The sequence below is a fragment of the Isoptericola sp. NPDC056573 genome (genome assembly GCF_042793335.1).
Taxonomy (GTDB): Bacteria; Actinomycetota; Actinomycetes; order Actinomycetales; family Cellulomonadaceae; genus Isoptericola.
The window spans coordinates 1-56040 of sequence record NZ_JBHTUY010000005.1; the positions used below are offsets into that span (position 1 = coordinate 1).

Genomic DNA, 56040 nt, shown 5'->3' on the forward strand with positions numbered 1-56040 from the left:
GGCCCGGCACACGCCCCCCCTCGCCCCCTCCCGCCTACCTGGGGTTGCGGCTCGTTCTCGGTGGGGACAAGTGGCGCAACCGCCTGTTCGGCAGGGGTCAGTGCGCGAAGTGGCGCGTCCCGGTGAGGTACATCGTCACGCCGGCGGCCTGGGCCGCCTCGATCACCTCGGCGTCGCGGATGGACCCGCCGGGCTGCACGACGGCGCGGACGCCGGCGTCGAGCAGCACCTGCAGACCGTCGGCGAAGGGGAAGAACGCGTCGGACGCGGCGACCGCGCCGCGCGCCCGCTCCTGCCCGTCGGCGAGCGTGTTCGCGCGCTCGACGGACAGCCGGCAGGAGTCGACGCGGTTGACCTGGCCCATGCCGATGCCGACGGCGGCGCCGCCCGAGGCGAGCAGGATGGCGTTGGACTTGGCGGCGCGGACGGCCTTCCACGCGAACGCCAGGTCGGCGAGGGTGGCCTCGTCGGCCGCCTCGCCGGCGGCGAGCGTCCACGACGCGGGGTCGTCGCCCTCGGCCTGGAACCGGTCGACCTCCTGGACGAGCATGCCGCCGGAGATCGGGCGGTTCTCCGCGACGGCGTGCGGCGGCGTGTCCACGACGAGCAGGCGCACGTTCTTCTTGGCCTGGAGGATCTCCAGGGCCTCGGGCTCGAAGCCCGGGGCCACGACGACCTCGGTGAACACGGGCGCGATCTGCTCCGCCGCGGCCTTCGTGACGACCCGGTTGGCCGCGATGACGCCGCCGTACGCGGACACGGGGTCGGTGGCGTGCGCGCGGGCGTGCGCCTGCGCGATGTCGTCGCCGACGGCGATGCCGCAGGGGTTCGCGTGCTTGATGACCGCCACCGCGGGGCCCTCGTGGTCGTGCGCGGCGCGCCACGCGGCGTCCGCGTCGACGTAGTTGTTGTAGCTCATCGCCTTGCCGTGCAGCTGCGTGGCCTGGGCGAGGCCGGTGCCGCCGTCGGTCCGGGTGAACAGCGCGGCCCGCTGGTGCGGGTTCTCGCCGTAGCGCAGGACGGCGGCGCGCTCGAACGTGGCGCCCGCGACGTCGGGCATGTGCGACTCGAGCGCCGTCTCGTCGGGCGCGTAGGCGCTCGCGAACCAGGAGGAGACGGCGACGTCGTACTGCGCGGTGTGCGCGAACGCGGCGGCCGCGAGGCGCTTGCGCTGCGCGAACGTGAAGCCGCCGCCCTGGACCGCGGCGACCACGTCGTCGTACCGCGCCGGGTCGACGACGACGGCGACGCTCGGGTGGTTCTTCGCCGCGGCGCGGACCATCGAGGGCCCGCCGATGTCGATCTGCTCGACGACCTCGTCCGGGCCGGCGCCGGACGCGACCGTGGCCGCGAACGGGTACAGGTTCACGACGACGAGCTCGAACGTCTCGATGCCGAGGTCGGCGAGCTGGGCGAGGTGGTCGGCCTTGCGGGTGTCGGCCAGGATCCCGGCGTGCACGCGGGGGTGCAGCGTCTTGACGCGCCCCTCGAGGCACTCGGGGAAGCCGGTGAGCTCCTCGACGCGGGTGACGGGGACGCCGGCGTCGGCGATCTTCGTGGCCGTGGAGCCGGTGGAGACGAGCTCCACGCCCGCGGCGTGCAGGGCGGTGGCGAGCTCGGTCAGGCCGGTCTTGTCGTAGACGCTGAGCAGCGCACGGCGCACGGGGCGCTGCGCGTCGTCGGCGAGCTGGACGTCGGGGGCGGTGGGTGCTCCGGACATGAGTGTCTTCTCCTCGGGCGGGTTCTCGCGGAAAGACCCTCGCACCCAGGCGGGCGGCGCGCATGGCGGGACGTGTCGGCCGCTCCCCGGTGGTGACCCACCCTCGCCAGTCACGGCCGCGGCGAGTCTACCGAACGTCGTCCTCACGAGTCACGACAGGGGTCACGGCAGCGCCACCTCCATGCCGAGCAGGCGCCAGGCCCGGGCCGCCGTGTCCGCGCGGTCCGCCGCGGGCCGCCGGGTGAGCGCGCCGGCCACGAGCTCGACGCCGAGCATGAGGTCCTCGACGGTGGTGCCGGCGGGCACCTGCCCGGCCTCGAGCGCCGCCTGGTGGTGCGCGGCGAGCACGGCCGCGACCCGCTCGCGCAGCTCCAGCATGCGCCCCGGCCGGTCCTCGACCAGCAGGTCGACCACCCCGACGGACTCGATGGCGTGCCGCGTCACGAGCCCGAGGAGCTCCGGCAGCGCGGCGCCCGCGGCCGACGCCGCCTCCAGCGCGTCCACGTTCTCCTCGACGACGGCGGCCACGAGGGAGACGCGGTCCGGGAAGTGTCGGTAGAGGCTGCCCTGCCCGACGCCGGCGCGGCGCGCGACCGCGCTGAGTGGCGCGGCCGTGCCGGACTCGGCGAAGACCGCGTGCGCCGCCTCCAGGAGCGCCGCACGGTTGCGGGGCGCCGCCGCGGGGCCGGGGTTGCTCCGGGCGGACGGGTGCGGGTTGCTCCGGGCGGTGGGCACCGGAATAGACTAGCAACCGGACAGAGTTGTCCGGTTAGTTGTCCGGTTAGTTGTCCGACGAGTTCGGCATCCACCAGCTAAGGAGACCACCATGGCCCTGTCCGCATCCTCGACCGTCGGCGAGTGGCTCGACCACCCCGTCGGGGGCCGCATCCTCGGCGCCGTCCTCGAGCAGGCCGGCGCGTCGGCCGAGGCGCTCGCCCCGGCGCGCAACCTGCCGCTCGAGCAGCTCGTCGCCCTGTCGAACGGGCAGTTCCCCGCCGAGATGGTCGACGGCCTCGTCGCCGCCTACCGCGAGCAGGCGCCCGACGACGCCGACGCCGACCCCGCCGACGGCTCCCCCGCCCCCGCGGCCTGGGCCGAGCAGGTCACGCCGGGCCGCTTCGCGGGCCAGACCGTCGTGGTGACCGGTGCGGCCTCCGGCATCGGCCGTGCCGTCGCGTCCCGCGTGGCCCGCGAGGGCGGCCGCGTCGTCGCCGTCGACCTGGCGAAGGAGAAGCTGGACGAGCTCGCCGCGTCCCTCGCGGGGGCCGCGCCGGGCGCCGAGGTCGTCGCCGTCGCGGGCGACATCACGTCGGCCGAGTCGGTCGAGGAGATCGTGCGCGCCGCCGGCGACCGCGTCGACGCCCTCGCCAACGTCGCCGGGATCATGGACGACATGGGCGCGGTGCACGAGCTCACCGACGCGACGTGGGAGCGCGTGATGCGCGTGAACGTCGACGGCACGATGCGCCTCATGCGCGCCGTCCTGCCCGGGATGCTCGCCGCCGGCCGCGGCCGCATCGTCAACGTCGCCTCGGAGGCGGGCCTGCGCGGGTCCGCGGCGGGCGCCGCGTACACGGCGTCGAAGCACGCCGTCGTCGGCCTCACCAAGTCGTCCGCCGTCATGTACGCGGGCTCGGGCGTGCAGGTGAACGCCGTCGCGCCCGGCGGGGTCGCGACCGGCATCCAGGTGCCCACGCAGGCCGAGTTCGGCGGCGCCCGGCTGGGCCGGTACATGGGCAACATCCCCGGCATCGCGACGGCCGAGCACCTCGCCGCGTCGATCACGTTCCTGCTGTCCACCGACGCGGTGAACCTCAACGGCGCGATCCTCGCCTCCGACGGCGGCTGGTCGGCCGTCTGACCACCGACTTGCCAGGGCCGGCGCGGGGGTGCACCCCGCGCCGGCCCTGACAGCTCGGGGCGTCACTCGGCGGGCATCGGCAGGGCGTCGTCGGCCCAGGCGTCCGGGGTGCCGACCCGCCACAACGAGCGCACCAGGCCGAGCGCGACCGTCGTCACCGCGAGCAGCGCGACCAGCACCCACAGCACGACGCCGATCCCGCCCGCGTCGAGCAGCACGCCCGCGACCAACGGCGCCAGCGGCATGGCCGCCACCCCGCTCAGCCCGAGCACGGAGGCGAGCCGCCCCTGCATCTCCCCCGGCGTGATCGCCGCGATGTAGCCCGCCATCGCGGCGTTGACGGCCGGCACCAGCAGCACCCCGACGCCGACCAGCACGACGTAGGCGAGGTACTCCTGCACGACCGCCATCGCCGTGAAGGCCACGACGAGCAGTCCGAGCGCCAGCACCGTCAGGGCCCCGAGCCGCAGCCTCGCCACGAGCGGGGGCGCGATCACGGCCCCCAGCAGCATCGATCCCGCTGCGACCATGTCGAGGACGCCGATGAGCACGGGCGGGGTGCCGGTCCCGGCCAGCTCGAGGTGGATGCCGATGAGCATTCCGCCCAGCGCCACGTTGACCACGACGAACATCCCGAGGCAGGCCCGGAACAGGGGCAGCAACCACACGAAGCGGAGCCCCTGCCGCAGCGCGACGAGGGGGCGCAACGCGCGCTGGTCCGCGACGTCGCCGTTCAACGGCTCCTTGACGAGGGCCGCGCACAGGGCCGTGACGGCCTCACCCACGACCGCGCCGATCATCGGCACGACGTGCGCCACGCCGTAGAGCACGCCGCCCAGCGGCCCTCCGAGCATCCCCGCCACGGCGTCGCGCCCCTGGGCGGTCGCGTAGGCGGTCGGGAGCTGCGACGGCGGGACGACGGCGCGGAACGCCCCGCTGATCGCCGGGTCCAGGAACGCGGTCGCCACGGACGCTCCGAAGAGCACCAGGGCGAGGTGCCACGCCGTGAGGCCGCCGAGCGCGCCCGCGAGCACGACGGTCCCCCACAGCGCGGCCGCGACGGCCGCCGACCCGACGACGAGGCGACGGCGGTCGACCCGGTCCGCGACGACCCCCGCCGGCAGCGCGGCGAGGAGAGCTCCCGTCTGCCCGACGGCCGCGACCACCCCCGCCGCGATGGCCGAGCCCGTGAGCTCGAGGGCCAGCAGCGGCACCGCGAACTTCGTGATGCTGCCGCCCAGCGACTGCGTCGTGAGCCCCGACATCAGCAGCAGGTAGGGCCGGTTGCGGCGCAGCGGCGCAGGCATCTCGGTCGTGACGGATCCCGGGTCGGGGAAGGCGGACTGACTCGTGGAGGACGGCGTCGCGGCCGCCGGGGGCTGGCTCATGGGAAGGACGATATTCCCGCAACCATATTTGCGCAATAGCCATTGCGCATTGAAAGTTGCGGGACCTTGCTAGGCTTCGGCGCGTGCTGGAGACCATGGACATCCGCGACCCCGAGTCGTTGCGCGCCATCGCGAACCCGGTGCGGCAACGGATCCTCATGCAGCTCGCGGTGGCCGGGCACGCCCGTGCCGCCGACCTGGCCGAGGCGATCGGCCAGCCCGCGAACTCCGTGAGCTTCCACCTCCGGGTGCTCGCGAGAGCCGGGATGATCGTCGAGGCACCGGAGCACGCCCGCGACAGACGAGACCGCGTGTGGAAGAACGTCGCGACGAGCTACAACGTGAAGCCCGCGGCCGGTGACGCGGCCGACCTCATCCTGCGCCCGACCGTCGAGTGGCTCTCCGAGGTGTTCGCGCACGGCGGCCACGAGGAGACCCGCGACGCCGGCCGCACGTTCATGCTCACCACCATGATGCTCACCCGCGACGACGCGAACGAGCTCATCCTCGAGCTCTCGCAGCTCCTCAACCGCTGGTCGGAGCGCAGCCTGGCCGCGTCCCGCGACGAGCCTGTCACTCCACGCGAGGTGTACCAGCTGCTCACCGCGGTCGCGCCGCGGGACGACCCCCGCGGGGACGCGGACACCGACGCGAAGGGCTGAGGGGCACCCTCAGCCGACGGTCGCGCGGCGCCCGTCGACGGTCAGGCCCTCGCGCGCGACGCGGCCCACGGTCTCGACGAGCAGCGCGCGCTCGGCGACCTTGATCCGCTCGTGCAGGGACGCCTCGTCGTCGCCGTCGAGCACGGGGACGACGGCCTGGGCGAGGATCGGCCCGGTGTCGACGCCGGTGTCGACGACGTGCACGGTGCACCCGCTGACCTTCACGCCGTAGGCGAGGGCGTCGCGCACGCCGTGCGCGCCCGGGAACGACGGCAGCAGCGCGGGGTGCGTGTTGACGATCCGCCCGGAGAACCGCTCGACGAACGAGGGCGCGAGGATGCGCATGAACCCGGCGAGCACGACGTAGTCGGGCCGGAAGACGGCGACGGCCTCGGCCACGCCGACGTTCCAGGCGGGGCGGTCGTCGAAGTCCTGCGGGGCCACGACGACCGACGCCACGCCCGCGTCGCGGGCCAGGTCGAGCGCCCCGGCGCCGGGCTTGTCGGAGACGACGCCGACGACGCGGGCGCCGTACGCGGCGTCGTCGTGGGCGGCGAGCAGGGCCGCGAGGTTGGAGCCCCCGCCGGAGGCCAGGACGACGAGCCGGGCCTGGGCCGTGCCCTGGGCGGAGGTGGACGCGACGGGGTGGCCGGACGGGGTCTGCACGACGTCACCCTACCCGCGCACCCTTCGTCGCCCCGTGGCGGCCTCGGAGGCGTCCGCGCCCTACTCCCGACGCAGCCGCGCACCGACCTGCGCGTGCGCGCTCGCCAGCACGACCGCCGCCCCGGCCCCGACCTCGACGGCCACGACCGCACCGGTCAGCAGCGGGTCCGCGCCCACCTGCGCCAGCCGTCCTGCGCCCGCCGCGCCCCCGGCCCAGTGCTGCAGCACCCCGGTCATGACGCCCGCGAGCAGCACCACCCCCGCGAGCACCTGGGCCAGGTCGACCCAGCGGACCCGCTCGGGGTCGAGCCGCCGCCACGCGAACCAGCCGGCGAGCGCGCCGCAGGCCACGACGACCAGCGGGCCGGCGACCGTCGCCGTCGGGCCGGACCAGTCGGGGCCGGGCAGCGCGCCCAGCAGCGGCACGGCGGGCAGGGGGCCGGCCTCCGTGCCGCCCGGGGCGAACACGGTGCCCTGCCCGACGACGAACCCCGGGCCGGCGATCCACGACGTCGCCCACAGCACAAGGTTGGGCAGCAGCGCGAGCTGCGCGACGGCGAACACGACCCCGCCGATCCAGCCCGGGTCGAGGCCGGTCACCACGTCCTCCGACGTCGCCCGCCCGGCCACGACCCACACGAGGGTGAGCGCCGCACCCGTCCCGGTCAGGGCGACGAGCGCGACCGTGCCCGTCTGCAGGCCCAGCCGGGCGACGTCGGGCACCAGGCGGTCGAGCAGGCCGCCGGGGACGACGACCTCGGGCCGGTCCGGCGGCACGAGGACGCCGAGCGCGGCGCCCGCCCCGCCGACCACGGCGCCGCCGAGCGCCGCGAGGGCGAGCCGGGGCCCGGCGGCGGCGAGCCCGTCGCCCCCCGCCAGGCCCGCGGTCGCCGCGGCGAGGGCGACGGTCAGGGCGGCATAGGTCACGGTCGCCGCGACCCAGGCCGCCAGGGTGGGCAGCGCGGACCGCTTCACGGACACGTAGGTGGTGAACACGGCGAGGGCCCCGATCCCGAGCGGCACGAGCGTGATCACGCCGCCGCCCGCGTCGATCGGCACACCGTGCCCCAGCAGCCACAGGCCCGTGGCGACGCCGACGGCCCCCGTCCACGCGGAGTCCGGCGACCCGCCCAGCACCCCGACCACGGCGAGCAGCACGACGACCGCCCCGGACAGCACGACACCCTGCACGGTGGACCACGCGCCCGACGTCGCGGCCGCGAACCGCTCGCTCCCCCGGCCGAGGGTCCGCGCGGGACGGTCGCCGTCGACGGTGCGGGCGGTGCGGGTGCCGGGTGGTGCGCTCACCGGCTCATCGTCACCCGGGCGCCCGGCAGAACCCCGCAGACACACAGACGGCGCCCGCCCCCGGAGGGACGGACGCCGTCGTGCGTGGTGTCAGAGCGTCAGAGCGACTTGAGGATCTCGCGCATGAGCTCGGCGGTCTCGGACGGCGTCTTGCCGACCTTCACGCCCACGGCCTCGAGGGCCTCCTTCTTGGCCTGCGCGGTGCCCGCCGAGCCCGAGACGATGGCGCCGGCGTGGCCCATCGTCTTGCCCTCGGGGGCGGTGAAGCCCGCGACGTAGCCGACGACCGGCTTCGTGACGTGCTCCTTGATGTACGCCGCCGCACGCTCCTCGGCGTCGCCGCCGATCTCGCCGATCATGACGATCGCCTGGGTCTCCGGGTCGTTCTCGAAGGCCTCGAGCGCGTCGATGTGCGTGGTGCCGATGACCGGGTCGCCGCCGATGCCGATGGCGGTCGAGAACCCGAGGTCCTTCAGCTCGTACATCATCTGGTAGGTCAGGGTGCCCGACTTCGACACGAGGCCGATCGGCCCCTTGCCCGTGATGGTGTGCGGCGTGATGCCGGCCAGCGACTCGCCCGGCGTGATGATGCCGGGGCAGTTCGGGCCGATCATGCGGGTCTTCTTGCCCTGGAGGTAGGCGAAGACCTCGGCCGAGTCCTGCACCGGGACGCCCTCGGTGATGACGACGATCAGCGGCATCTCGGCGTCGACGGCCTCGATGGCCGCGTCCTTCGTGAACGCCGGGGGCACGAACAGGACCGACACGTTCGCGCCGGTCTCCGCCATGGCCTCCTTGACGGTGCCGAAGACGGGCAGCGTGACGTCGTTGCCCTCGTGGTCCTTGTGGGTCACGGTGGTGCCGGCCTTGCGGGCGTTCACGCCGCCCACGATCTGCGCGCCGGAGTCGAGCATCAGGGCGGTGTGCTTGGCACCCATCCCGCCGGTGATGCCCTGGACGATGATCTTGCTGTCCTTGTTCAGGTAGATCGACATGGTTCTGAAATCTCTGCTTTCGACGTCGGCGGGGCGCTCAGAGGTGGGCGAGCTCGGCGGCCTTGGCCGCGCCGCCGTCCATGGTCTCGGCCAGGGTGACCAGCGGGTGGTTCGCCTCGCGCAGGATGGCGCGGCCGAGGTCCACGTTGTTGCCGTCGAGGCGCACGACCAGCGGCTTGCTGGCCTCGTCGCCGAGGATCTCCAGCGCGCCGACGATGCCCTTGGCGACCTCGTCGCAGGCGGTGATGCCGCCGAAGACGTTGACGAACACGCTCTTGACCTGCGGGTCGTTGAGGATGACGTCCAGGCCGTTCGCCATGACGGTGGCGTTCGCGCCGCCGCCGATGTCGAGGAAGTTCGCCGGCTTCACGCCGCCGTGCTCCTCGCCGGCGTAGGCGACGACGTCGAGGGTGCTCATGACGAGCCCCGCGCCGTTGCCGATGATGCCGACCTCGCCGTCGAGCTTGACGTAGTTGAGGCCGTTCTCCTTGGCCTTGGCCTCCAGCGGGTCCGCCGCCGCCTTGTCCTCGAGCGCCTCGTGGTCCGGGTGGCGTACCTCGGAGGCGTTGTCGTCGAGGGTGACCTTGCCGTCGAGGGCGACGATCGAGCCGTCCTCGGTGCGGACCAGCGGGTTCACCTCGACGAGGGTGGCGTCCTCGGCCGTGAAGACGGTCCAGAGCTTCTGGATGACGTCGGCGACGGGGGCCTTGAGGTCCTCGGCGAAGTTCGCGGCGTCGACGATCTCGCGCGCCTTGGCCTCGTCGATGCCGACGATCGGGTCGACGGCGACACGGGCGAGCGCCTCGGGGCGCTCGACGGCGAGCTGCTCGATCTCCATGCCACCCTCGACGGAGCACATGGCGAGGTAGTTGCGGTTCGCGCGGTCCAGGAGCACGGAGAAGTAGAACTCCTCGGCGATCTTGGCGCCCTGCGCGATCATCACGCGGTGGACCGTGTGGCCCTTGATGTCCATCCCGAGGATCTCGCCGGCCTTCTCCTCGGCCTCCGCCGGGGAGTGAGCCAGCTTGACGCCGCCGGCCTTCCCGCGGCCACCGACCTTCACCTGGGCCTTGACGACGACGGTCCCGCCGCCGAGCTTCTCTGCACCTGCGCGAGCCTCTTCGGGCGTCGTCGCGACGACGCCGCCGAGCACGGGCACGCCGTGCTTCTCGAAGATGTCGCGAGCCTGGTATTCGAACAGGTCCACCCTGCTGCGTCCTTCCATCGGTGGTGCCCCTGGGTCGGCAGAGGCCGGCACGAACGGATGTCTCGACATCAAGACATCCCCGAACAGGGTAGTCCGACCGGCACGACGCCGGGAACATCGGCCCCGCAATCCCCCGCCGCAGGTGACCGATCCCACAGCGACCCGCCCGAGTTGTCAGGGCCGCCGCGGGGAATACCGCGCGCCCGTCCTGACAGACCGCAGCGTCAACCAGGGTTGACACGTTCTCGTCTCGTCAACCATAGTTGACGGCATGACGGAGAAGACGCTCGTCGGCGCGGCCGCCGGCGACGACCCCACGGAAGGGCTCCGCGCCGTCCGCGCGCTGCGCGACCTGGCGGACCGCCTCGAGACGCTCCAGGTGGAACGCGCGCGACAGCTCGGCTGGTCGTGGCAGGACGTCGCGGACGCACTCGGCGTGACCAAGCAGGCGGTCCACAAGAAGCACGGCAGGAGGATCTGATGTTCGAGAGGTTCACGAAGGAGGCGCGCACGGCGGTGCAGGGCGCCACGGAGATCGCGGAGCGCGAGCGCTCCGAGTCGATCGACACCCGACACCTGGTGATCACGCTCGCCGAGGGCACAGGGCGCGCCCCCGCCGCGCTCGTGACCTGCGGCGTCAGGCCCGACGACGTCGCCGCGCGCGCCCGCGACGCCGTCCGACGGGGTGAGGTGCTCGACGCCGAGGCGCTCGCGGCGGTCGGGATCGACCTCGACGAGGTCAGCCGGCGCGCCGACGAGACCTTCGGCAAGGGCGCGCTCGACCGGGCCGCCCGCAAGGGCTCGCGTCGGCGCAAGCACTGGCCCTTCACCGCCGACGCGCGCAAGGCGCTGGAGCTCTCGCTGCGTGAGGCGGTGCGCCTCGGCGACAAGGGGATCGACGACCGGCACCTGCTCCTGGGCCTCCTGCGTGCCGACTGCCCCGGCGGCCGGATCCTCGAGTCGGCCCTGCACGACGCGGGCAGCGACGTCGCCGCACTCCGCGCCGCCGCCGAGCACGAGTCGCGCGCGGCCTGACCTGCGACGCCTGACCTGTCCGGCCTGCGCCGCCGTCAGCGCGCCGACGGCGCGTCCCTGACCGACGCGTCGCCGGCCGTGGCCGCCAGGTACGCGCGGCCGCGAGGCGACAGCCGGTACCCGACGTCGAGGCTCTCCGTGAGGCCCAGCTCCTTGAGCCGGCGCACGCGGATCTTGAACGGGTCGCGCTCCATGCCCAGCCCCTCGGCCAGGGTGCGCGCGACGACGGCCGGCCGCGCCGCGACGAGCTCCAGGTAGGCGCGCGTCCACGGCTCGGGCGCCGCGCGGTCCATGCGCGCGAGGCGGGCGCGGATCGCGTCCACGGCCGCGGCGTCGAGGTCGTCGTCCTCGCGCAGCGCGACCCGCGGGTCCGGTCCGGCCAGGCGCAGGCCCACGCGGTACAGGTCGCCCTCGCCGCGCCGCTCGATCCATGCCCGGGCCGTGGCCACCGACCGGAAGCCCGCCCCGCGGGCGCCGGCGTCGTCGACGCTCTCCAGGGTCACCGGGTCCACGGCCGTCACCTCGACCACGCCCACCCGGGTGCGCATCGTCGACCCGGGGCGCACCCGCACCACGGCCCACCGGCGGTAGGTGTGGGTGACCGTCCCGTCGGCCAGGCCGCGCAGCGTCCTCGCGTCCAGCAGCACACGGTCACGATGCCAGCGGCGGCACGCCCCCGCCCGGCGAGGTCAGAGCTTGGTGACCGGCGAGTACCGCAGCAGCAGCCGCTTGGTGCCGTCCGCGCCGAAGTCGATCCGCGCGACGGAGTTCGGGCCGCTCCCCTCCAGCGACACGACCGTGCCGAGGCCGTACGCGTCGTGCGTCACCTTGTCGCCGACGTCGAGCGACGGCACGTCCGCGTCCTTGCGCGGGGTCGCGGAGCCGAACGTCGCGCCCGTGCCCGCCGTCGTCGTGCCCGCCTCCTTCGGCCGGCCGATCCGCCCGCCGACACCCTCGGACGGCGAGCGCCGCTGAGGCGACCAGGTGCCGCCCGACGAGCCCGCCCCACCGCGTGCCGACCCGCTCCGTGCCGTGCCGCCCCGTGCCTGACCACCCCACGCGGACCCGCCGCGGCGCAGGTACTGGGTGGACGACTCGCGCCGGCGCCAGTCCCAGAGCTCGTCGGGGATCTCCTCGAGGAACCGGCTGGGCGGGAACTCGTTGGGCGCCCCCCAGGCGGACCGCACCGCCGACCTCGAGATGTACAGCCGCTGCCGGGCGCGCGTGATCCCGACGTACGCCAGCCGCCGCTCCTCGGCGAGCTCGGAGTCGTCGTGCAGCGACCGCATGTGCGGGAACGTGCCGTCCTCCATGCCCGTGAGGAAGACGACGGGGAACTCCAGGCCCTTGGCGGTGTGCAGGGTCATCAGCGTGACGACGCCCTGGTCCTCCTTGGGCTCCTGCTCCGCCTCGCCGTCGGCCACGTCCTCGTCGGGGATCTGGTCGGCGTCGGCCACCAGCGACACGCGCTCGAGGAAGTCGGCGAGGTCGCCCTCGGGGTCCAGCTCGCTGAACTCCGCCGCGACGGCGTGCAGCTCGGCGAGGTTCTCGACGCGGGACGCGTCCTGCGGGTCGTCGGACGCGCGCAGCTCCGCGAGGTAGCCCGTCCGGTCGAGGACCGCGCCGAGGATCGTGGCGGGCGGCTCGCCGTCGTCGACGAGGGCGCGCAGCTCGCGCATCATGTCGCGGAACGCCGTGAGCGGCTTGGACGTGCGGGACGTCATGCCGCCGATCTCGTCGGCGCGCTCGAGCGCCGCCCCGAAGGAGATGCGCTCGCGGTCCGCGAACGACGCCACGAGCGACTCGGCCTTGTCCCCCAGGCCGCGCTTGGGCACGTTGAGCACGCGGCGCAGGTTGACGTCGTCGTCCGGGTTCGCCAGCGCACGCAGGTAGGCGACGGCGTCCTTGATCTCGCGGCGCTCGTAGAACCGGGTGCCGCCCACCACCTTGTACGGCAGGCCGACGCGGATCAGCACCTCCTCCAGCGCACGGGACTGCGCGTTGGTGCGGTAGAACACCGCGACGTCCCCGGGGCGCACGCCGTCGGAGTCGCCGAGCCGGTCGATCTCCTCCGCGACGAACCGCGCCTCGCCGTGCTCGTCGTCGGCCACGTAGCCGACGATCTTCTCCCCCGCGCCCGCGTCGGTCCACAGCCGCTTGGGCTTGCGGTCCGGGTTGCGCGAGATGACGGCGTTCGCGGCCGTGAGGATCGTCTGCGTGGAGCGGTAGTTCTGCTCCAGCAGGATCGTCGTGGCGTCGGGGTAGTCCTCCTCGAACTCCACGATGTTGCGGATCGTGGCGCCGCGGAACGCGTAGATCGACTGGTCGGCGTCGCCCACGACGGTCAGCTCCGCCGGGTCGAGGCCGTCGGCGCCGGGCCCGTCCGCGGTGGCACCCGCGAGCTCCCGCACCAGCATGTACTGCGCGTGGTTCGTGTCCTGGTACTCGTCCACCAGGATGTGCCGGAACCGGCGCCGGTAGTGCTCCGCGACGTTCGGGAACGCCTGGAGCAGGTTCACCGTCGTCATGATGATGTCGTCGAAGTCGAGCGCGTTCGCCTGCGCCAGGCGCTGCTGGTAGCGCCGGTAGACGTCCGCCAGCACGGTGTCGAACTCCGGCGCCTGGGACGGCAGCGAGCCCGACGACGCGGCGCGGGCGGCGCGCTCGCGCCAGCCCTCCTCCGTGGCGTCGGCGCCCGAGCTCTGCGCGTACGTCTCGGGGTCGATCAGCTCGTTCTTGAGGTCGCTGATCTTGTGCGCCAGCGAGCGCGCCGGGTACTTCTTCGCGTCGAGGTCCAGCTCGCGCGTCACCAGCGTGATGAGGCGCTGCGAGTCCGCCGCGTCGTAGATGGAGAAGCTGGAGCGCAGGCCGAGGGTCTTGGCCTCCTTGCGCAGGATCCGCACGCAGGCGGAGTGGAACGTCGAGACCCACATCCGCCCGCCGGCCGGGCCCACCAGGTGCTCGACGCGCTCGCGCATCTCGGCCGCGGCCTTGTTGGTGAACGTGATCGCGAGGATCTCCCCCGCCCGCGCCCGGCCCGTGGCCAGCAGGTACGCGATGCGGTGCGTGAGCACGCGCGTCTTGCCGGACCCGGCGCCCGCGACGATGAGCAGCGGCGAGCCCGCGTGCTCGACGGCGGCCCGCTGCTGCGGGTTCAGCCCGTCCAGCAGGGCGTCGGGGTCCAGGTGCGAGAACGCCCCCCGCGACCGCGGCCGCCCCTCGGCCGCGCCGCCGTCGTGGGCGCCGTCGTGCGCCTCCACCGCGGCGTCGCGCACCCACGCGGGCGCGCCGGACTCCGGGTCGGCGGCGTCGTCGTCCCAGCGCGGCGCGGTGGACGGCAGGCGTGCGGTGTCGTCCTTCGCGGCGTGGTCGAACCCGGGCAGGGACAGGCTGTCGAACAGGGAGGTCATCGTGGACCAAGCCTAGGCTCCGCGGCCGACATCCCGGCGCCGCCCGGGCCGACCGTACGCTCAGCCCGCGACGGACACCGTCGTACCGACGGCCGTCGGGTCCTCCAGCAGGTCGCAGACCGCCGCTGCCAGGTCGGCGCGGCGCATCGACCAGCGCCACCGGACGTTGCCGTCCCGGCGCTGGTGGTAGCGGCCGCGGCCCGCGCCGTCGCGCAGCATGGGCGGCCGCACGATCGTCCAGTCGAGCCCCGACTCCCGCACCGCCGGCTCCGCGACGGCGAAGCCCGCGTTCGCGTCGCGCAGCGCCCGGGCCAGGATCGGCTTGGCCAGGTATCGGGACAGCGGGTCGTCGCCGTCCACCACCCAGCCGCTCGCGGTCACGACGACGGCGCGGCGCACCCCGGCGTCGCGGGCGGCGCGCACCAGCACCCGGGTGAGCTCCCCCTGCACCCCCGCCTCGCTGCCCGGCACCGGGCCCACCGCGGAGACGACGGCGTCGGCCCCCGCGAGCGCGGCGGTGACCGCGGGGGCGTCGAGGCCGTCCGCCGTCGCGACGTCGTCGGGCGTCAGCCCGCGCAGCCGGGCCGGGTCGCGCACGACGGCGACCACGTGGTGGCCACGGCGGCGTGCCTCCTCGACGACCAGGCGGCCGGTGCGGCCCGTGGCACCCAGGACGGCGATCTTCATCTGCTGCTCCTCGCGTTCGTCGGGTGAGTAAGTGTTTACTCACCCCTAGGATGAGGGTGCCGCACAGGCATGTCAACGGGACAGGGAGAACTCATGGGCACGCGCGACCGGATCCTCGACGCCGCGGCCACGGTGCTGCGCGAACGCGGGATCGCCCGGGCCACGACCAAGGAGATCGCCCGCGCGGCAGGCTGCTCCGAGGCGCTGCTCTACAAGCACTTCACGGACAAGCAGGAGCTGTTCCTCGGCGTGCTCTCCGAACGAGCCCCCCGGCTCGACGCGCCCGCCGATCTCGTGGGTCGCGCGACCGTCGTCGAGAACGTCACGACCCTCGTCGGCCAGCTGCTCGCGTTCTACGCACGCTCGTTCCCCATGGCGGCGTCGATCCTCGGCGCGCCGGAGCTGCTCGCGGCGCACCGGGAGGGCCTCGGCCGCCGCGGCGCGGGGCCGCAGGGGCCCGCCCTGCAGGTGCAGGCCTACCTCGACGCCGAGGCAGCCGCCGGGCGTCTCGACCCCGGCACCGACACCGAGGCCCTGTCCCGCACGCTCGCCGGGGCCGCCCTCTTCGAGGCGTTCCTGGCCGTCTACGCCGGGCTCGACGACGTGCCCGACGCCCCCGAACGGGCGCGGCGCGTCGTCGCGGCCGTCCGCCTGGGAACGCCGGCCGACTAGCTCACGACTCCAGTCCCACCGTCCGGCCTGCGGCGCAGCCGCATCGGGGTGTGCGGGATGTCGTCCTCGAGGTACTCGGGCCCGTCGGGGACGAAGCCGAACCGCCCGTAGAAACCGGTCAGCGGCGACTGCGCGCCGAGGACGACGTCGGCTTGCGGGGCGGCGGCGGTGGCCACCTCCACCGCGGCGCGCATGAGCACGCCCGACGCCCCCGAGCCGCGCACGTCCGGGTGGCACACCACGCGGCCGATGCGCTGCACGTCGCCGTCGTCGAGCACGCGGGCCGTCGCGACGACGCGTCCGTCCCGTGCGCCGTCGAGCAGCACGACGTGCCGCGCCGTCGGCTCGGCGTCCCGGCCGTCGAGGTCGGGGTACGCGCACTCCTGCTCGACGACGAACACGTCCTGGCGCAGCCGCCACGCCTCGTACGCGGTGCGCGCGTCCAGCTCGTCGAGCGTCGCGACGCGCACCGTCCACCGGTCGTCGTGCCGCGCTGCCGCGTCCTGCGTCGTCATGGGGTCCCCCTCGTGCCGTGCCTGCCGCCCGACACCCTAAGCCGCGTGCCGATGAGATCCGCCCCCGGCGACCGTCCCACCCGTACCGCACCCGCCGCGACCGGCGCCGGGTCGTCGCCCGAGGAGGAACCACCGTGGCCGCAGCACGATTCACCGGGGTCCAGACCGTCGCGGTCCCCGTCCGCGACCAGGACGCCGCGCTCGCCTTCTACACCGGACGCCTCGGGTTCGAGGTCCGCTTCGACGCCGAGCTGCAGCCCGGCTTCCGGTGGGTCGACGTCGGCGCACCGGACGCCGCGACGTCGCTCGCGCTGGTCCGCGCGGGCGACGGGCTGCCCGCCGGCGTCGACACCGGGATCCGGCTCGTCACGCCCGACGCGCGCGCCGCGCACGCCGCGCTGGAGGACGCGGGGGCCGACGTCGGCGAGCTCCTGCTGTGGGAGTCGGCGCCGCCGATGTTCTCGTTCCGGGACCCCGACGGCAACACCCTCTACGTCACCGAGAACCCCGCAGGCTGACCGGCGCCGGCTCGCGGCGGGCCCGCCGGGCACGCCACACTCCTGCGCATGACCGTGCTCCGCTCGATCCTGCTCTTCCTCGCCGCCGCCGTCTTCGAGATCGGCGGCGCCTGGCTGGTGTGGCAGGGGGTGCGCGAGCACCGCGGCTGGATCTGGATCGGCGCGGGCGTCGTCGCCCTCGGCGCGTACGGGTTCTTCGCGAGCCTGCAGCCGGACGCGAACTTCGGCCGCATCCTCGCCGCGTACGGCGGGGTCTTCGTGGCCGGCTCGCTCGTCTGGGGCATGGTCGTCGACGGGTTCCGGCCCGACCGCTGGGACGTCGCCGGCGCCCTGATCTGCCTCGCCGGCGTCGCGGTGATCATGTACGCCCCCCGCGGGGCGGCCGCCTGACACCGCCCGGCGGGCCTCGCGGGCGCGGGTGAAGAGCCCGCCCGTGCCGGGTGCGTGCCCCCGCGCGGTGGGATAGTCGGCTCGTGGCAGGCCCCCGGGTGGTGGGGAGAGCCGACGCCCTGGCAGCCGTCGACGGCCTGCTCGGGGCCGCACGGGAGGCGCCGGCGGGGCTGGCGCTCACCGGTCCCCCCGGCATCGGCAAGACGACCGTGTGGCTCGCGGCCGTGGACCGGGCGCGCGACCCGGCGCCCGCGGAGGTCCGCCTCGAGTACGCCGGCCTGGCCGAGCTGCTGGCGCCGCTCACCGCCGCCTCAGACGCCTCCCCCTCCCCCAGCGGCGCGCGCTGGACGCCGCCCTCGGCCTCGAGACCTCGGGACCGGCCGGCGGGCCGCAGCTCGTCGCGGCCGCCGTGCGGGCCCTCGTCGGCGACGCGGCGTCGCGCGGCCCGGTCCTCGTCGCCGTGGACGACCTGCAGTGGCTCGACCCGTCGAGCCGGCAGGCGATCTCCTTCGCCTGCCGCCGTGCCACGGGCTTCCTGGCGGTCCTCTCCTGCGCGCGGTCGTCCGACGGCCCGGGCCCCGCGGCGCACGACGCACCCGTCCCCGCGCTCGAGCCCGCCGACCCTCGTCGGCTCGTGCGCCTGGCCCTGCCCGCGCTCGCCCCCGACGAGCTGCTCGCCGTCGTCCAGGACCGGGGGGTGGTGCTCGACGCCGTGGCCACGACGCGCCTCGTCGCGGCGGCCGGCGGCAACCCGCTCTTCGCGATCCAGCTCGCGGAGCACTGGCGCGCCCGGGGACGACCCGACGGCCTCCCCGCCACGCTGCGCGCCCTGGTCGACGCGCGGGTGTCGCGGCTGCCGGCCGGCACGCGCACGGTGCTGCTCTCGGCGGCCTGCCTCGCGGACCCGCGGCTCGCGCACCTCGCCGTGCTGCACGACGGCGACGCCGCGGTGGGCGACGCCCTCGCTCCGGCGGAGGACGCCGGGGTCGTGCGCCTCGACCAGGGCCGCGTCCGGTTCACGCACCCGTTGTTCGCCGCGGGCGTCCTCGACGCCACGTCCCCGGGCGGCCGCCGCGCGCGCCACCGCGCGCTCGCCGACGTCGTCGGCGACGGCGAGGCCCGTGCCCGCCACCTCGCGCACGCGGCGACCGGCGCGGACCCGGAGACCCTGGGGGCCCTCGACGCGGCGGCCGAGGCCGCCCGGCGGCGGGGCGCGACCTCCGTCGCGGCGGAGCTGGAGGACCTCGCGCTCGGGCTCGGCGTCCGCGAGCCGGCCCGCCTGCTGCGGGCGGCGGAGGACCAGCTCCGCACCGACGCCTACGGGCGGGCGCTCGGCCTCGCGGCCGAGGCGCTGCCCGACCTCACCAGCCCGCTCGAGCGGGCGCGCGCGCTCGGCACGGCCGGTCGGGCGCGGTTCCGCCTGGGCGACCTCGCGGGCTCGGTCGCCGAGCTCTCCGAGGCGGTCGCCCTGGCCGGGGCGGACCCCGACCTGCACGTCTCGCTCCTCGGCGACCTCGCGACCGGGCTCCTCAACAGCGGCCAGGTGGAGCTCGGCCGGACCTGCCTGGTCGACGCGGCGGCGGGGCGGACGCCCTCGGGGACGGACGACGGGGCGGGCGCCGAGCTCCTCGCCGGCCGGGCGGTCCTCGACCAGCTCACCGGCCGGGGCTACGACGAGGCCCTGGCACGACGGGCCCTGGCGGCCGAGGACCCCGGCCGCGCCGTGCCGGCGATCCGGTGGCCGACGGTGAACATCGCCTCCGCGCTCTTCTTCACGGGCAGGCCCGCGGACGCGCTGGGGCTCCTGCTCGACGCCGAACGCCGGTGCGTCGACCGCGGGCAGGAGACCGACCTCTGGTACGTGCAGTTCTACCTCGCGCGGGCCGCGACCCTCGTCGGCGAGCTCGGCGTCGCGGAGGGCGCCGCCGCGCGGCTCGAGGGGCGCGCCCGCGTGACGGAGGGTCCGCTCCTCGCGCTCATGGCCGCCACCGCCAGGGCACACCTCGGCGCCTGGACCGGGGACGCGGCGGCCGCGGTGCCGACCGCGCGGGCCGCCACCGCGCGGTTCACGGAGCTCGGCGCCCCGCACGTCGCCGTGCTGCCCGCCGCCGCGCTCGGCGCGGTCCTCCTCGCGGCCGGCGACGCTCCCGCCGTCGTCGAGCTGCTGCTGCCGCTCGAGCGCCACGTGCTCTCCTGCGGGTACCGCCACCCCGGGTTCGCGGGCATCGTCACCGACCTCGTGGCGGCGCTCGCCGCGACCGGCGGGACGGCCGCGGCGGCCGAGGTGCTGGACGGCTACGGCGAGGCGGCGGCCCGGCCCGGGGGTGCGTGGCTCCGCGGCGTCCTCGCCCGCGGGTGGGCGGGCCTCGCCGCCGGGACGGGCGAGACCGGGCGGGCTCGTGGCCTCCTCGACGACGCGCTCGCCGCCTTCCCGCCCGGGTACGAGCGCGGGCGCACCCTGCTCGACCTCGCCCGGCTGGAGCGGCGTGCCCGTCGCCGCGCCGCCGCCGGCGACGCCGCGCGGCGCGCGGTCCGGGAGCTGGAGGCCGTGGGCTGCACGCTCTGGGGCGACGTCGCGCGGGCGGAGGCGGACCGGGTGTCCGGGCCGTCGCCCGGCGCGTCGCTCACCGCGATGGAGGCGCGGGTGTGCGCCCTGGCCGCCGCCGGACGGACGAACCGGGAGGTGGCGGTGGCCCTGTCCATGAGCGCCAAGACGGTCGAGGCGCACCTGTCCCGCGCCTACGCGAAGCTCGGCATCCGGTCGCGCGCCGAGCTCGGGGCGCTCGCGGGGCGGGGGGAGCTCCCGCACGACGAGGGAAGTCCCTGATGCGCGCCGCGCCGGCCCGGCCGCATCGTCGGACCAGGGTGCGGGAGGGGGTGCCATGTCCTGGACGATCGAGATCTCCCCGCTCGGCGTCGGGGGCGCTCCCGCCGCGCCCGACCATGCGCCCGACCACGCGCCCGACCACGCGACCCCCGGGGCGCGCCACGGCCGCCTGCGCACGCTGGCGGCCCTGGTGTGCGGGGCGCTGCTCGCGGCCGCCGCGCTCACGGTCGCCGACGAGGTGGTCGGCGACGGGGCACGAGACCCGGCGCCCCTCGAGCAGGCGCCGCCGGCCCCGCGGATCGGGCTCGGGGACTTCCGCGTCCCGACGGCGACGGGCCGCTGAGCCGGGCGCCGCCCTGGTCGCCGGGCCGGGGCTCAGGTGAGGAGCAGCCCGACCACCCAGGCGAGCGTGGCGACGACGCCGCCGGCCAGCTGCACGCCGATGGTGATGAGCGTGGCCTTCAGGGCGGCCCGCGTGGCCGTCCACGCGACGGCCGCGTCGCGACGTCGGGCCAGCTCCACGAGGAAGACGGCGCCGGCGAAGAAGAGGAAGAGCCCGACCACGGGCACCACGAAGAACCCGACGACCCCCGCGAGGCCGGCGACCGCGAGCGTGCCCCAGGGCACGTCGGCCCGGCGCATGTGCCGCCCCGCGAGCAGCCACTGACCCGTCTCGGCCGCCACGACCGCCAGGGCGGCGACGGCGAAGCACACCCACGCCGTCGTGCCGCCGGTGACCCACGCCCACACGAGGATGCTCCCCAGCACGAGCACGTTGCCGGGGAGCACCTGCACGACGATGCCGACCAGGCCGACGGCGATCGCCAGCCCGACCAGCACCTCCCCCAGGACGCTCATCGCGACCGCCCCGGGCACACGGGGACGGTCACCAGAAGACGGCGACCAGGATGTTGGCCAGCGTCAGGGCGCCGATCGAGTGCTTGAGCCCGGGGGCCACGGCACCCGTGCCGTTGTCCCCCTTCGAGCCCTGGCGCTTGGCGACGAAGGCGAGCACCGCGATGATCAGCGCGATCACGAGCTTGACGCCGATCTTGGCCATGCTGGGGCCGCCGTCCGCCCAGAGGTCGGCCATCTCGGCGACGCCGACCATGAGGACGCCGGCGACGAGCGCGGTCGCGGCGCCGTGGAAGACCCCGCGGTAGAGGCCCGGGCTCTTGATCGACGCGATGTAGCCACCGAGGACGATCGCCCAGCCCACGAAGTGGAGCGCGACGAAGACGTGGTAGAGGAACTCCATGCGGGCAGCCTAGCCGCGCGCGGAGCGGGATCTGACACCGGTGTCCGCAACCGGTCACACATCACACTCGGGCGACCCGACGCAAGCCTTCCCCCCATCGTCCCAACATGTGGTCCCACCATGTGGACCCTGTCTCGCGCGAGACCGTCCGGTGCGGCTACGGTCATCCCCATGACCACGGCCGCGCACCGCCTCCTCGTGACGACTCGTCACGAGATGCCGGCGTGCGTGCGTCGCAGCATGCGCAGCTGTCTGTGCTGCTGTCGCTGATCGCGCCCTACCTCAGCCCCGCCGCCCCCGCGCGGCTCCTGAGCACCGGCGCGCGCCGTCGGTCCTCGGCCCACCCCCGCTGAGTCTCTCGTCGTCGCGCGTCCCGCCCCCGAGGACCCGAGGAACTCCCCCAGATGACGACGCAGACCACCGCACCCGCCCCGACCGGCGACAACACCCCCGCGCGCGTCCGCCCCCCGCGCACGGCGCGCCCGAACGGGCAGTGGAAGGTCGACGGCACCGAGCCCCTGAACCACAACGAGGTCTTCAAGCAGGAGGCGGCTCCGCTCGGCGTCCGCGAGCGCATCGAGTCGACCTACGCGCGCGAGGGCTTCGACTCGATCACCGACGACGACCTGCACGGCCGGTTCCGCTGGTGGGGCCTGTACACGCAGCGCAAGCCCGGGATCGACGGGGGCCGCACGGCGACGCTCGAGCCGCACGAGCTGGAGGACCGCTACTTCATGCTGCGGGTCCGGTCGGACGGCCAGGCGCTCTCGCCGGCGGCGCTGCGGGTGCTCGGCGGCATCTCGGCGGACTTCGGGCGGGGCTCGGCCGACATCACCGACCGGCAGAACATCCAGTACCACTGGATCGAGATCGAGAGCATGCCGGAGATCTGGCGCCGTCTCGACACGGTGGGCCTCGAGACGACCACGGCCTGCGGCGACTCCCCTCGCGGCTTCCTCGGCAGCCCGGTCGCGGGCATCGCGGCCGACGAGATCATCGACCCGACCCCGGTCATCCTCGAGATCAAGCGCCGGTACATCGGCGACCCGGAGCTCGCGAACCTGCCCCGCAAGTTCAAGACGGCGATCACCGGGCACCCGAGCCTCGACGTGGTGCACGAGATCAACGACATCTCGCTGGTCGGCGTGGTCCACCCGGAGCTCGGCCCCGGCTACGACCTGTGGGTGGGCGGGGCGCTGTCGACGACGCCGCGGCTCGGCGAGCGGCTCGGGGTCTTCGTCACCGAGGAGCAGGCGCCCGACGTCTGGCACGGCGTCATCCGCATCTTCCGCGACTACGGCTACCGGCGGCTGCGCAACAAGGCCCGCCTGAAGTTCCTGCTGGCGGACTGGGGCACCGAGAAGTTCCGCGAGGTGCTGGAGAACGAGTACCTCGGCCACCCGCTGCCGGACGGCCCCGCGCCGGCGCCGGCCACGCGTCCCGGCGACCACGTCGGGGTGCACGAGCAGAAGGACGGCCGCTTCTACGTGGGCGCCGCGCCCGTCGTCGGGCGGGTCGGCGGCAACACGCTCACCGGGCTGGCCGACCTCATCGAGCAGGTCGGCGCGGACTCCGCCCGGCTCACCGCGCACCAGAAGGTCGTGGTCCTCGGCGTGCCCGCCGACCGCGTCGACGAGCTGCTGGACGGGCTCGAGCCCCTGGGCCTCACCGCTCGTCCGAGCCTGTTCCGCCGCTCGACCATCGCCTGCACGGGCATCGAGTTCTGCAAGCTCGCCATCGTCGACACCAAGGACACCGCGGCGCGCGTGATCGGCGAGCTCGAGGACCGGCTCGGCGACGTCACCGACCGGCTCGACCGGCCCATCGAGCTCAACGTCAACGGCTGCCCCAACTCCTGCGCCCGCATCCAGACCGCCGACATCGGGCTCAAGGGCCAGATCATCACGGTCGACGGCGAGCAGATGCCCGGCTTCCAGGTGCACCTGGGCGGCGGTCTGGTCGGCGAGGGCCGCGACGAGGGCGGCCTGGGCCGCACGGTGCGCGGCCTCAAGGTGCCGGCGTCGGAGGTCGGCGACTACGTGGAGCGCGTCGTGCGGCGGTACGACGCCGAGCACGACGGCGGCGAGACGTTCGCCCAGTGGGCGCACCGGGCCGACGAAGAGGCCCTGCGATGACCGCCGTCGAGGTCTCCTCCCCGGTCACGCTGCTCACCTCCCCGGCGGGCGGGGGCCGGCTCGCCGAGGTGCGGGCCCGGGCGGCGGCGCGCGAGGAGTCGCGCGACGCCCGGCGGCACGCGCGTGCGGCCCGGCACCGCCGCTCCACCGAGGAGCTGCGCCACGTCGTCGAGCGGGGCCAGGCCCAGCTGCACGCCGACGGCGACCGTCCCGAGGCCACCGCCGAGGAGGTCGTCGCCTGGGCCGTGCGCGAGTTCGGCCCGTACCTCGCGGTCGCGTCGTCGATGCAGGACCTCGTCCTCGCGCACCTGGTCTCCCGGCAGCTCCCGTTCGTCGACGTGCTCTTCGGCGACACCGGCTACCACTTCGCGGAGACGCTCGGCACGCGCGGCGCGGTCGAGATCGAGATGGACGTGGACGTGGTCGACGTCCGCCCCGAGCTGACCGTCGCCGAGCAGGACGCGAAGCACGGCCCCCGCCTGCACGACCGGGACCCCGAGGCCTGCTGCGCCATGCGTAAGGTGGCTCCCATGCGGCAGGCCCTGCAGGGCTACGAGGCCTGGGCGACCGGCGTCCGCCGCGGCGAGACCGCGGCCCGCGCGAACGCGCCCCTGGTCGCGTTCGACGAGCGCAACGGCGTCGTGAAGATCAACCCCCTCGCGGCCTGGACCGACGAGGAGGTCCAGGAGTACGCCCGCACGCACGGCGTGGTGGTGAACCCCCTGCTCGGCGACGGGTACCCGTCCGTGGGCTGCGAGCCCTGCACGCAGCGGGTCGAGGCCGGGCAGGACGCCCGCGCCGGCCGCTGGGCCGGCCGGGACAAGGACGAGTGCGGGCTGCACGTATGAGCCGCCGCAGGACGTCCTCGAACGCGCCGCGCGCCGCCCGGCCCGCCGCGCCGCACGACACGTACCCGCTGGGCCTGCGGGTCGGCGGCCGTCTCGTCATCGTCGTGGGCGGCGGCCCCGTGGCGCTGCGGCGCGTGCGCGGCCTGCTCGCCGCCGGGGCGCGCGTGCGCGTGATCGCGCCCGACGTCGTCCCCGAGCTCGCCTCGCTCGTCTCCGCGGCCGCGATCGAGCGGATCACCCGCGGTTACTGCGACGGCGACCTCGACGGTGCGTGGCTGGTGCACACCGCGACCGGCGACCCCGACGTCGACGCCCGCGTCGCCGGCGACGCCGAGCTGCTGCGGACGTTCTGCGTCACCGCGGGGGACGCCGGGCTCGGCTCGGCCTGGGTGCCCGCCGTGGCCCGCACCCCCGTGACGGACGCCGCCGGGCGGCCCGCCGGCGACCTCGCCGTCGCGGTCACCGCCGGTCGCGACCCGCGCCGCGCCGTACGGGTGCGCGACGCCGTCGTGGCCGGGCTCGACGACGGCAGCCTGCCGCTGCGCGCCGTGCGCTCCGCCGACCCCGCCGGCGGGCCCGGCGGCGGTTCGCGCATCGGGCGCGTCGCCCTCGTCGGCGGCGGGCCCGGGGACGCGGGCCTCGTCACCGTGCGCGGGCGGCGGCTGCTCGCCGCGGCGCACGTCGTCGTCGTCGACCGCCTGGCCCCCCGGTCCCTGCTGACCGGGCTGGCCGACGACGTCGAGGTGGTCGACGTCGGCAAGACGTCCGGGCACCATCCGGTGCCGCAGGAGGAGATCACCGCGCTGCTGGTGCGGCACGCGCTCGCCGGGCGCGACGTGGTGCGCCTCAAGGGCGGCGACCCGTACGTCTTCGGCCGCGGCGGCGAGGAGCTCGACGCCTGCCGCGCCGCCGGGATCGAGGTGGAGGTCGTGCCCGGCGTGACGTCCGCCGTCTCCGTGCCCGCGGCGGCCGGCATCCCGGTCACCCACCGAGGGCTCGCCCGCGGCTTCAGCGTGCTCACCGGGCACGACGACGTCGGGCAGGTGCCCGGCGGCACCGACCACACGCTCGTGCTCCTCATGGGCGTCACCCGGCTCGCGGACACCGCCCGCGCGCTCGTCGCGGCCGGTCGCCCGGCCGACACGCCCGTCGCCGTCGTGGAGGACGGGTTCGGCTCCCGCCAGCGCACCACCGTCGGCACGCTCGCCGACATCGCCGACCGGGCGCGCGCCGTGGGCGTGCAGGCCCCGGCCGTGACCGTCGTGGGCGACGTCGTGCGGCGCAGCCCGGCGTGGACCGGGCCCACGTCCGCCCACAGCTCCGTTCACAGCGTCGCGGCCGGGGCCGTGAGGTCGTCGTGACGACGGTTCACACGGACGAAACGGCGCGGGACGACGCCCGACCTAGGGTGTCCGGCATGACCGCTCCCGCGCTCCTCGCCGTCTCGCACGGGACGGCGTCCGCCACCGGCGCGGGCGCCGTCGCGACCCTGGTCGAGGCGGTAGCCGCCCGCCTGCCCGACGTCCCCGTGCACGCGGGCTTCGTCGACGTGCAGCAGCCGGACGTCCCGACCTGCCTGGCGGGGCTGCGGGACCTCGGCGCGCCGACGGTCGTCGTGCCGCTGCTGCTGTCGGCGGGCTACCACGTGCACGTCGACCTGCGTGAGGACGTCGACGCCGCCGTCGCGGGCGGCGACGTCGTGACGCTCGGCGGGGCGCTCGGGCCGGACGACCGCCTGGTCGACGTGCTCGAGCGGCGTCTCGCCGAGGCGGGCGTGCGCGCCGACGACACCGTCGTCCTGGCCGCCGCCGGGTCGAGCGACGCCCGCGCCGTCGCCGACTGCGAGACCACCGCCGCCCGCCTGGCCGGACGCCTGGGCCGTCCCGTCACCGTCGGGTACATCGCGAACGCCACCCCGCGCGTGCACGAGGTCGTGGACACGGCCCGGGCCGAGCAGCCGGGCCGGCGCGTCGTCGTCGCGTCGTACCTGCTCGCCCCGGGCTTCTTCGCGGACCTCGCCGCCCGCGCGGGCGGGGACGTCACCGCCCGGCCGCTCCTGGTCGCCGACGAGGACGCGCCCGCCGGCCTGGTGGACGTCGTCGTCGAGCGCTACGGCGCCGCTGTCCGAGCCGGCCTCGTCACAGCAGCCGACGGGCCGCGGCCCACCGCGTGAGCTCGTAGCGGCTGGACAGCTGGAGCTTGCGCAGCACGGCCGACACGTGCGTCTCGACCGTCTTGATGGAGATGAACAGCTCGCTCGCCACCTCGCGGTAGGAGTAGCCACGCGCGATGAGCCGCATGACCTCCTGCTCCCGCTTGGACAGGCGGTCCAGCTCGTCGTCCGCGACGGCCACGTCGCCGGCCGCCGTGCCGAACGCGTCCAGGACGAAGCCCGCGAGCCGGGGCGAGAAGACCGCGTCGCCACCGGCGACGCGCACGACGGCGCCGGACAGGTCCGACGCCGAGATGTTCTTCGTGACGTAGCCGCGCGCCCCCGCGCGGATGACGGCCACGACGTCCTCGGCCGCGTCCGACACGGACAGCGCGAGGAACTTCGTCTCGCTCAGGAGGTCCGCGCAGCGCCGCACGACCTCCGCCCCGCCGCCGCCGTTGCCCCCCGGCAGGTGCACGTCGAGCAGCACGACGGGCGGGCGGTGCTCGTGCACCACGGCGACCGCCTGGTCGACGTCCGCCGCCTCGCCCACCACCTGCACCCGGCCGTCCAGGCTGGCGCGCACGCCGGTGCGGAACATGTGGTGGTCGTCGACGAGCACGACGGGGACCGGCCCTGTCGGCTGCGCCGTCGCGTCGCTGGGAGTGGTCACGTGCGTGCTCCTTCGTCGGCGGTCGTGCTCGGCTCGTTCTCGTCGGTGCGCTCGTCGGTGGGCTGGTCGGCGGCCGCAGGTGCCGCCGCCGGGGCGGCGGCGCCGTCGCGCGGCATCCGCAGGCGCACCTCGGTGCCCCAGCCGGGGCGGCTGGTCACGTCGGCGGTGCCGCCGCGCCGGTGCACCCGGCCCAGGATGGACTCCCGGACACCGAACCGGTCGGGCGCGATGTCGTCCATCTCGAACCCGTCGCCGCGGTCGCGGACGAACACCTCCACGGCGACGTCGGTCACCTCGAGGTAGACCGTCACCGGCGGGCGGCCGTGCACGACCGCGTTCACGAGCGCCTCGCGCGACGCCTGCAGCAGGGCCGAGGTCTCCTCCGTGGGCACGCAGTCGCCCACCATGACCGACTCGACCTCGACGGCCCGGCCGTCCTCGACCTCCGCCACGAGGGCGCGCAGCTCGGCCGCGAGCGACGTGCCCGGGGCCGTGCGGTCGGTGTACAGCCACTCGCGCAGCTCACGCTCCTGGGCGCGTGCCATGCGGGCCACCGCCTCCGGGTCGTCCGCGCGCGAGCGGATCAGCGCGAGGGTCTGCAGCACGGAGTCGTGCAGGTGCGCGGCGATGTCGGCCCGCTCGGCCTCGCGCGCGCGGGCGGCGCGCTCGTCGCCCAGCTCGCGCACCAGCCGCAGCCACCAGGGGGCCAGCATGAGCGCCGCCCCCGCGAGGACCGCGAGCGACGCCACGGCGGCCTGCAGCAGCACCGGCACGGGGGCGTCCTGGCCGATGAGCAGCAGCACGCCCACCATGACGAGGACGACGCCGCCCACCAGCCGCAGCACGAGCGTCGAGCGTCGGGTGCCGGAGCCGCCGTCCCCGAGGCGACCGCGCTGCGCGGCGTCGAGCTGGCTCCACGCGAGCGCCAGGCCGCCGACGGCGACGAGCGCCGGCAGCACCCACGACGCCCCGACGTCCCAGCCCGCGCGGATCGCGACCAGGACGAACGCGCCCGCGATGAGGGCCGCCCCGACGAGGACGTCGCGCACCGGCAGTGCCGAGACCGGCCCCCGCAGCCGCAGGCGCGGCGCGAGCCGCTGCAACGACGTGGGGGTGGAGTCCGCGGCCTGCCGCGGGTCGCCCGACGGCACGGTCACCCACCAGAACACGTAGGCCACCGCGCCCGCGCCCGCCACCAGGGTGAGCAGCAGGAAGGCGAGGCGCACCACCAGGACCGGGAGGCCCAGGTGGGCGGCGAGGCCCGCGGCGACGCCGGCGAGCACCCGCCCCTGAGGGGGCCGGCGCAGCGGGAGGCGCGGGGGTCGCTCGGTGGTCATGCTCCCGATCCTGGCACGTCAGGGGCGCCCCGGGGCGCGCGATCCCGAGGTTTCAGGGTGGCCCGGCCCGCCGAATCAGGGTCGCGTCAGGGCAGCACCCGATGCCGCGGCGGCCGCGCGGTCGCCAGGATGGAGCCATGAGCACCGACGACCTCCCCCAGCCGCCCGGGCCGCAGCCCGGAGCCGGCGGCGCCCCCGCCGCCGGCGGCACGCCGCCGCGCCGCACCGGCGACGGCTTCTTCGACTCCATCCGCCGCATCGGCCTGATCCGGTCCGACGACCGGTGGGTCGGCGGCGTCGCGGGCGGCGTGGCCGACCGGTTCGGGCTGGACCCGCTGCTGGTGCGCGGCCTGCTGATCCTCAGCTTCTTCCTCACCGGCGCGGGCATCGTCATCTACGCGGTCGCGTGGGCGCTGCTGCCGGAGCGGGACGGCCGCATCCACCTGCAGCAGGCGTTCCGCGGCGACTTCGACGTCGCGCTGCTCGGGGCGGTCGTCGCGCTCATCGTCGGCTTCGCGTGGAACAACGGCCTCGGGTGGTGGGGCTTCGGGATCGAGTGGATCGGCGGCCTCCTGTGGATCGCCGTCTGGGTCGGGATCGTCTGGCTGGTCGTCAAGCTGATCCGCGACCGCCGGCCGCGCAACGGCGGCCCCGGCGCCCCGCCCGCGCCCCCGTACCCCGCGGCGCCCCCGTACCCCGCCGCGCCCGCGCCGGGCACGACGGACGACCCCGCCACGAGCGGCCCCTCGTCCACGGGCTCCTTCGTCCCGGCACCGCCGGCCCCGTACCTGACGTCGCCCTCCACGACGCAGCCCCCGGCCGACCCGTCGGCCCCCACGAGCGCCTCGACCCACTCGAGCACCCCGGGCCCCTCGGGTTCCTGGGCCACGGCGCCCGCCGCGCCGTCGTCCGGAACCTGGGCCGCCGCGCCCGCGCCGGCCGCTCCCCCGGCGGCACCGGTCGTCGCGCCGCGTCCGCCGCGCCCGCCGCGGCCCCCGCGCCGTGGCCCCGGCGCCGCCGCGGTCGGGATCGTCCTCGGGCTCGTGCTGCTCGCCGGAGCGCTGCTTCTCGTGGCCGACCGCACCGGGAACCTCGACCTGCCCCTCGGCCCCACGTGGCTGGGCGCGTCGATCGTCGTCCTCGGGCTCGGGCTGGTCGTGACGGGCCTGCGCGGCCGGCGCGGCGGCGGCCTGACGTTCTTCGCGATCCTCGCGCTGATCGCCGGCGTCATCACCTGGCCGTTCGCCGGTGACCGCGTCTCCTGGGAGTTCTGGGACGACGGCCCGCAGCAGTCCGGCGCCGCGGCGGTCGTCAGCGACGGCACCCTGCACCCGACGACGACCGCCGAGGCGGAGGAGGGCGTGCACGTGCGGTTCGGCGACGCCACGGTCGACCTCACCGACCTCGACCTGACGGACGTCCCGCTGGGCGACCCCGTCGTCGTCCCCGTCACGATCTCCGCCGGCAACGCGACCGTCCTGATCCCCGACGGCCAGGCCGTGGAGGCCGACGTCGAGGTCATCGCGGGCAACGCCGAGTGGCGCGTGGACGGCCAGGGCCGCTCCGTCAACACCTACACCAACGGTCCCGTGCGGTTCACGACCGAGGAAGCGCGCGAGGCTGACGGCGCCCGCCTGCTGCTCGACGTCGGCGTGCGCGCCGGCAACCTGACCATCGAGGAGTCCCGATGAGCGACGACAAGCCCACCACGCCCGGCCCCGAGCCGGACGAGACCCAGGCCCTGCCGGCCCCCGACGAGACGCAGGCGCTGCCCGCGGCCGACGAGACGCAGGCGCTGCCCGCGGCCGACGCGACCCGGGCGCTCCCGGCAGCCGACGAGACGCAGGCCTTCGCCGGCTCGGGCGACACCCGCGCGTTCCCCGTGGCGGGGCCGGACGACCCGCTGTCGATCTTCGACCGGCCGGAGCGCCCGGCGGAACCGGCGTCCACCGAGCACGCGACCACGCAGGCCGCGGGCTCCGCGCCCGCGACACCGTCCCCCGGCTACGGCGCCACCGTGCCCGAGCCGGCGTCGGCGGAGTGGGCCTCGTCCGAGCCTGCCTCGGCGGAGTGGGCCTCGTCCGAGCCGGCCGAGCCGGCGCCCGCGGCCCCGGTGACCGCGCCCGTGGACGAGCCGCACGCCAGCACCGGCCCGCGGTCCAGCACGATCGTGTGGGGCTTCCTCGTCGTCGCCTTCGGCGTGGGTCTCGTGGCCAACGCCGCGGGCGCGCACATCGACATCGAGCTGGCCGCCATCGTGCTCCTCGCCGCGGCAGGCGCCCTGCTGGTGATCGGCTCGGTGGTCAGCGCGGTGCGCCGACGGCGCCGCGCGACGACCGTCCGCTGACGCGCACGACGACGCGGCGGTGACCCGAGGGGTCACCGCCGCGTCGTCGTGCCGGTCGTCGTGCTGGTCGGACCTCAGGCCGACGGCGACCCGCTGCCCCCGGCAGGGGGTGCCGCCGGCGGGTTCTCGGGCCGCGTCGAGGGAGACGCGGGCGGCGAGGTCGACGGAGGTGTCGAGGGAGGTGTCGACGGGGTTGTCGACGTCCCGGTGGAGGGCGCCTCGGGAGCCGTGCGCGTGCTCGGCCGCTCGGGCGGCGGCGCGGGCGTCGTCGGGGCGCTCGGCCGCTCCGGCTCCCCGGGGTCGGCGCGGTGCGCGGCGTGCGACAAGCCGCCCTCGGACGTCAGCGAGGGCGAGTCGATCACCACCTGCGGCCCGCCCGCGAGCTTGCGTAGCGCGCTCCCGAGCAGGATGAACACGATGCCCAGGCCGATGACGAGGGCGCAGACGCCGAACGCCACCACGGACGTGAACAGCGACGCGCGCAGGAACGACGCGTTCATCACGGTGTCCCGCGTCGGGTCGTCCTGGGCGAGCTCGGCGTATGTCTGCCCGCCGGACGCCTCGAGCGCGTGCTTGTTGATCACCTCGGCCTGCGCGTAGGCGGTGAAAGGCCCGGAGACCTTCTGACCGGCGAACATGGCCGCGTCGTCCGAGACGGTGATCTGCTCGTCGGCGAGCGTCTGGGACACGACGACCCACACGCCCAGGCCGGCGACGATCATGACGATGCCGGCGATGATGGTGACCAGGCCGATCCCGCGGACGCCCTTGGTCGGATGAACGGTGACAGTGCTCGACATGTCGCACCTCTCCTCAGGTGTGTGCCGTGGCGCATGCGCCGGAGGTACCGCTCCTCGCACGGTAGCGCCAACGCACGCCCTCGGCTCGGCGAACCCGCAGGTGGTCGCGCCGGGGGCGGTGGCAGGATGTCCCGGTGCGCATCGTCCACGTCTCCGACTCCTACCTCCCGCTGCTCGGCGGCATCGAGACCCAGGTGGCCCGGCTCGCGCGCCGGCAGGCGGAGGCCGGGCACGACGTCGAGGTGATCACCACGACGCCGGGCGCGCCCGGCGAGCACGGCATCAGCACCCGGCCCGACGGCGACGGGGTCGTCGTGCACCGCGTCGCGGCCCGCGTGCCGGGCGGCTACCCCGTCCACCCGCGCTCGACGGCGCACGTGCGCGCGCGGCTGAAGGCGCTCGAGGCCGACGGCCGCCGCCCGGACGCCGTGCACCTGCACATGGGCGTCCTGGCCCCCACGGTCGAGCTGGCGCTCCGGCCCGTGACGCGGCTCGGGCTGCCCGCCCTGCTCACGGTGCACAGCGTGTGGGGCGGCTGGGAGCGGGCGTTCGCCGCGCTCGACAGCGTGACGCGGTGGTCGGCCTGGCCGGTGCAGTGGTCGGCGGTGAGCGGGCTGACGGCGGAACCGCTGCGGCGCGTGGTCGGGCGACGGCTGGGCCCCGACGCCGCCGCGGAGCGCGTGTCCGTGCTGGGCAACGGCATCGACGTCGACGCCTGGCGGCTGCCCCGCGTCGAGCGGGGCGAGCGGGCCGAGGGCCGCGAGGTGCACGTCGTGTCCGCCACGCGGTTCGCGCCCCGCAAGCGGGTGCTGCCGATGCTCGAGGCGATCGCCGCGGCCGTGGAGAGGGCTCCGGGGCGCCTGGTCGCGACGATCGGCGGCGACGGACCGCAGCTGTCCGAGGCCCGTCGCTGGGTGCGCGAGCACGGCCTGGCCGACACGGTGCGGCTCGTCGGCCGCCTCACCCCGACCGAGCTCAAGCGCCTGTACGTGCGCGCCGACGTCTTCGTGGCCCCGGCCGTGCAGGACGCGTTCGGCATCGCGGCGCTCGAGGCCCAGGCCGCGGGCCTCGCCGTCGTCAGCCGGTCGCAGTCGGGGGTCGCGGAGCGCCTGGTCGACGGCCGGGACGCCCTCCTCGTGGACGACGACGCCGCGATGGCCGACGCCCTCGTCCGCCTCGCCGACGACCCCGCCCTGCTCGACGCGATCATCGCCCACAACCGCTCCGCCGAGCTCGCGACGTCGTGGCCCCGCGTGCTCGCCGACGTCGACCGCGCCTACGCGCGTGCCGCATCGCTCGTCGGCTGACCGCAGCGGCGTCACCGCAGGTCACGGGCGAGTCGTTGCTCGGGCGTATCAAGGGCGCCCGCTGCGCGCTCCCCCCACACCGTGACCGGCGACGAGGGGATCGCCGGCAGACGTGAGGAGCGAAGATGACCATCACGACGCAACGACGCACCGTCCGCGCCCGGCTCGCCGCCGTCGTCGGCGGGCTCGCCGCGATCACCGCACTGGGGGTCGCGGGTCCCACCGCGACGGCCGCACCTGCGGACGACCCGGCGCCGGTCCAGGTGCAGCGCGTGGACAGCGACGCACCGGTCATGGTCGAGGACCTGAAGATCTCGGCCAAGGCTGCCAGCACGACCTACTACTGTGCCGTCCTCGACGGCACCTTCGGCTGCAAGAACGCGAAGCCGGGGACCGGGCTGGTCGTCGCACGGCTGTACCAGAACAAGAACTACGGCGGCTTCCAGGTCGTCGTGTTCAACCCGAAGTACAAGGTCGGCTGCACGTCGGGCACCGGGGACAACGAGGGCGGCGCCAACCTCGGCACCGCGCTGTCCAACCGGATCAGCTCCGTCAAGACCTACAACAGCTGCGACGTGAAGCTCTACAACGGCAACGGCAAGACCGGCGCCAGCACCGGCTGGATCGACAAGTCGGCCCTGCTCAGCGGCTTCAACGACAAGGCCAACTCGTTCAGGATCTCCTGACAGCCCACCTGGCAGCGTGGCCGGCGAGAACCGGGACGTCGTTCGCGAGAGCCGAGCGAGGCACGAGCGAATCATTCGAGCGAACGACGTCCCGGCTCCCGCCGGCCACGCCGTCCACCCTCACTCCCACTCGATGGTGCCCGGCGGCTTGCTCGTCACGTCGAGCACCACGCGGTTGACCTCGCTCACCTCGTTGGTGATGCGGGTGGAGATGACGGACAGCACGTCATAGGGCAGGCGCGTCCAGTCGGCCGTCATGGCGTCCTCGGAGGACACGGGCCGCAGCACGATCGGGTGGCCGTAGGTGCGGCCGTCGCCCTGCACGCCGACGGAACGGACGTCGGCCAGCAGCACGACGGGGCACTGCCAGATCTCGTCGTCCAGGCCCGCCCTGGTGAGCTCGGCGCGCGCGATGGCGTCCGCCTTGCGCAGCGTCTCGAGGCGCTCGGCCGTGACCTCGCCGACGATGCGGATGCCGAGGCCCGGGCCGGGGAACGGCTGGCGGGCGACGATCTCCTCGGGCACGCCGAGCTCGCGGCCCACCGCGCGGACCTCGTCCTTGAACAGGGTGCGCAGCGGCTCGACCAGCTCGAACTGCAGGTCGTCGGGCAGGCCGCCCACGTTGTGGTGGCTCTTGATGTTGGCCGCGCCCTCGCCGCCGCCGGACTCGACGACGTCCGGGTACAGCGTCCCCTGCACGAGGAACTTGACCTCCTCGCCGTGGGCGCCCGCCTCGGCGACGATGTCGCGCTGGGCGTCCTCGAAGACGCGGATGAACTCGCGGCCGATGATCTTGCGCTTCGTCTCCGGGTCGCTCACGCCGGCGAGGGCGGTCAGGAACCGCTCCTTCTCGTCGCGGATGATGAGGTTCACGCCCGTGGAGGCGACGAAGTCGCGCTCGATCTGCTCGACCTCGCCCTCGCGCAGCAGGCCGTGGTCCACGTGCACGCAGGTGAGCTGGTCGCCGACGGCGCGCTGCACCAGCGCGGCGGCGACGGCGGAGTCCACGCCGCCGGACAGGGCGCAGATGACGCGGGCGTCGCCGATCTGCGCGCGGATCGCGGCGACCTGGTCGGCGATGACGTTGCCCGGCGTCCAGTCGGGCGCGAGCCCCGCGCCCTCGTACAGGAACTTCTCCAGCACGGCCTGGCCGTGCGCCGAGTGCTTCACCTCGGGGTGCCACTGCACGCCGTACAGGCGACGGCCGGTGTCCTCGAACGCGGCGACCGGCGAGCCGGACGACGTCGCGAGCACCTGGAAGCCCTCCGGCGCGGCGTGCACGGAGTCGCCGTGGCTCATCCAGGTGGTCTGGTGGTCGGGGGAGCCCGCCAGCAGCACGCCCGCCTCGCACACCTCGACCTCGGTGCCGCCGTACTCCCTCTGCCCCGTCTGCGCGACGGTGCCGCCCAGCGCCTGCGCCATCGCCTGGAAGCCGTAGCAGATGCCGAGCACCGGCACGCCGGCCTCGAACAGCGCCGGGTCCACGAACGGGGCGCCCGTGGCGTACACCGACGACGGCCCGCCCGAGAGGATGATCGCCGCCGGGTTCTTGGCGAGCATCTGCTCGGTGGTGAACGTGTGGGGCACGATCTCGGAGTAGACGCGGGCCTCGCGCACGCGGCGCGCGATGAGCTGCGCGTACTGCGCGCCGAAGTCGACGACGAGGACCGGTCGCGGCGTGGGCGCCAGGTCGGCGGTGGTGGGGGTGTCGGTGGCGGGAGACGTCACCGAGCCATCGTAGCCGCCGGACGGTACCGCTCCCGGGCCCTTCCCACGGGTCACGCGGTGGGGTAGGTCACCTCGACAGCGCGGCGGCGCGCCGGCCGTCGGCGGTCAGGCCAACCGCTCCCGCAGCTCGCGCGCGGCACGCCCGGGGTCGGGCGCCTGCGTGATCGCGCGCACGACGACGACGCGCGACGCACCGGCGTCGAGCACGGCGTCCAGCCGCTCGGCGTCGACGCCGCCGATGGCGAACCACGGCGTCGTCGGGCGGGTCGCGGCGACCTCGCGCAGCAGGTCGAGCCCGACGGCCGCACGGCCGGGCTTGGTGGGCGTGGCCCACAGCGGGCCGACGCAGAAGTAGTCGACGTCCGGGTCGGCCTCGGCCTCGGCCGCCTGCGCGGCGGAGTGGGTGGAGCGGCCCAGCACCGGGCCCGGCCCGAGCAGCGACCGGACCGCCGGCACGGGCAGGTCGCGCTGCCCCATGTGCACGACGGGAGCGCCGGTCAGCCCGGCGACGTCGGCCCGGTCGTTCACCGCCCAGAGCGCGCCGTGCTCCGCGGCGACGCGGGCCACCACGGCCTGCAGCTCGAGCTCGCGCGCGACGTCGAGCGTCTTGTCCCGCAGCTGCACGACGTCCACCCCGCCCGCGAGCGCCGCGTGCAGGAAGTCCTCGAGGTCGCCCCGGTCCTCGCGGGCGTCGGTGCACAGGTACAGGCGGGCGTCGGCGAGGCGGGCGCGGGTCGGGCCGGCGGCGGCATCGTGGTCGGGGGTGGTCGTGGTCACGCCGGCCAGGGTAACCACGGCCCGGGTTACAGTGGCCGCGCACGGGAGCCCCGCTCGGGGCTGAGAGGGCGTAGGAGCCGACCGTCGAACCTGATCTGGGTCATGCCAGCGAAGGGAGCGCACATGCCCACGTCCACCGGTCCGTCCGCCACCCCCTCCGACGTCGTCGTCGTCGGCGGCGGGATCGTCGGTCTCGCGGTGGCCTGGCGGGCCGCGGACGCCGGCCTCGCCGTCACGGTGCTCGACCCGTCGCCCGGCGACGGCGCCACCCGCGCGGCCGCGGGGATGCTCGCGGCCGTCAGCGAGGCGGACTTCGGCGAGCGGGACCTCGCGCGCCTCAACCTCGCGTCGGCCGCCCGCTGGCCCGCGTTCGCCGTCGACCTCGCCGCCGCGACCGGTCGCGACGTCCCGCTGCTGCGTGCCGGGTCGCTCGCCGTCGCGTACGACGCCGACGACCTCGCCCTCCTGCGTCGCGTGCTGGCGCTGCACCGGGAGTGGGGCCTCGCGTCCGCGGAGGTCTCCGTGGCCGACGCCCGGCGCCGCGAGCCGTACCTCGGGCCGCGGCTCGCCGGGGCGGCCCGCGTCGAGGGCGACCTGGCCGTCGACCCGCGGGGCACGCACGCGGCACTCCTCGAGGCGCTGACCCGCGCGCCGGGCGGCACGGTCGTCCGCCGCGCCGCCGTGCGCCTGGAGCGGGACGCCGCGGGCCGGGTGGTCGCGGCGCACGACGCCGCCGGGGTGCGGCACGCCGCCGGGGCCGTGGTCCTCGCGGCCGGCGCCGTCCCTCCCGCGGGGCTGCTCGACGGCGTGCCGGAGGTGCGCGTGCCGGTGCGGCCCGTCAAGGGCGTGACGCTGCGCCTGGACGCCGGGCCGGGGCTCGCCCTCGAGCACGTGGTGCGCGGCACGGTGCAGGGCCGGCCGGTGTACCTCGTGCCGCGGGGCCCGGGCACCGGCGCCGGCCCGGGCAGCGGGCCCGGGCACCGGGAGATCGTCGTCGGCGCCACCAGCGAGGAGCGGCCGGACGACCGCCGCGCCGAGGCGGGCGGCGTGTTCGCGCTGCTGCGCGACGCCCGCGCCCTCGTGCCCGGGATCGACGAGGCCGCGCTGGTCGACGTCACGCCGCGCGCCCGCCCGGCCACCCCCGACAACCTGCCGCTGGTCGGCGCCACCGCCGTGCCCGGACTGCTGGCCGCCGTCGGGCACGGACGCAACGGGGTGCTGCTCGCGCCGCTCACCGCCGACGCGGTGCTCGCCGCGCTGACCGGCACGCCGCCGCCCGACGACGCGCTCGACACCCTCACCGCCGCCGACCCGCGACGCTTCGCGCCCGCAACCCCCGAAGGAGCCCTCCCGTGAGCACGCCGTCCACCTCCGCAACCGCCGTCGTGAACGGCGAGACCTACCCGCTCGACGGACCGCACGGCGACGGCGTCGAGGCCGTCGTCGCGACCCTCGTCCCCGCGTTCGTCGCCGACGGCTCGGTGCAGGGCATCGCCGTCGCCGTGAACGACGCCGTCGTCCCCCGCGGCCTGTGGGCCGGCACCCGGATCGCGCCCGGCGACCGGGTCGAGATCGTCACCGCCGTCCAGGGCGGCTGACCACGAAGCACGGAGGAAGCATGACCAGCACGCACGCCGAGACCACGTCCCGTCCGCTCGCGCACCCGCTCGTCGATCCGCTCGTGGTCGCCGGCACGGAGGTCGGCTCGCGCCTCGTCATGGGCACGGGCGGGGCGTCGAACCTCATGACGCTGGAGGACGCGCTGGTCGCGTCGGGCACCGGGCTCACGACCGTGGCGATGCGCCGCGTCGCAGTACGGCCGGGAGGCGCGGGCGCCGAGGACGGCGGCATCTGGGGCCTGCTGGAGCGGCTGGGCATCCGCGCCCTGCCGAACACGGCCGGCTGCTTCTCGGTCGCCGAGGCCGTGCTCACGGCGCAGCTCGCCCGCGAGGCCTGCGGCACCGACTGGGTCAAGCTCGAGGTGATCGCGGACGACGTCACCCTGCTCCCCGACCCGCTCGGCCTCGTCGAGGCCGCCGACCGGCTGGTGCGCGACGGGTTCGTCGTGCTGCCGTACACGAACGACGACCCGATCCTCGCGCGGCGTCTCGAGGACGTCGGGTGCGCGGCCGTCATGCCGCTCGGCGCCCCCATCGGCACGGGCCTGGGCGTGCTCAACCCCCGCAACATCGAGGCGATCGCGTCCGCCGCGCGCGTGCCCGTCATCCTCGACGCCGGGGTGGGCACCGCGTCCGACGCCGCCCTCGCGATGGAGCTCGGCTGCGACGGCGTGCTCCTCGCGACCGCCGTCACGCGCGCCGCCGACCCGGTCCGCATGGCGCACGCCATGCGCCTCGCCGTCGAGTCCGGGCGCCTCGCCGCCGGCGCCGGCCGCATCCCGCGCCGTGAGGGCGCGCTGGCCAGCTCCTCCCCGGACGGTCGCCTCGACCTCGCCCTCTGACGCGGTGCTCCACGCTGCCGAGGTAGTCCGATCCGTGCCGAGGTAGTCCGATCCGTGCCGAGGTAGTCCGATCCGTGCCGAGGTAGTGGTCCGGTCCACTACCTCGCGGAGTCTCGGACTACCTCGGCACGACCCGTGCTCCCCCGCGTCAGACGGCGAGGAGCAGCGCGGGGGCGCCGCCCTCGACGGAGCGGGCATCGACGCCGGCGGCGCGCGCGACGTCGGCCACGCGGGCGGAGCGGGCGCCCGCGGCGCAGACCAGGAGCACCGGGCGGTCGGTGGGCAGCGCCGCGACCGCGGACGCGGCGGCGTCTCCCCCGCCCAGGAACGCGCCGCTCGGCGACACGGTCGCGCCCGCGACGGGGAGCGCCTGGACCTCCCAGCCCTCGCGGACGTCGACGAGCGCGACGGGCGAGCCGCCCGCGAGGAGCGCGGCGGCGTCGACGGCGCTCATGCTGGCGGGGCCGAGTCCGGAGCCCGCGGCGACGGCGGACCCGCCCACGGGTGCGGGCAGGCCGCAGAACGCGGCGTACGCGGCGTCGTCGGCGAGCAGCTCCGCGACGGGCTCGCGGGTCGGGTCCGGGCGGACGGCGAGCTGGCGCCACGAGAGCTCGAGGGCGTCGTAGACGGCGATGCGGCCGAGCAACGTGGTGCCCGCGCCGGTGATCAGCTTGACCGCCTCGGTGGCCATGACCGACCCGACCGTGCCGCACAGCGCGCCGAGCACGCCGCCGGTGGCGCAGTCGGGCACGGTGCCGGGCGGCGGGGGCACGGGGAAGACGTCGCGGTAGGTGACGCCGCGCGTCCTGGTCTCCTCACCGGTGGCGTCGGCCAGCACCGGCGCGCCCCAGAAGACGGCGACCTGGCCGTCGAACTGGTGGATGGCGCCCCACACGACGGGCACGCCGAGGATCTCGGCCGCGTCGGAGACGAGGTAGCGGGTCGGGAAGTTGTCCGCGCCGTCGAGCACGACGTCGTACCCGCCGACGATCTCGAGCACGTTCTCGGGGGTGAGCCGCACGGGGTGGGCCACCACCTCGACGTCGGGCGCGAGGTCGGCGATCCGGTCGCGCGCCGACTCCACCTTGGGCCGGCCGACGTCGGCCGTGCCGTGCACCACCTGGCGCTGCAGGTTGGAGACGTCCACGACGTCGTCGTCCACGACGCCGAGGGTGCCCACCCCGGCGGCCGCGAGGTACTGGAGGGCCGGGCTGCCCAGGCCGCCCGCCCCGACGACGAGCACCCGCGCGGCGGCCAGCCGGCGCTGCCCCTCGGGGCCGACGCCCGGCAGCGGCAGGTGCCGGGCGTACCGGGCGAGGTGCGCGGCGTCCAGCTTCGGGCCGGGCGCGACCAGGGGTGCCAACGACGGAGACGGGGCGAGCGACGTCATGCCGCGTACCGCTCCTCGAGCGCACCGAGCTTCGCGTCGGCGTCGGCGTGCACGCGCTTCTCGAGGATGAACGACATCACCGGCACGACGCCCGCGAACACCATCGTGGCGAGGCGCCCGAAGCCCCAGCGCATCTTCGACCACAGGTCGAGCACCGTGACGAGGTAGACCACGTAGATCCAGCCGTGCGCGAACGGCACCCAGCCCATGTAGTCGACGACGAGCTCGACCGGCACCACGTACTTGAAGAACATCTCGACGCACAGGATCAGCAGCATCACACCGGTGAGGATCGCCATGAACCGGTAGCGCTTGAGGGCTCCGCGAGCCTTGCGGATGGCGGCCTCGGCCTGGGCCTGGCTGGCGCCGCCGGCGGGCGACGACGAGGGCTGCGGGGCGGGGGTCTGCTGCGGCGTGCTCACCCCAGCATCGTAGGCGCGGACCCGGGCCGGTCGGACCCGAGGACGCCGTGGTTAATCCGTGGCCCCGTGTCGGCGGCCGTTCGTAGGCTGGATCACCGTGCGACCCCTCCCCCTGCCCGACGTGGGCAACCCTCCTCTGACGTCCCCCGCCCGGCTCCTGGCCTGGCAGGGGTGGCGCCAGCGCGACGTGCTCGCGAAGTCCCTGGTGGCGGGCGTGGTGGCGATGCTCGCGTCCGCCGCGGCCCCGCTGCTCATCGGTCGTGCCATCGACGAGGGGCTGTCGCAGGGCTTCGACGGCCCGCTGTTCGCCTGGTGCGGGGCGATGCTCGGCGCCGCCGCCGTCATCGTCGTCGCGGGCATCTTCAACCACATCTGGGACGTCGAGAACTGGGTGCGGGCGTCGCTGTCGTTCTCCCAGCTCGTGGGCTACAAGGCCTCGCGCGCCGGGCACGCGATCACGCGCAAGCTGCCCACCGGCGAGGTCGTCTCCGCCGTCGCCAACGACGCCTTGCGCGTGGGCGACATGTTCTCCATGGCCGGCCGGTTCACGGGCGGCGTGATCGCGTACGTGGTCGTCGTGGCGATCATGCTCTCCCAGCACGTCCAGCTCGGCCTGGTGCTGGCGCTCGGCATCCCGGCGGTGGCGGCCGTGCTCGGCCTGCTGGTCAAGCCGCTGCAGTCGCGCCAGACGACGCAGCGCGAGGCCACGGGACGGCTCACGTCGCTCGGTGCGGACACCGTCTCGGGCCTGCGCATCCTGCGCGGCATCGGCGGCGAGGACGAGTTCGCGGCCCGCTACGCGCGCCAGTCGCAGGAGGTGCGGCACCAGGGCGTGCGCGTCGCGGTGCTCCAGTCGGTGCTCGACGGGCTGCAGGTGCTGCTGCCCGGCCTGCTCGCCGCGCTGGTGCTGTGGCTCGGCGCCCGGGCCGCCGTCCGCGGCGAGATCACCAGCGGCCAGCTCGTGACGTTCTACGGCTACGCGGCCTTCCTCGCGTGGCCGGTGCAGATGGCCACGCAGATGCTGCAGATGGTGATCCGCGCCGTCATCTCCTCGCGCAAGATCCTCGACGTGCTGCGCGTCACCGAGGCGACGCCCTCGACCTCGACGCCCACGGACGCGCCGGCCACCGGCGCCGACCTCGCCGACGAGGCGAGCGGCCTCGTGCTGCGCGAGGGCCGCGTGCTCGGGCTGGTCAGCGCCGACCCGGACGCCTCCGCGCGCGTCGCGACGCGGCTCGGGCGGCTCGACGACGAGGCCGAGGCCGGCACGCCGGTCCGGCTCGGCGGCGTGCCGCTGGCCGACCTCGACAAGGAGGTGCTGCGCCGCCGCGTCGTGATCTCCGAGGCGACGCCGCACCTGTTCTCGGGCGTGCTCGGCGAGGCGCTCGACGCCCGCGGCCGCGCCACCGAGGCCGACCTCCTGGCCGCGATGGTCACCGCGGACGCGCACGACGTGCTCGACAGCGTGCCCGGCGGCCTCGCCGGCGACCTGCCCGAGAAGGGCCGCTCCCTGTCGGGCGGCCAGCGGCAGCGCGTCGCCCTGGCGCGGGCCCTGCTCACCGAGCCGGAGATCCTCGTGCTCGTGGAGCCCACCAGCGCGGTGGACGCCCACACCGAGGCGCGGATCGCGGAGCGGGTGGCCGAGGTGCGCCGCGGCCGCACGACGCTCGTCGTCACCGCCAGCCCGCTCGTGCTCGACCACCTGGACGAGGTCGTGCTGCTCGACGACGACGCCACGGTCGCCGCGTCCGGCACGCACGCCGAGCTGCTCGCCCGCCGCGACGCCCACGGCGCCGCGTACCGCGCCGTCGTCGGCCGCAGCATGGCGGAGGACACCGCCGACGACGCCGACGCCGACGAGATCACCGACACCGACCTGGAAGGAGCCGCGCGATGAGCGCCCCCGCCGCCGCGACCCCCCGGGCCGGCACCGTGAACCCGAACCTGCTGCCCATCGCCGACCGCGCCGAGGTGAACCGCACGGTGGGCCGCCTGTTCCGGCGCCACCGCGGCCAGCTCGGCGGCGTCGCCGTGCTGCACACCCTCGCCGCGCTGGCCGGCCTGGCGGGCCCGTTCCTGCTGGGCCGGATCATCGACGAGGTCGCCGCCGGCACCACGCTCTCCGCGGTCGACACCCTCGCGCTGGTGCTCCTCGGCGCCGTCGTCGCGCAGGCCGTGATCACGCGGTACGCGCAGCGGCTGTCCATGGTCTTCGGCGAGCGCGTCTTCGCGGACCTGCGCGAGGAGTTCATGGACGCCGTGACGCGGCTGCCGCTGTCCACGGTGGAGAAGGCGGGCACCGGCGACCTCGTCGCGCGCACCACCAACGACGTCAACAAGCTGCAGCACGCCGTGCGGTTCGGCGTGCCGCGGGTGCTCGTGTGCGTCGTGACGATCGTGCTCACGCTGGTCGCGTCGTTCCTCGCGAGCCCACTCGTGGCGGTCGGGCTGCTCACCGGTGTCCCGCTGATCGTCGTGGCCACGCGCTGGTACCTCCGGCGCGCGACGCCGGGCTACCTGCGCGAGTCCGCCGCGTACGCGACGATCAACGGCTCCATCACCGAGGCCGTCGAGGGCGCCCGCACCACCGACGCGCTGCACCTCGGCGCCCGGATCCGCCGGCGCATCGACCGCGACCTGCGCGAGGCGTTCGACGCCGAGTCGTACACCCTGGGCCTGCGGCTGCGGCTCATCCCGGCCCTGGACGCGGCGGTCGCGATCGCGCCGATCGTCGTCATCCTCTGGGGCGGCTGGCTCGTGTCGCAGGACCTCACCACGGTGGGCATCGTCGCGACCATCGCGATGTACGGCCACCAGATGGGCGGCCCGGTGTTCGACCTCGTGTTCTGGCTCGACGAGCTGCAGGTCGCGGCCGTCGCGCTGGCGCGCGTCGTCGGCGTCGGGCTGGTCGGCCCGGACCGCACGGCCGGCACCGCCGTGCCGACGTCGGAGGAGGTGCGGGCCCGGTCCGTGCGGTACGCGTACCGCGAGGGCCACGACGTGCTGCACGGCATCGACCTCGACCTCGCGCCGGGCGAACGGCTGGCCGTCGTCGGGCCGTCCGGCGCGGGCAAGTCCACGCTGGGCCGCATGCTCGCGGGCATCCACCCGCCCACCGGCGGGTCGGTCACCGTGGGCGACGTGCCGCTCGTCGAGCTGCCGCTGGAGGACCTGCGCCACCACGTCGCGCTGGTCACCCAGGAGCACCACGTGTTCGTCGGGTCGCTGGCGGAGAACCTGCGGCTGGCCGACACGTCGGCCACCGACGACGCGCTGTGGGGCGCGCTCGGCGCGGTCGACGCCGCGTCGTGGGCCGCGGACCTGCCGGACGGGCTGGAGACGGCCGTCGGGTCTGGCGGGCACACGCTCACGCCGGCCCAGGCGCAGCAGGTCGCGCTCGCGCGGCTGGTGCTGCTCGACCCGCACACGCTCGTCCTCGACGAGGCGACGTCGCTGCTCGACCCGCGCGCCGCCCGCCACCTGGAGCGGTCGCTCAACGCCGTGCTCACCGGTCGCACGGTGGTCGCCATCGCGCACCGCCTGCACACCGCGCACGACGCCGACCGTGTCGCCGTCGTCGACGGCGGCCGCATCACCGAGATCGGCCCGCACGACGACCTCGTCGCCGCCGGCGGGGACTACGCCAGGCTCTGGCACAGCTGGCAGCACGAGTGAGCGCGGGGTAGTCCGCCTCTCGCCGAGGTGGTCCCGATCCTGCCGAGGTCGTTCCCTCCCGCACGGAGCAGGGGACTACCTCGGCAGGATCGGTGCTACCTCGCGGCGCGAGGGACTACCTCGGCGCGACGGGCTGGCGGATCAGCGTGCGCAGCTTCTCGGGGGCCGTGCGGCGCAGGTCGGACAGATAGATCTCGTGGTGCAGGCCGCCCAGCGCCCGCCCCTCGGCCTCGACGAACGCGTGCAGCCGCTCGATGGTCGCGGGCTCGGTGGCGAACGGGCCGCGGTGCAGCACCTGGGCGGCGTCGCCCTCGTCGTAGCGCTCCAGGCGGACGCGGTCGCCCGCCGGGGGCTGCTTCGCCGCGACGGCACGGGACGTCACCTCGGCCGCGTCCACGTGCTCGACGGCGTCCGGGAGGCTGATCATCAGCGTCCAGCGCCACTCGTCCTTGGCGTCCACGCTGAACCGGCTCATGTCGTCGGCCCACCACAGGCCCTCGAGCGGCATGACGGTGTACGCGTCGCCCGTGGCCTCCTTGACCGCCGCCCGCAGGGCGTACGCGAGCGGGTACAGCGTCTCGACCGCCTCGCGGTAGGCCGGTGCCGTGTTCGGGTCGCCCTCGCCGTCCACCATCAGGAAGGGGCGGGGCGGCAGCGTCACCAGGGCCGGCGTCGTCGTGGCGCGGTAGTGCAGCCGCGGCTCGCGCTTGAGGTCGATGGCCGTCATCCGGTCAGCGTGGCACAGGAGGCCCGCCCGGCTCGTGCGAGACCTGCCGGTCGTCTAGCCGGGCAGCCCCGCGATGCCGGTGCCCACCGGGTCGTCGGAGTCGTCGTGCGTGCTGCCGCGCCTCGTCCCGGCCGCCTCGTCGCGCACGAGCCGGACCCACAGCAGCACGGCGAAGAGCCCGAACACCCACCACTGCAGCGCGTAGAACAGGTTCTGCAGGTTGACGCCGTCGCTGCCCTCGAGCACGGGCCGCGGCAGCGGCGCGGGACCGCCCTCGGCGGCGGTCGCCTGCGCGGGGTCGGACGTCGTGAGCACCATGTAGCCGGAGTAGATCGGCCCGCCCCAGGTGTTCACCAGCGCGCCGGTGGAGATCGAGTCGGTGAGCGGCGGGCCGTCCGGGTCGTCGGGCAGCGGCTCGCCGCCCTCCTGCACGGACTCCGACGCCTGCACCCACCCGGTGACGCGCACGTCGCCGTCCGGGACGTCGAGCGCCGCGGCGTCCGGGGTGGGCGAGTCCACCCAGCCCCGCACGACCGGCAGGACCGGCGGCCCCGACAGGTCCGCCCACGAGGACCCGCCCGTGCCGTCGTCGGTGACGCGCAGCGGGGTGAGCACCAGGTAGCCGGTGCGGCCGTCCAGCGCGCGCCCGGCGACGAGCATCTGCCCCTCGGCCTCGTACTCCCCCGTGACCCACGCCTCGGTGCCGACCAGCTCGCCGGGGAACGACGTCTGCGGCGGGAGCAGGGTGCCCAGCGCCTCCGGGCCGTGCGAGGCCTGCTCGGCCGCCTCCTGCTGGGCGGCGAGCTCGGCGCGCTGGTAGGCGCGGTCGAGCTGCCACACGCCGAGCCGGCCGCACACGGCGGCGGCGAGCAGGAAGAGGAGCAGGATCCCGATCATGCGGGGCTGGAGGGCCACCGCCCAGAACGACCTGCGGGCGGGCTGGGGGCTGGGCACGGCACCACCGTAATCGGCCCGGGGCCCGGCCCGGGAATCCGTGCCCCGGATCATCTGACACCCCGCCAGATCGACGTCACGCGCTCTGACCTCGCCGGTCGTGCTGCATTCGGGCACCGGGTGCGGTGGAATGAAGGCGCCGGTCTTCCCCCGAGCCCCAGGAGCGTGTGATGAGCACCACGACCACCCCGACCGTCAGCCCCACGCCATGGCGCGCGGGCGCCGGTACCGAGCTCACGGCCGAGACGATCGAACGGATCGACCGGTGGTGGCGAGCGGCGAACTACCTGTCGGTCGGTCAGATCTACCTGCTCGACAACCCGCTGCTGCGCGAGCCCCTCACCCGCGACCACGTCAAGCCGCGCCTGCTGGGCCACTGGGGCACGACGCCGGGCCTGAACTTCCTGTACGCCCACCTCAACCGGGCGATCAAGGAGCGCGAGCAGTCCACGGTCTACGTCGCCGGCCCCGGCCACGGTGGCCCCGGACTCGTCGCGAGCACGTACCTCGACGGCACGTACTCCGAGCTCTACTCGGACATCACCGAGGACACCGACGGCGTGCGCCGCCTGTTCCGCCAGTTCTCGTTCCCTGGCGGCATCCCGAGCCACGTCGCCCCGGAGACGCCCGGTTCCATCCACGAGGGCGGCGAGCTGGGCTACGCCCTCTCGCACGCCTACGGCGCGGTGTTCGACAACCCGGACCTGCTGGTGGCGGCGGTCGTGGGCGACGGCGAGGCCGAGACCGGCCCGCTCGCCACGAGCTGGCACTCGAACAAGCTGCTCAACCCCGCGCAGGACGGCGTCGTGCTGCCGATCCTGCACCTCAACGGGTACAAGATCGCGAACCCCACGATCCTCGACCGCATCGGCCGCGACGAGCTCGAGTCGCTCATGGTCGGGTACGGGCACAAGCCGCACTGGTTCGAGGTGGCCGACGGCACCGACGAGTCGCACGAGTCGATCCACCGCCGCTTCGCCGCGGTGCTGGACGAGGTGCTCGACGAGATCGCCGCGATCAAGGCGCAGGCCGCCGTCGAGGGTGTGGACATGGCGCGCCCGGCGTGGCCGATGATCGTGTTCCGCACGCCGAAGGGCTGGACGGGCCCGGAGTACATCGACGGCAAGAAGACGGTGGGCTCGTGGCGGGCGCACCAGGTGCCGCTCGCGAGCGCCCGGGACACGCCCGAGCACCTCCAGGTGCTGGAGACGTGGCTCAAGTCGTACCGGGCCGAGGAGCTCTTCGACGACGACGGCCGCATCCTCGACGACATCCGCGAGCTGGCCCCGCCCGGCGAGCTGCGCATGAGCGCCAACCCGCACGCGAACGGCGGCGTGCTGCTGCGCGACCTGCGCCTGCCCGACTTCCGCGACTTCGGCGTCGACGTCTCCGCGCCGGGTGCCGGCGCGGTGGAGGCGCCGCGCGTGCTGGGCCAGTTCCTCACCGAGGTGATCCGCCGCAACCCGGACAACTTCCGGATCTTCGGCCCGGACGAGACGGCGTCCAACCGCCTGCAGGCCACGTTCGACGTCACCGGCAAGCAGTGGAACGCCGAGTACTTCTCGCCGGAGGTCGACGAGCACCTGGTCCGCGCCGGCCGCGTGATGGAGCAGCTGAGCGAGCACCAGTGCCAGGGCTGGCTGGAGGGCTACCTGCTCACCGGGCGGCACGGCCTGTTCACCAGCTACGAGGCCTTCATCCACATCGTCGACTCGATGTTCAACCAGCACGCCAAGTGGCTCAAGGTCACCAACCACATCCCGTGGCGGCGGCCGATCGCGAGCCTCAACTACCTGCTCTCCAGCCACGTGTGGCGCCAGGACCACAACGGCTTCAGCCACCAGGACCCGGGCTTCATCGACCACGTCGTGAACAAGAAGGCCGAGATCGTGCGGGTGTACCTGCCGCCGGACGCGAACACCCTGCTGAGCACCTACGACCACTGCCTGCGCTCGCGCCAGTACGTGAACGTCGTCGTCGCGGGCAAGCAGCCGGCGCCGCAGTTCCTCACGATGGAGCAGGCGGTGGCGCACTGCACCCGCGGCCTGGGCATCTGGGAGTGGGCGGGCACCGAGGTCGAGGGCGAGGACCCGGACGTCGTGCTCGGCGCGGCGGGCGACGTGCCCACCCTCGAGGTGCTCGCGGCGGCCGACATCCTGCGCCACCGCGTCCCCGACCTCAAGGTCCGCGTGGTCAACGTCGTCGACCTCATGCGGCTGCAGGACGAGAAGGAGCACCCGCACGGCCTGTCCGACAAGGACTTCGACACGCTGTTCACCGCCGACAAGCCGGTGATCTTCAACTACCACGGCTACCCGTGGCTCATCCACCGCCTCACGTACCGGCGCACCAACCACGCCAACATCCACGTGCGCGGGTACAAGGAGGAGGGCACCACGACGACGCCCTTCGACATGGCGATGCTCAACGACATCGACCGGTACCACCTCGTGGTCGACGTCATCGACCGGGTGCCGGCCCTGCGCTCGCGGTACGCGGGCCTGCGGCAGGAGATGGTCGACGCCCGCCTCGCGGCCCGGCAGTACACGCGCGAGCACGGCGAGGACATCCCCGAGGTGCGCGACTGGGTGTGGCCGGACGTCGGCGAGACGGGCACCGAGAACGGCGGTCCCCAGTACGACGCCGCGGCGGCGACGGGCGGCGACAACGAATGACAGGGGACGCACGAATGACAGGTGACGCCGCGTGACCGGCTCGACCCGCTCGATCTACATCGCCTCCCCCGAGGGCGAGACCGGCAAGTCGACGGTCGCGCTGGGCGTGCTGGACCTCCTGGTCCGGCAGGTCTCCCGCGTCGGGGTGTTCCGGGCCGTCTCCCGCGTGCCGTCGCCGCCGGCGTCGGACGCGGGGGGCGACGCCCCGCGCGACCACGTGCTGGAGATGCTGCTCGCGCACGACGGCGTGGACCTGTCCTACGAGGACGCGGTCGGCGTCACCTACGACGACGTCCACGCGGACCCGGAGGCCGCGCTCGCCCGCATCCTCGACCGCTACCACGCGGTCGCGGAGCGGTGCGACGCCGTCGTCGTGGTCGGCACGGACTACACGGACGTCGCGGGCGCCACGGAGCTGGCGTTCAACGCGCGCGTGGCGGCCAACCTGGGCGCCCCGGTGCTGCTCGTGGCCTCGGGCCGCGAGCGCTCGCCGGAGGACGTGCGCGCCCTGGTGCGCCTCAGCCTGTCCGAGCTGCGCGCGAACCACGCGCAGCCGGTGGGCGTCGTCGTGAACCGGTGCACCCCGGCGGTGCTCGCGGCGGCGACCACGGCGGTGGTCGGCGACGCGGACCTGCCGGTGTGGACCATCCCCGAGGAGCCGTTCCTGCACGCGCCGACGGTCGGCCGCCTGACCGAGGCGGTGCAGGGCAGGCTCATGCTCGGCGACGCCGACCTGCTGGGCCGAGAGGCGCTGGAGGTGATCGTCGGGGCGATGTCGTTCGAGCACGTGCTCGACCACCTCTCCGACGGCGCGGTCGTCATCCTCCCCGGCGACCGCTCCGACGTGCTGCTCGGGCTGCTGTCGGCGCACTCCGCCGCCACGTTCCCCTCCCTGGCGGGCATCGTGCTCACCGGCGGGTACGTGCCGCGCGGCGCGATCGCGCAGCTGCTGTCGGCGCTCGGGCCGCGCGTGCCGGTGGTCGCGACCGCGCTCGACACGTTCCAGGCGGCCCGCCGCGCGGCGGAGACGCACGGCTACGTCACGGTCGCCTCGACGCGCAAGATCGACGTCGCGCGCGCCCTGTTCGAGCAGCACGTGGACGGCGCGGAGCTGCTGGCCCGCCTCGACCTGCCGCGCACGCGCGTCGTCACGCCGCTGATGTTCGAGTACGAGCTCATCGAGCGGGCGCGCGGCGACCGGCGCCGCGTCGTGCTGCCCGAAGGGGACGACGACCGCATCCTGCGCGCCGCGTCGACCGTGCTGGCCCGCGGGATCGCGGACCTCGTGATCCTGGGCGACGAGACGTCGATCCGCGCCCGGGCGGCCGAGCTGGGCCTCGACATCGCCGCCGCCACCGTCCTGTCCCCCACCGACCCCGAGCACGTCGAGAGGTTCAGCGCCGAGTACGCGAGGCTCCGGGCGCACAAGGGCATGACGGTGGAGCGGGCCAAGGAGATCGTCACCGACGTGTCGTACTTCGGCACGATGATGGTGCACCTCGGCCTCGCGGACGGCATGGTGTCGGGCGCCGCGCACACGACGGCGCACACCATCCGGCCGTCGTTCGAGATCGTCAAGACGCAGCCGGGCGTCTCCGTGGTGTCGTCGGTGTTCCTCATGTGCCTGCAGGACCGCGTGCTGGTGTACGGCGACTGCGCCGTGATCCCCGACCCGACCGCGGAGCAGCTCGCGGACATCGCCATCTCGTCGTCCGCGACGGCGGCGCAGTTCGGCGTCGACCCGAAGGTCGCGATGCTGTCCTACTCGACGGGCACGTCCGGCTCGGGCGCGGACGTCGACAAGGTGCGCACCGCGACCGGGCTGGTCCGCGAGCGCCGCCCCGACCTGTCGGTGGAGGGCCCCATCCAGTACGACGCCGCCGTGGACGCGTCGGTCGCGAAGTCGAAGCTGCCGGAGTCGGCGGTGGCCGGGCAGGCGACGGTGTTCGTCTTCCCGGACCTCAACACCGGTAACAACACCTACAAGGCCGTGCAGCGCTCGGCCGGGGCCGTCGCCGTCGGCCCCGTGCTGCAGGGCCTGAACAAGCCGGTCAACGACCTGTCGCGCGGCGCGCTGGTCGCGGACATCGTCAACACCGTCGCCATCACGGCGATCCAGGCCCAGTCGTTCGGGGCACAGGCACAGGAGGCCACCGCATGAGCATCGTCCCCGAGGCCGAGCGGCCCACCCCGTACAGCGCGTACGGGGCGCACGGCTCCGTGCTGGTGCTCAACTCGGGCTCGTCGTCGCTCAAGTACCAGCTGGTCAACCCCGTGGGCGGGGAGGCGATCGCCGCCGGCACGATCGAGCGGATCGGCGAGCCGTCCGGCATCGTCACGCACACGTTCGCGGGCAACAAGACCCGCCGCGAGCTCGAGGTGCCCGACCACGGGGAGGCGCTGCGGATCGCGCTCGGCCTGTTCGACGAGATCGGCCCGCGCCTGGCGGACGCCGGCATCTACGCCGTCGGGCACCGGGTGGTGCACGGCGGTGCGGAGTTCTCGGGCCCGGTCGTGGTGGACGACGACGTCGTGGCGCGCATCGACGCCCTGGTGCCGCTCGCGCCGCTGCACAACCCGGCCAACGTGCAGGGCATCCGGGTGGCGCGCGAGCTGCTGTCCGACGTGCCGCACGTCGCCGTCTTCGACACGGCGTTCTTCTCCGCCCTGCCCGCCGAGGCGTACACGTACGCGATCGACCGCCAGGTGGCGCAGGAGTACGACGTGCGCCGGTACGGCTTCCACGGCACCAGCCACCAGTACGTGGCGGGCAAGGTGGCGCGGGTGCTGGGCCGCCGCGTGCAGGACCTGCACACGATCGTGCTGCACCTGGGCAACGGGGCGTCCGCGTCGGCGGTGGCGGGTGGCGTCCCCATCGACACCTCCATGGGGCTGACGCCGCTGGAGGGCCTGGTCATGGGCACGCGGTCGGGCGACATCGACCCGGCCGTCGTCTTCCACCTGGCGCGGAACGCCGAGATGGGCATCGACGAGCTCGACACGCTGCTCAACAAGCGCTCGGGGATGCTGGGCCTGTCGGGCGTGAACGACTTCCGCGAGCTCCGGCGTCTCATCGACGACGGCGACGAGGCGGCCTCGCTCGCGTTCGACGTCTACGTCCACCGCCTGAAGAAGTACGTGGGCGCCTACGCCGCCCTGCTGGGGCGGGTGGACGTCATCGCGTTCACCGCGGGGGTGGGCGAGAACGACACCGCCGTCCGCGCCGCCGTCTGCGAGGGGCTCGAGGGCATGGGCATCGCCGTCGACCCGGTCCGCAACACCGCGCGGGCCGGCGGGGAGCGCATCATCTCCCCCGACTGGACGTCCACGCTGGTGATGGTGATCCCGACGATGGAGGAGCTCGCCATCGCCCGGCAGTGCGTGGAGGCGGTCGAGCACCTGCGTCCCTCGTCGTCGGTCACGGCGGGCTGACGCCGGCCGCGGCGCGCGCGCCTCAGGCCAGCGCGAACGCCACGCAGGCGATCCCGAAGCCCATGACGCCGATCGCCGTCTCCATGACGGTCCACGTGCGCAGCGTGGTCTTCACGTCCATGTCGAAGAACCGGCCCACGAGCCAGAACCCCGAGTCGTTGACGTGGCTGAGCACCACGGAGCCGGCCGCCACGGCGACGACGATCGCGGCGGTCGCGAGCTGGCTGAACCCGCCGGCGGCGACGGCCGGCGCGATGAGCCCGGCCGCCGTCGTGAGCGCCACCGTGGCGGAGCCCTGCGCGACCCGCAGCACGGCCGAGATGACGAACCCGGCGACGATGACGGGGAGCCCCAGGTCGGCGAGGACGTCGGCGAGCGCGTCACCGATGCCGGACGACCGCAGCACGCCGCCGAACATGCCGCCGGCGCCGGTGATGAGGATGACGGAGCAGACGGGCCCCAGCGCGGAGTCGAGCGTCTGCTCCAGCACGGTGCCCTCGACGCCCCGGCGACGACCGAGCGCCCAGGCCGCCACGAGGACGGAGACCAGCAGCGCGACCGGCGTGGAGCCCACGACGCCCGCCCAGGTCACGACCGGGCTCTCGGCGGCGACCCAGCCCGCGGAGACCGCGGTCTCCAGCCCGGTGTTGGCGAAGATCAGCACGAGCGGGAGCAGGAGGATGCCGACGACCGTGCCGAAGCGCGGCGGGTTCGCGATCTGCACCGCGTCCGCACGGCCGAGGATCGCGGGCACGGGGAGCTCGAAGCGCCGGCCGGCGAACCGGCCGAAGAGGTAGGCCGTGACGTACCAGGTGGGGATCGCGATGATCAGCCCGAGGAGCAGGACCATGCCGACGTTCGCGCCGAGGAACTCCGACGCGGCGACCGGGCCCGGGTGCGGCGGCACGAAGACGTGCATCACCGAGAACGCGCCGGCCACGGGCAGGCCGTAGAGGAGCAGCGAGCCGCCGAGGCGGTGCGCCACCGCGAACACGATCGGCAGCATCACCACGAGGCCGGCGTCGAAGAAGATCGGGAAGCCGAAGATCAGCGAGGCCACGCCGAGGGCGAGCGGGGCACGCTTCTCTCCGAACCGCGCGATGAGCACGTCGGTCATCACCTTGGCGCCGCCGCTGGTCTCGATCAGCCGCCCCAGCATCGCGCCGAGCCCGACGAGCAGGGCGACCGACGCCAGCGTGGAGCCGAAGCCGTCCAGCAGCACGTCCAGGATGCCGCCGCTGGGCAGGCCCGCCGCCACCGCGGTGAGCACGCTGACCAGCACGAGCGCGAGGAACGCGTGCAGGCGCACCTTGATGATGAGCAGGAGCAGGAGCGCGACGGCTCCCGCGGCGATGGCGAGCAGCGGCCCGGCCGTGAGGGTCTGGGTCCAGTCGTCTGTGGGCATGGCGAGGTCCTCGTCGACGGTCGTACGGGTGGTGGGGAGGTGCGTGCCGGTCCGGCCGGCGGGAGCGCGCGGCTCCGGTGCGTCGGGCCGGTGAGTCGGGCCGGTGGCTCAGGCCCGGTCGGCGAGCCAGCCGAGCACGGAGTCGACGATCTGCTCCGGCGCCGCGGCGACGTCGATCCGGATGCCGTCCTCGTCGCCGGTGAGCGGCTCGAGCGTGGCGAGCTGGGACGGCAGGAGCGCCGGGGGCATGAAGTGCCCGCTGCGGTGCGCCATGCGGTCGGCGAGGAGCTCGGGGCTGCCGTCGAGGTGGACGAACCGCACCCGGCCGTGCGCGCCGCGCAGCACGTCGCGGTAGGTGCGCTTGAGCGCCGAGCAGGTGACGACGGCGGACCTGCCGGCGTCGGTCTCGCCGGTCAGCCAGTCGCGGATGGCGGCGAGCCAGGGGGCGCGGTCGGCGTCGGTGAGGGGCGTGCCCGCCGACATCTTGTCGATGTTGGCCTGGGGGTGGAACTCGTCGGCCTCGGCGACGTCGAGGCCGAGGCGCGCGGCGAGGAGCCCGGCGATCGTGGTCTTGCCCGAGCCGGCGACGCCCATCACGACGAGGTGCCCGGCGACCGGCGGCCGCGGCGCGCGCTCGGCCCGCGCGTCACCGGTGGCGTCCATGACGACAGTGTCCATCTCGACTTCCCTGTTCGGTCGGCGACCCGCCGGGGCGGGCCCCGCGGCGACTGCTGCGTCACCGCGTCGTCCGAGGATGCCTCATTGGTACTACCTTTGACAAGACTGGTCACACCAATCGCTCAGCCGACCGGACGTCGATAGGCTCCGCCCATGTCGTCACCGTCCCTGCACGCCGGAGTGCTCGACGCGCTCGGCCGCGCGATCACCAGCGGCGACGTCCCCGCGGGCAGCCCCCTCACGCTCGACGGGATCGGCGCCGAGCACGGGGTCTCGCGGACCGTGGCACGCGAGGTGATGCGGATGCTCGAGGGCCTCGGGATGGTGCGCTCGCGGCGCCGGGTCGGCCTCGTGGTGCTCGGCATGGAGGACTGGAACGTGCTCGACCCGCGCGTCATCCGCTGGCGGCTGCAGGGCCCCGGCCGGGACGCGCAGCTGCGGAGCCTCACCGAGCTGCGGCACGCGGTCGAGCCGCTCGCCGCCGCCGGCGCCGCCCGCCACGCCACCCCGCAGGTGCGGGGCGAGCTCGTGGACCTCGCCCGCCGGATGCGCACCCTCGGCGAGGCTGGCGACCTCACCGAGTTCCTCGCCCTCGACGTCCGCATGCACGAGCTGCTGCTGCGCTCCAGCGGCAACGAGATGTTCGGCCCCCTGGCCGACGTCGTCGCCGAGGTCCTCGCCGGGCGGACGCACCTCGGCCTCATGCCGCCCTCCCCCGCGCCCGAGGCGCTCGACCAGCACGAGGCCGTCGCCCGGGCGGTGGCCGAGCACGACCCCGACGCCGCCGAGGCCGCGATGGCACGGATCGTCGGCGAGGTGCGGCGTGCCATCGACGACCTGCCCGACCATCTGCCCCACGACCCGCCCGACGACCTGCCCCACGACGACGACGGCGCCACCCGCCGGGGTTAGTCTCGACCGCGATGCTGCGCTTCACGCCTCCCTGCGGACCGGTCGACGGCTGGGCGGACGACGACGTCGTCCGGGCCACCGGCATCCCGTACGCCCGCGCGGACCGGTTCGAGCGGCCCGTGCCGGTCCCCGATCGCGTCGCACCGTACGAGGCGACGCAGTGGTCGCCCGCCTGCCCGCAGGCGCCGGTCCCGTTCCTCGACGAGGTGCTGGGGGCGCCGGGGGCCGGCGTCCCGGGCGACGAGCACTGCCAGCGCCTGTCCGTGACGATGCCCGCCGACCTGCCCGCCGACGTGCGCCCCGACGACCGGCTGCCCGTCATGGTGTGGATCCACGGCGGCTCGTACACCTCCGGCGCGGGCGACCTGCCGATCATGGACCCGCGGCCGTTGGTCGCCGAGCAGCGGGTCGTCGTCGTGTCCGTCACCTACCGGCTCGGCCTGCTCGGCTACCTCGGCGACGGCGGCCCCGAGCGGCCCGCGAACCTGGGGCTGCTCGACCAGCTCGAGGCGCTGCGCTGGGTGCACCGCAACATCGCCGCGTTCGGCGGCGACCCGGGGCGGGTCACGGTGTTCGGGCAGTCCGCCGGCGGCGACGCGGTGGCGCACCTCCTGGCCGTGCCCGCCGCGGCCGCCCTGGTCTCCCGCGCGATCGTGCAGAGCGCGCCGCTCGGCATCTCCCGCGGACGGGCACGGATGAACGCCGCCATGGCGCGCGCGGCCGCGGGCATCTCGCCCCGGACGCCCGTGGCGGACGTCGTGGCGGCGGAGGCGCGGGTCGCCCGGGCGGCGACGGGGGCCGGCCTGCGCGCCGCGATGCCGTTCGGCACCCAGTACGGTCACGACCCGCTGCCGCCCGAGGACGAGGTCGACGCCGCCTGGGACGCCGCCGCGCCGCAGGTCGCGCTGCTCGTCGGGAGCACGGCCGAGGAGGCGCGGCTGTTCGTCCGCCGGATCCCCGCGGTCCGCCGGCTCGCCGCGCTGCCCGTCGTCGGGCCGGGGATGCGACGCGCGATGGTCGCCGCCGTCACCGCGGCCGTCTACGGGCGGCCCGCGCGCCGGTTCGCGGCCCGGCACGCGGCGGCCGGCGGCACCGCCTACCGGTACGTCGTGACGTGGGCCGCGCCGGGCAACCCGTGGGGTGCCGCGCACACGGTCGACCTGCCGCTGCTGTTCGGCGACGAGAAGGCGTGGGCGACGGCGGCGCTCACGGACGGGGCGTCGTGGGACGACCTCCAGCGCTCCGCGCGGCGGGTGCGCGCCGTGTGGGGCGCGTTCGCGCGGGGCGAGGACCTCGGCGACCGGCTCGACGTCCCCGGCGCCCTGACCGTCCGGCGGGTGCGGCGATGACGCTCCTGCTCGACCCGCCCGCCTGGCCGGCGCACGGCACCCTCTGGTCGC

52 protein-coding genes and 1 riboswitch (1 of these 53 only partly in view) are annotated in these 56040 nt (G+C 75.2%); of the genes, 28 read left to right on the forward strand and 24 right to left on the reverse strand.

Annotated elements, in window-relative coordinates:
- Positions 1–97 precede the first annotated feature (97 nt).
- Together purH and ACFQ8E_RS09830 are read right to left on the reverse strand one after the other, a co-directional pair.
- Positions 98–1720, reverse strand: coding sequence for a bifunctional phosphoribosylaminoimidazolecarboxamide formyltransferase/IMP cyclohydrolase (purH, locus tag ACFQ8E_RS09825; protein ID WP_430550387.1), 1623 nt, complete (start codon positions 1718–1720; stop codon positions 98–100).
- Positions 1721–1882: 162 nt separating this feature from the next.
- On the reverse strand, positions 1883–2455 hold the full coding sequence (locus tag ACFQ8E_RS09830; protein ID WP_430550388.1) for a helix-turn-helix domain-containing protein: 573 nt from the start codon (positions 2453–2455) through the stop codon (positions 1883–1885).
- 91 nt (positions 2456–2546) lie between these two features.
- Here ACFQ8E_RS09830 and ACFQ8E_RS09835 point away from each other — a divergent pair, with 91 nt between their 5' ends.
- Positions 2547–3581, forward strand: coding sequence for an SDR family NAD(P)-dependent oxidoreductase (locus ACFQ8E_RS09835; protein ID WP_430550389.1), 1035 nt, complete (start codon positions 2547–2549; stop codon positions 3579–3581).
- Between the two features lie 62 nt (positions 3582–3643).
- On the opposite strand, the gene ACFQ8E_RS09840 is transcribed toward ACFQ8E_RS09835, so the two are convergent.
- The gene (locus ACFQ8E_RS09840; protein WP_430550390.1) at positions 3644–4969 is read right to left on the reverse strand and encodes an MFS transporter; all 1326 of its coding nucleotides are present in this window, start codon (positions 4967–4969) and stop codon (positions 3644–3646) included.
- 83 nt (positions 4970–5052) lie between these two features.
- Here ACFQ8E_RS09840 and ACFQ8E_RS09845 point away from each other — a divergent pair, with 83 nt between their 5' ends.
- The gene (locus ACFQ8E_RS09845) at positions 5053–5631 is read left to right on the forward strand and encodes a helix-turn-helix domain-containing protein (protein ID WP_430550391.1); all 579 of its coding nucleotides are present in this window, start codon (positions 5053–5055) and stop codon (positions 5629–5631) included.
- A 9-nt stretch (positions 5632–5640) separates the two neighbouring features.
- Here the strand turns inward: ACFQ8E_RS09845 and purN are convergent, their stop codons facing one another.
- From purN to sucC, 4 genes are all read right to left on the reverse strand, one after another.
- Positions 5641–6297, reverse strand: a complete 657-nt coding sequence (gene purN / locus ACFQ8E_RS09850; RefSeq protein WP_430550392.1) for a phosphoribosylglycinamide formyltransferase — start codon at positions 6295–6297, stop codon at positions 5641–5643.
- Between the two features lie 60 nt (positions 6298–6357).
- On the reverse strand, positions 6358–7605 hold the full coding sequence (locus tag ACFQ8E_RS09855) for a DUF6350 family protein (protein WP_430550393.1): 1248 nt from the start codon (positions 7603–7605) through the stop codon (positions 6358–6360).
- Between the two features lie 98 nt (positions 7606–7703).
- The gene (gene sucD / locus ACFQ8E_RS09860) at positions 7704–8600 is read right to left on the reverse strand and encodes a succinate--CoA ligase subunit alpha (protein WP_429766179.1); all 897 of its coding nucleotides are present in this window, start codon (positions 8598–8600) and stop codon (positions 7704–7706) included.
- Between the two features lie 37 nt (positions 8601–8637).
- Positions 8638–9807 carry an ADP-forming succinate--CoA ligase subunit beta gene (sucC, locus tag ACFQ8E_RS09865; RefSeq protein ID WP_430550394.1) on the reverse strand — a complete coding sequence of 390 codons (1170 nt, stop codon included), beginning with the start codon at positions 9805–9807 and terminating at the stop codon, positions 8638–8640.
- A gap of 271 nt (positions 9808–10078) precedes the next feature.
- Here sucC and ACFQ8E_RS09870 point away from each other — a divergent pair, with 271 nt between their 5' ends.
- Both ACFQ8E_RS09870 and ACFQ8E_RS09875 read left to right on the forward strand, forming a co-directional pair.
- Positions 10079–10288 (forward strand): RNA polymerase subunit sigma-70, encoded by a 210-nt coding sequence (locus tag ACFQ8E_RS09870; protein WP_430550395.1) that lies wholly within the window; start codon positions 10079–10081, stop codon positions 10286–10288.
- Positions 10288–10842: a Clp protease N-terminal domain-containing protein gene (locus tag ACFQ8E_RS09875; protein WP_430550396.1), complete on the forward strand. Its 555-nt coding sequence runs from the start codon at positions 10288–10290 to the stop codon at positions 10840–10842. Before ACFQ8E_RS09870 ends, ACFQ8E_RS09875 begins: the two co-directional genes overlap by 1 nt.
- A gap of 35 nt (positions 10843–10877) precedes the next feature.
- Here ACFQ8E_RS09875 and ACFQ8E_RS09880 read toward each other — a convergent pair whose 3' ends face one another.
- From ACFQ8E_RS09880 to ACFQ8E_RS09890, 3 genes are read right to left on the reverse strand one after another with little or no spacing between them, the layout of a single operon-like run.
- Complete coding sequence (locus tag ACFQ8E_RS09880; RefSeq protein ID WP_430550397.1) at positions 10878–11489, reverse strand: hypothetical protein; 612 nt, start codon at positions 11487–11489, stop codon at positions 10878–10880.
- Positions 11490–11531: 42 nt separating this feature from the next.
- The gene (locus tag ACFQ8E_RS09885; protein WP_430550398.1) at positions 11532–14252 is read right to left on the reverse strand and encodes a UvrD-helicase domain-containing protein; all 2721 of its coding nucleotides are present in this window, start codon (positions 14250–14252) and stop codon (positions 11532–11534) included.
- A gap of 60 nt (positions 14253–14312) precedes the next feature.
- A complete protein-coding gene (locus ACFQ8E_RS09890) occupies positions 14313–14939 on the reverse strand; it encodes an NAD(P)-dependent oxidoreductase (protein ID WP_430550399.1) in 627 nt (208 codons plus the stop codon).
- A gap of 93 nt (positions 14940–15032) precedes the next feature.
- Here ACFQ8E_RS09890 and ACFQ8E_RS09895 point away from each other — a divergent pair, with 93 nt between their 5' ends.
- Positions 15033–15611 (forward strand): TetR/AcrR family transcriptional regulator, encoded by a 579-nt coding sequence (locus ACFQ8E_RS09895; RefSeq protein WP_430550400.1) that lies wholly within the window; start codon positions 15033–15035, stop codon positions 15609–15611.
- Here the strand turns inward: ACFQ8E_RS09895 and ACFQ8E_RS09900 are convergent.
- The gene (locus ACFQ8E_RS09900) at positions 15608–16126 is read right to left on the reverse strand and encodes a GNAT family N-acetyltransferase (RefSeq protein ID WP_430550401.1); all 519 of its coding nucleotides are present in this window, start codon (positions 16124–16126) and stop codon (positions 15608–15610) included. The two genes, ACFQ8E_RS09895 and ACFQ8E_RS09900, sit on opposite strands and share 4 nt — an antisense overlap.
- Before the next feature lie 134 nt (positions 16127–16260).
- Between ACFQ8E_RS09900 and ACFQ8E_RS09905 the strand changes: the two genes are divergently transcribed.
- From ACFQ8E_RS09905 to ACFQ8E_RS09920, 4 genes are all read left to right on the forward strand, one after another.
- Positions 16261–16644, forward strand: coding sequence for a VOC family protein (locus ACFQ8E_RS09905; RefSeq protein WP_430550402.1), 384 nt, complete (start codon positions 16261–16263; stop codon positions 16642–16644).
- 48 nt (positions 16645–16692) lie between these two features.
- On the forward strand, positions 16693–17034 hold the full coding sequence (locus ACFQ8E_RS09910; protein ID WP_430550403.1) for a YnfA family protein: 342 nt from the start codon (positions 16693–16695) through the stop codon (positions 17032–17034).
- Positions 17035–17443: 409 nt separating this feature from the next.
- Entirely contained in the window at positions 17444–19861 is a 2418-nt protein-coding gene (locus ACFQ8E_RS09915) for a LuxR C-terminal-related transcriptional regulator (protein ID WP_430550404.1), read from the forward strand.
- 55 nt (positions 19862–19916) lie between these two features.
- Positions 19917–20204, forward strand: coding sequence for a hypothetical protein (locus ACFQ8E_RS09920; protein ID WP_430550405.1), 288 nt, complete (start codon positions 19917–19919; stop codon positions 20202–20204).
- A 32-nt stretch (positions 20205–20236) separates the two neighbouring features.
- Here the strand turns inward: ACFQ8E_RS09920 and ACFQ8E_RS09925 are convergent, their stop codons facing one another.
- Together ACFQ8E_RS09925 and ACFQ8E_RS09930 are read right to left on the reverse strand one after the other, a co-directional pair.
- A complete protein-coding gene (locus tag ACFQ8E_RS09925) occupies positions 20237–20719 on the reverse strand; it encodes a DUF456 domain-containing protein (protein WP_430550406.1) in 483 nt (160 codons plus the stop codon).
- A gap of 28 nt (positions 20720–20747) precedes the next feature.
- Positions 20748–21119 carry a hypothetical protein gene (locus tag ACFQ8E_RS09930; protein WP_430550407.1) on the reverse strand — a complete coding sequence of 124 codons (372 nt, stop codon included), beginning with the start codon at positions 21117–21119 and terminating at the stop codon, positions 20748–20750.
- A gap of 404 nt (positions 21120–21523) precedes the next feature.
- Between ACFQ8E_RS09930 and ACFQ8E_RS09935 the strand changes: the two genes are divergently transcribed.
- The 4 genes from ACFQ8E_RS09935 to ACFQ8E_RS09950 are packed head-to-tail and all read left to right on the forward strand — an operon-like array spanning position 21524 to position 26275.
- A complete protein-coding gene (locus ACFQ8E_RS09935) occupies positions 21524–23254 on the forward strand; it encodes a nitrite/sulfite reductase (RefSeq protein WP_430550408.1) in 1731 nt (576 codons plus the stop codon).
- Entirely contained in the window at positions 23251–24102 is an 852-nt protein-coding gene (locus ACFQ8E_RS09940) for a phosphoadenylyl-sulfate reductase (protein ID WP_430550409.1), read from the forward strand. The genes ACFQ8E_RS09935 and ACFQ8E_RS09940 overlap by 4 nt, the downstream gene beginning before the upstream one ends.
- On the forward strand, positions 24099–25463 hold the full coding sequence (gene cobA / locus ACFQ8E_RS09945; RefSeq protein ID WP_430550410.1) for a uroporphyrinogen-III C-methyltransferase: 1365 nt from the start codon (positions 24099–24101) through the stop codon (positions 25461–25463). The genes ACFQ8E_RS09940 and cobA overlap by 4 nt, the downstream gene beginning before the upstream one ends.
- A gap of 56 nt (positions 25464–25519) precedes the next feature.
- Positions 25520–26275 (forward strand): sirohydrochlorin chelatase, encoded by a 756-nt coding sequence (locus tag ACFQ8E_RS09950; RefSeq protein WP_430550411.1) that lies wholly within the window; start codon positions 25520–25522, stop codon positions 26273–26275.
- Here the strand turns inward: ACFQ8E_RS09950 and ACFQ8E_RS09955 are convergent.
- Positions 26241–26855, reverse strand: coding sequence for a LuxR C-terminal-related transcriptional regulator (locus ACFQ8E_RS09955; RefSeq protein ID WP_430550763.1), 615 nt, complete (start codon positions 26853–26855; stop codon positions 26241–26243). The two genes, ACFQ8E_RS09950 and ACFQ8E_RS09955, sit on opposite strands and share 35 nt — an antisense overlap.
- Before the next feature lie 68 nt (positions 26856–26923).
- A complete protein-coding gene (locus tag ACFQ8E_RS09960) occupies positions 26924–28264 on the reverse strand; it encodes a PspC domain-containing protein (RefSeq protein ID WP_430550412.1) in 1341 nt (446 codons plus the stop codon).
- Positions 28265–28401: 137 nt separating this feature from the next.
- Here ACFQ8E_RS09960 and ACFQ8E_RS09965 point away from each other — a divergent pair, with 137 nt between their 5' ends.
- Together ACFQ8E_RS09965 and ACFQ8E_RS09970 are read left to right on the forward strand one after the other, a co-directional pair.
- Positions 28402–29955: a PspC domain-containing protein gene (locus ACFQ8E_RS09965; protein ID WP_430550413.1), complete on the forward strand. Its 1554-nt coding sequence runs from the start codon at positions 28402–28404 to the stop codon at positions 29953–29955.
- Positions 29952–30611 (forward strand): hypothetical protein, encoded by a 660-nt coding sequence (locus ACFQ8E_RS09970; RefSeq protein WP_430550414.1) that lies wholly within the window; start codon positions 29952–29954, stop codon positions 30609–30611. Before ACFQ8E_RS09965 ends, ACFQ8E_RS09970 begins: the two co-directional genes overlap by 4 nt.
- 74 nt (positions 30612–30685) lie before the next feature.
- On the opposite strand, the gene ACFQ8E_RS09975 is transcribed toward ACFQ8E_RS09970, so the two are convergent.
- The gene (locus ACFQ8E_RS09975) at positions 30686–31411 is read right to left on the reverse strand and encodes a hypothetical protein (RefSeq protein ID WP_430550415.1); all 726 of its coding nucleotides are present in this window, start codon (positions 31409–31411) and stop codon (positions 30686–30688) included.
- A gap of 134 nt (positions 31412–31545) precedes the next feature.
- Between ACFQ8E_RS09975 and ACFQ8E_RS09980 the strand changes: the two genes are divergently transcribed.
- A complete protein-coding gene (locus ACFQ8E_RS09980) occupies positions 31546–32718 on the forward strand; it encodes a glycosyltransferase family 4 protein (RefSeq protein ID WP_430550416.1) in 1173 nt (390 codons plus the stop codon).
- A 125-nt stretch (positions 32719–32843) separates the two neighbouring features.
- On the forward strand, positions 32844–33404 hold the full coding sequence (locus ACFQ8E_RS09985; RefSeq protein WP_430550417.1) for a hypothetical protein: 561 nt from the start codon (positions 32844–32846) through the stop codon (positions 33402–33404).
- Between the two features lie 120 nt (positions 33405–33524).
- Here ACFQ8E_RS09985 and guaA read toward each other — a convergent pair whose 3' ends face one another.
- Positions 33525–35132, reverse strand: coding sequence for a glutamine-hydrolyzing GMP synthase (gene guaA / locus ACFQ8E_RS09990; RefSeq protein WP_430550418.1), 1608 nt, complete (start codon positions 35130–35132; stop codon positions 33525–33527).
- 105 nt (positions 35133–35237) lie between these two features.
- On the reverse strand, positions 35238–35909 hold the full coding sequence (gene thiE, locus ACFQ8E_RS09995) for a thiamine phosphate synthase (RefSeq protein WP_430550419.1): 672 nt from the start codon (positions 35907–35909) through the stop codon (positions 35238–35240).
- A 31-nt stretch (positions 35910–35940) separates the two neighbouring features.
- A riboswitch (TPP riboswitch) is annotated at positions 35941–36043 on the forward strand.
- Here thiE and thiO point away from each other — a divergent pair.
- The 3 genes from thiO (at position 36033) to ACFQ8E_RS10010 (ending at position 38370) form a co-directional block, all read left to right on the forward strand.
- Positions 36033–37265 carry a glycine oxidase ThiO gene (thiO, locus tag ACFQ8E_RS10000; RefSeq protein ID WP_430550420.1) on the forward strand — a complete coding sequence of 411 codons (1233 nt, stop codon included), beginning with the start codon at positions 36033–36035 and terminating at the stop codon, positions 37263–37265. It overlaps the preceding riboswitch by 11 nt.
- A complete protein-coding gene (gene thiS, locus ACFQ8E_RS10005; protein ID WP_430550421.1) occupies positions 37262–37507 on the forward strand; it encodes a sulfur carrier protein ThiS in 246 nt (81 codons plus the stop codon). Before thiO ends, thiS begins: the two co-directional genes overlap by 4 nt.
- A gap of 20 nt (positions 37508–37527) precedes the next feature.
- On the forward strand, positions 37528–38370 hold the full coding sequence (locus ACFQ8E_RS10010) for a thiazole synthase (RefSeq protein ID WP_430550422.1): 843 nt from the start codon (positions 37528–37530) through the stop codon (positions 38368–38370).
- A gap of 148 nt (positions 38371–38518) precedes the next feature.
- On the opposite strand, the gene ACFQ8E_RS10015 is transcribed toward ACFQ8E_RS10010, so the two are convergent.
- Both ACFQ8E_RS10015 and ACFQ8E_RS10020 read right to left on the reverse strand, forming a co-directional pair.
- Positions 38519–39760 carry a ThiF family adenylyltransferase gene (locus ACFQ8E_RS10015; protein WP_430550423.1) on the reverse strand — a complete coding sequence of 414 codons (1242 nt, stop codon included), beginning with the start codon at positions 39758–39760 and terminating at the stop codon, positions 38519–38521.
- Positions 39757–40182 carry a DUF3817 domain-containing protein gene (locus ACFQ8E_RS10020; protein WP_430550424.1) on the reverse strand — a complete coding sequence of 142 codons (426 nt, stop codon included), beginning with the start codon at positions 40180–40182 and terminating at the stop codon, positions 39757–39759. The genes ACFQ8E_RS10015 and ACFQ8E_RS10020 overlap by 4 nt, the downstream gene beginning before the upstream one ends.
- A 97-nt stretch (positions 40183–40279) precedes the next feature.
- Here ACFQ8E_RS10020 and ACFQ8E_RS10025 point away from each other — a divergent pair, with 97 nt between their 5' ends.
- Both ACFQ8E_RS10025 and ACFQ8E_RS10030 read left to right on the forward strand, forming a co-directional pair.
- Positions 40280–42079 carry an ABC transporter ATP-binding protein gene (locus tag ACFQ8E_RS10025; protein ID WP_430550425.1) on the forward strand — a complete coding sequence of 600 codons (1800 nt, stop codon included), beginning with the start codon at positions 40280–40282 and terminating at the stop codon, positions 42077–42079.
- The gene (locus ACFQ8E_RS10030; RefSeq protein ID WP_430550426.1) at positions 42076–43857 is read left to right on the forward strand and encodes an ABC transporter ATP-binding protein; all 1782 of its coding nucleotides are present in this window, start codon (positions 42076–42078) and stop codon (positions 43855–43857) included. The genes ACFQ8E_RS10025 and ACFQ8E_RS10030 overlap by 4 nt, the downstream gene beginning before the upstream one ends.
- A gap of 115 nt (positions 43858–43972) precedes the next feature.
- Here the strand turns inward: ACFQ8E_RS10030 and ACFQ8E_RS10035 are convergent, their stop codons facing one another.
- A complete protein-coding gene (locus ACFQ8E_RS10035) occupies positions 43973–44584 on the reverse strand; it encodes a GyrI-like domain-containing protein (RefSeq protein ID WP_430550427.1) in 612 nt (203 codons plus the stop codon).
- Positions 44585–44638: 54 nt separating this feature from the next.
- A complete protein-coding gene (locus ACFQ8E_RS10040) occupies positions 44639–45538 on the reverse strand; it encodes an SURF1 family protein (protein WP_430550428.1) in 900 nt (299 codons plus the stop codon).
- A gap of 170 nt (positions 45539–45708) precedes the next feature.
- Between ACFQ8E_RS10040 and ACFQ8E_RS10045 the strand changes: the two genes are divergently transcribed.
- The 3 genes from ACFQ8E_RS10045 to ACFQ8E_RS10055 are packed head-to-tail and all read left to right on the forward strand — an operon-like array spanning position 45709 to position 51645.
- Positions 45709–48213 (forward strand): phosphoketolase, encoded by a 2505-nt coding sequence (locus tag ACFQ8E_RS10045; protein WP_430550429.1) that lies wholly within the window; start codon positions 45709–45711, stop codon positions 48211–48213.
- A 31-nt stretch (positions 48214–48244) separates the two neighbouring features.
- The gene (gene pta, locus ACFQ8E_RS10050) at positions 48245–50374 is read left to right on the forward strand and encodes a phosphate acetyltransferase (protein WP_430550430.1); all 2130 of its coding nucleotides are present in this window, start codon (positions 48245–48247) and stop codon (positions 50372–50374) included.
- Entirely contained in the window at positions 50371–51645 is a 1275-nt protein-coding gene (locus ACFQ8E_RS10055) for an acetate/propionate family kinase (RefSeq protein WP_430550431.1), read from the forward strand. Before pta ends, ACFQ8E_RS10055 begins: the two co-directional genes overlap by 4 nt.
- Before the next feature lie 22 nt (positions 51646–51667).
- On the opposite strand, the gene ACFQ8E_RS10060 is transcribed toward ACFQ8E_RS10055, so the two are convergent.
- Together ACFQ8E_RS10060 and ACFQ8E_RS10065 are read right to left on the reverse strand one after the other, a co-directional pair.
- Positions 51668–53050 (reverse strand): GntP family permease, encoded by a 1383-nt coding sequence (locus tag ACFQ8E_RS10060; protein WP_430550432.1) that lies wholly within the window; start codon positions 53048–53050, stop codon positions 51668–51670.
- A gap of 108 nt (positions 53051–53158) precedes the next feature.
- Positions 53159–53713, reverse strand: coding sequence for a gluconokinase (locus ACFQ8E_RS10065; RefSeq protein WP_430550433.1), 555 nt, complete (start codon positions 53711–53713; stop codon positions 53159–53161).
- Between the two features lie 168 nt (positions 53714–53881).
- On the opposite strand from ACFQ8E_RS10065, the gene ACFQ8E_RS10070 reads away from it, so the two are divergent.
- The 3 genes in view from ACFQ8E_RS10070 to ACFQ8E_RS10080 are tightly spaced (at most 11 nt apart) and all read left to right on the forward strand, a layout consistent with a single transcriptional unit that may run on beyond the window.
- Complete coding sequence (locus ACFQ8E_RS10070) at positions 53882–54640, forward strand: FadR/GntR family transcriptional regulator (RefSeq protein WP_430550434.1); 759 nt, start codon at positions 53882–53884, stop codon at positions 54638–54640.
- Between the two features lie 11 nt (positions 54641–54651).
- Positions 54652–55989 carry a carboxylesterase family protein gene (locus ACFQ8E_RS10075; protein ID WP_430550435.1) on the forward strand — a complete coding sequence of 446 codons (1338 nt, stop codon included), beginning with the start codon at positions 54652–54654 and terminating at the stop codon, positions 55987–55989.
- On the forward strand, positions 55986–56040 hold the 5' end (the start) of the coding sequence (locus ACFQ8E_RS10080) for a DUF4031 domain-containing protein (RefSeq protein ID WP_430550436.1). It continues 896 nt past the right edge of the window; 55 of the gene's 951 nt are visible here — the first part of the coding sequence; it begins with the start codon at positions 55986–55988; its stop codon lies beyond the right edge, outside the window. The genes ACFQ8E_RS10075 and ACFQ8E_RS10080 overlap by 4 nt, the downstream gene beginning before the upstream one ends.

Coding starts and splice junctions, on each gene's coding strand:
- ACFQ8E_RS09960 (WP_430550412.1), bottom strand. CDS start 28,264: ATGACCACCGAGCGACCCCCGCGCCTCCCGCTGCGCCGGCCCCCTCAG.
- ACFQ8E_RS09890 (WP_430550399.1), bottom strand. CDS start 14,939: ATGAAGATCGCCGTCCTGGGTGCCACGGGCCGCACCGGCCGCCTGGTC.
- thiO (WP_430550420.1), top strand. CDS start 36,033: ATGCCCACGTCCACCGGTCCGTCCGCCACCCCCTCCGACGTCGTCGTC.
- ACFQ8E_RS09940 (WP_430550409.1), top strand. CDS start 23,251: ATGACCGCCGTCGAGGTCTCCTCCCCGGTCACGCTGCTCACCTCCCCG.
- ACFQ8E_RS10075 (WP_430550435.1), top strand. CDS start 54,652: ATGCTGCGCTTCACGCCTCCCTGCGGACCGGTCGACGGCTGGGCGGAC.
- ACFQ8E_RS09870 (WP_430550395.1), top strand. CDS start 10,079: ATGACGGAGAAGACGCTCGTCGGCGCGGCCGCCGGCGACGACCCCACG.
- ACFQ8E_RS10070 (WP_430550434.1), top strand. CDS start 53,882: ATGTCGTCACCGTCCCTGCACGCCGGAGTGCTCGACGCGCTCGGCCGC.
- ACFQ8E_RS09950 (WP_430550411.1), top strand. CDS start 25,520: ATGACCGCTCCCGCGCTCCTCGCCGTCTCGCACGGGACGGCGTCCGCC.
- ACFQ8E_RS09900 (WP_430550401.1), bottom strand. CDS start 16,126: ATGACGACGCAGGACGCGGCAGCGCGGCACGACGACCGGTGGACGGTG.
- ACFQ8E_RS10045 (WP_430550429.1), top strand. CDS start 45,709: ATGAGCACCACGACCACCCCGACCGTCAGCCCCACGCCATGGCGCGCG.
- ACFQ8E_RS09955 (WP_430550763.1), bottom strand. CDS start 26,855: ATGTTCCGCACCGGCGTGCGCGCCAGCCTGGACGGCCGGGTGCAGGTG.
- ACFQ8E_RS09925 (WP_430550406.1), bottom strand. CDS start 20,719: ATGAGCGTCCTGGGGGAGGTGCTGGTCGGGCTGGCGATCGCCGTCGGC.
- ACFQ8E_RS10060 (WP_430550432.1), bottom strand. CDS start 53,050: ATGCCCACAGACGACTGGACCCAGACCCTCACGGCCGGGCCGCTGCTC.
- ACFQ8E_RS10030 (WP_430550426.1), top strand. CDS start 42,076: ATGAGCGCCCCCGCCGCCGCGACCCCCCGGGCCGGCACCGTGAACCCG.
- ACFQ8E_RS09835 (WP_430550389.1), top strand. CDS start 2,547: ATGGCCCTGTCCGCATCCTCGACCGTCGGCGAGTGGCTCGACCACCCC.
- cobA (WP_430550410.1), top strand. CDS start 24,099: ATGAGCCGCCGCAGGACGTCCTCGAACGCGCCGCGCGCCGCCCGGCCC.
- ACFQ8E_RS09885 (WP_430550398.1), bottom strand. CDS start 14,252: ATGACCTCCCTGTTCGACAGCCTGTCCCTGCCCGGGTTCGACCACGCC.
- ACFQ8E_RS10065 (WP_430550433.1), bottom strand. CDS start 53,713: ATGGACGCCACCGGTGACGCGCGGGCCGAGCGCGCGCCGCGGCCGCCG.
- ACFQ8E_RS09930 (WP_430550407.1), bottom strand. CDS start 21,119: ATGGAGTTCCTCTACCACGTCTTCGTCGCGCTCCACTTCGTGGGCTGG.
- ACFQ8E_RS09910 (WP_430550403.1), top strand. CDS start 16,693: ATGACCGTGCTCCGCTCGATCCTGCTCTTCCTCGCCGCCGCCGTCTTC.
- ACFQ8E_RS10015 (WP_430550423.1), bottom strand. CDS start 39,760: ATGACGTCGCTCGCCCCGTCTCCGTCGTTGGCACCCCTGGTCGCGCCC.
- purH (WP_430550387.1), bottom strand. CDS start 1,720: ATGTCCGGAGCACCCACCGCCCCCGACGTCCAGCTCGCCGACGACGCG.
- sucD (WP_429766179.1), bottom strand. CDS start 8,600: ATGTCGATCTACCTGAACAAGGACAGCAAGATCATCGTCCAGGGCATC.
- ACFQ8E_RS10010 (WP_430550422.1), top strand. CDS start 37,528: ATGACCAGCACGCACGCCGAGACCACGTCCCGTCCGCTCGCGCACCCG.
- ACFQ8E_RS10035 (WP_430550427.1), bottom strand. CDS start 44,584: ATGACGGCCATCGACCTCAAGCGCGAGCCGCGGCTGCACTACCGCGCC.
- ACFQ8E_RS09985 (WP_430550417.1), top strand. CDS start 32,844: ATGACCATCACGACGCAACGACGCACCGTCCGCGCCCGGCTCGCCGCC.
- ACFQ8E_RS09935 (WP_430550408.1), top strand. CDS start 21,524: ATGACGACGCAGACCACCGCACCCGCCCCGACCGGCGACAACACCCCC.
- ACFQ8E_RS09970 (WP_430550414.1), top strand. CDS start 29,952: ATGAGCGACGACAAGCCCACCACGCCCGGCCCCGAGCCGGACGAGACC.
- ACFQ8E_RS09975 (WP_430550415.1), bottom strand. CDS start 31,411: ATGTCGAGCACTGTCACCGTTCATCCGACCAAGGGCGTCCGCGGGATC.
- ACFQ8E_RS09875 (WP_430550396.1), top strand. CDS start 10,288: ATGTTCGAGAGGTTCACGAAGGAGGCGCGCACGGCGGTGCAGGGCGCC.
- ACFQ8E_RS09840 (WP_430550390.1), bottom strand. CDS start 4,969: ATGAGCCAGCCCCCGGCGGCCGCGACGCCGTCCTCCACGAGTCAGTCC.
- ACFQ8E_RS09965 (WP_430550413.1), top strand. CDS start 28,402: ATGAGCACCGACGACCTCCCCCAGCCGCCCGGGCCGCAGCCCGGAGCC.
- ACFQ8E_RS09920 (WP_430550405.1), top strand. CDS start 19,917: ATGTCCTGGACGATCGAGATCTCCCCGCTCGGCGTCGGGGGCGCTCCC.
- ACFQ8E_RS10055 (WP_430550431.1), top strand. CDS start 50,371: ATGAGCATCGTCCCCGAGGCCGAGCGGCCCACCCCGTACAGCGCGTAC.
- ACFQ8E_RS09895 (WP_430550400.1), top strand. CDS start 15,033: ATGGGCACGCGCGACCGGATCCTCGACGCCGCGGCCACGGTGCTGCGC.